The organism is Sphaerisporangium sp. NPDC005288, from assembly GCF_040607475.1.
GTDB lineage: Bacteria > Actinomycetota > Actinomycetes > Streptosporangiales > Streptosporangiaceae > Sphaerisporangium > Sphaerisporangium rhizosphaerae.
The window spans coordinates 171,637-229,307 of record NZ_JBEXGT010000001.1; the positions used below are offsets into that span (position 1 = coordinate 171,637).

Genomic DNA, 57,671 nt, shown 5'->3' on the forward strand with positions numbered 1-57,671 from the left:
CCGCCGCCTGCGCCCTCGCGACCCCCACCGACGTCGCCGACGACGAGCGGGCGTGGCGGGAGCTGGACGCGGAGGCCGACGCCCGTACGGCCTCGCCCGCGCAGCGGAACGCGGCGCGCACCCAGGGCAGGCTGCTGCTGCGAAGCGCCCGCCGCATCTGGCCCTCCGCCGTCCTGGACACCCTCGCGCGCGCCGTCCCCGACGGCGCCCACCACCCGATCGCGCTCGGCGCGGTGGCCGCCGCCGCCGGCTGCTCGCCCTACGACGCGGCGCTGGCCGCCGCGTACACCTCGATCACCGGACCGGCCACCGCGGCCGTCCGGCTGCTCGGGCTCGACCCCGTCGTCGTGCACCGGGTGCTCGCCGGCCTCGTGCCGGACCTGTCCGGCGTCGCCCGCACGGCCGCCGCGGAGGCGGCCCCGGCGCACGCCCCGGGCCCGGCCGGCGAGGCCGTCTCCCGCACCGCGTGGGAAGGCCTTCCCGCGCACGCCGCTCCCGCACTCGACCTGCTGGCCGAACAGCACCTACGCACGGAGGTACGGCTCTTTGTCAGCTAACCACGAGGACCGTCACCCGTCCTCTGACCCCCACGGAAGGGCGCTGCGCCTCGGCGTCGGCGGCCCGGTAGGCAGCGGCAAGACGGCGCTGGTCGCCGCGCTGTGCCGCACGCTCGGCCCGGTGCTGCGGCTGGGCGTGGTCACCAACGACATCTACACCACCGAGGACGCCGACTTCCTGCGCAGGGCCGGCGTCCTGGACCCCGAGCGCATCGTGGCCGTGCAGACCGGCTGCTGCCCGCACACCGCGATCCGCGACGACATCGCCGCCAACATCGACGCCGTCGAGACCCTGGAGGAACGCCACGGACCGCTGGACCTGGTGATCGTCGAGAGCGGCGGCGACAATCTGACCGCCACCTTCAGCCGGGGACTCGCCGACCAGCAGATCTTCGTGCTCGACGTGTCGGGCGGGGACAAGGTGCCGCGCAAAGGCGGCCCCGGCGTCACCTCGGCCGACCTGCTGGTGGTCAACAAGACCGACCTGGCGAAACACGTGGGAGCCGATCTGACCGTGATGTCCAGGGACGCGGCGGCCGTCCGCGACGGCAAACCGGTGCTGTTCACCTCGATCAGGGAGGTGCCGGAGGTGTACGCCGTGGCCGAATGGGTGCACGGGGTGGTCCAGTCGTGGTCGCACGCCCGCTCCCACCCCCACGGCCCCGCCGTCCCCGCCCCGAACGCCTGACCCACCCGCCCATGCACGAGACCACCCACCCCGTCCTGCGCCCACAGCCCCCGGGCACCGGCCACCACGACCCGGGCGCCCGGCCCCCCGACACCGGGCGGCAGCGGCCCGGGCCGCGGACCCCGGCCGCCGACCGGCCAGGACCGGACGCGCGGCCACCGGCCGCCGGCCGACCGGAGCAGGACGCGCGGCCGCCGGTCACCGGTCACCGGCGGCCGCCCGGCGCCCGGGCGACCGCCGGGCGGCGCGGGTTCGAGGCGCGGGCGGCGGTGGGCACCGAGTCCTCCGGTGGGCGCACCGTGCTCGGGACGCTGCGCTCGGACCCGCCGCTGACCCTGCGGCAGACCGGGCCGGACACGGTTCACCTGGTCTCGACCGCCGCCGGGCCGCTCGGCGGCGACCGTCTCACGCTGGAGATCGACGTCGCCCCGGGAACGCGCCTCACCATCGCCTCGGTGGCGAGCACGCTCGTCCTGCCGGGGGACGGAGAGTCGGTCATGGTGGTGCGGGCCCGGGTCGGCGCGGGGGCGACGCTGGTGTACGCCCCGGAACCGACGGTCCTGGCGGCCGGATGCGACCATCGCATGATCGTCGGCCTGACCCTGGCGGAGGGCGCGTCGGTGTCGTGGCGCGAGGAGATCGCCTTCGGCCGGTACGGCGAGCCGCCGGGCCGCTGCCACGCCCGCTTCGACGCGACCATCGACGGCGTGCCTCTGCTCCGTCAGGACTTCGTGGTCGGGGACCCCGCCGCGGACGGCAGCCCCGCGGTGTACGGCGACGCCCGCTGCGTCGGCAACATCCTGCTCACCGGCCCGGCCTTCGCCCGCCCGCAGGCCGCGACCGCCTCGCGGCCGGGCGAACCGGCCCTCACCCCGCCGGCCGCCGGTGCGGCCTCGCCCTCGTCCGGCGCGGAGGGGAGCGGCGCCGTGCTCGCCGAAGGCTGCGCCGTCCTCCCGCTCGCCGGGCCCGGCACGCTGATCTCCGCCCTCGCCCCCGACGCCCCCACCCTGCGCTCCCGCCTCACCTGGGGCGCCGCGCAGGCGACCGCGCCCTTCGAGGACGGTGACTGACGGACGCGTCCGAGCAGGCCCGGGGCCCCGGGAAGGGACATCGGGCGTCTTGGGTGAGGATCAGTCGTAGAAGCCCAGGCGGCGGAGCTGTTTGGGGTCGCGTTGCCAGTCTTTGGCCACCTTGATGCGCAGGTCGAGGTAGACGTGGGTGCCGAGGAGGGCTTCGATCTGCTTGCGGGCGCGGGTGCCGACGTCCTTGAGCCGGGCGCCCTTGGGGCCGATGACGATGGCCTTCTGGGACGGGCGCTCGACGAACATGTGGGCGTACACGTCGAGCAGGTCGTCGCGGCCCTCCCGCGGAGTCATCTCCTCGACGACGACGGCGATCGAGTGGGGAAGCTCGTCGCGGACGCCTTCGAGAGCCGCCTCACGGATCAGCTCGCCGACCAGCACCTGCTCGGGCTCGTCGGTCAGCTGACCGTCCATGTAGAGCGGCGGGGAGTGCGGGAGGCGCTCGATCAGCAGGTCGCCCAGCACGTCGAGCTGCTCCCCCGACTGGGCGGAGACCGGGACGATCTCGGCGAAGTCCGCCAGCCGCGAGACGTCGAGCAGACGGGAGGCGATCTGCTCGCGGGAGGCCAGGTCGCACTTGGTGACCACGGCGACCACGGGGGTCTTCTTGACGGCCGCGAGCTTCTCGGCGATGAACCGGTCGCCCTTGCCGATCTCCTCGTTGGCGGGCACGCAGAAGCCGATGACGTCGACCTCGGTCAGGGTGGACAGCACGAGGCTGTCGAGCCGCTCGCCGAGCAGGGTGCGGGGCCGGTGCAGGCCCGGCGTGTCGACGATGACGAGCTGGGCGGCGGGCCGGTTGACGATGCCGCGGATGGCGCGGCGGGTCGTCTGCGGCTTGGAGGAGGTGATCGCCACCTTGGCGCCGACCAGCGCATTCATCAGCGTCGACTTGCCGACGTTGGGCCTGCCGACGAAGCAGGCGAACCCGGCACGGAACTCAGCGGCTGAGGAACTCACGCCACCCATTGTCCCCGATCAGAGCGACCGCCCCTCCCCGCCACCAGGACGACGGGCCCCGTCACGGCCGGGCGGGGCCCTTCACCGGGCGGGCGGGTCCCCCTCACGGGCCGGGCGGGCCCCCTCGCGAGCCGGGCCGGGCGGGTCAGCGGTAGCGGCCCTTGAGGGCGCCGTCGGGGGCGGCGAGGAAGAGGATGGCGTCGCCGAGGTCCTGGACGACCGCCATGTCCTGGTCGCCGGGCTCCTCCTCGTCGGTGACCAGGGCGGCGGCCTCCAGGGAGACCGCTCCGCTGGAGACGGCCATGGCCACGGCGACCTGGATCGCGGACAGCCGCAGCGAGGGCAGGTCCACGTTGGTCGCGGTGTAGGTGCGCCCGGTCTCGTCGCGGACGGCGGCGCCCTGGGCCGTCCCGTTGCGGGCGCGGGCGGCGCGGGCCAATGTGATGATCTTGCTGTCCTCGGCGCCGAGGATGGTGTCGGTCACGGGCATCAGGCTACTGGGCGGGCCCGCGGTCACCGGCCCGTGGTACGGGTCCGTCATGCGTCGCGATCGCTCCTTCTCCGGCCGGACGCCCTCACCCCTCGCCTCTTGGCCCCGGCAGGGGCCGGGCAGGCCGGGAAATGGCATTTCCGGTAATTAGCACGGTCCATTCAATACGCAAGGACACCTTTCCTGTGCGCAGGGTGATCAACGCCGGAAAAGCGGTCGTCGCGCGATATATCCGGCAATCGGCGACCTGCCATTGGCTAGGCTTCTCCGTCGTATTCGGACAGGCGCGCCGGACGCCGGCGGTCGCCCCGCGGGAGGCGGCCGGGGTCGCCTCGCCGGGAGATGGAGCTGATGCATGGTCGCTCGGGGGATCCTCGCCGGCTCGCTGGCGCTCGCGCTCGCCACCGGACCGAACGCGGCGGCGTCGGCGCTCACGATGGCCCTGCGCGCGCCGGAGCAGTGCTCGCCGCCGCACGGCGGCACCCAGGTCGGCGAGTCGTGGGCGCAGCGCCGGCTGGCGTTCACCGGGGTCTGGCCGCTCACCAAGGGCGAGGGCGTGACCGTGGCGCTGATCGACAGCGGGGTGGACACGCGCCATCCTCAGGTCCGGGTCGCCCGGTCGGTCGACCTGACCGGCACCGGCCCGCTCGACTGCGTCGGCCACGGCACGGCGGTGGCCGGGATCATCGCCGGAGCCGACATGAAGGAGATCCCGTTCGCGGGCGTGGCGCCCAAGGCGCGGCTCATCTCCATCAAGCAGACCAACAGCGAGCGCGGGGACGTGGCGCTGCTGGCCCAGGGCATCAAGCAGGCGGCCGACCTGGGCGCCCAGGTCGTCAACATCTCCGTCCAGACCAGCGACCAGCCCGACCTGAAGGCGGCCGTCGAGTACGCGCTGGCCAAGGACGTCGTCATCGTGGCCGCCGCCGGGAACATCAGGAAGGAGGACGGCACCCCCGCCGCCGTCTACCCGGCCTCCTACCCGGGCGTGCTGTCGGTCGGCTCGGCCGGCCCGGACGGCAGGCGCAACGACTTCTCCAACTCCGTGACGCCGGTCTCGGTGATCGCGCCGGGTCAGGACATCACCAGCACCTGGCCGGGCGGCGCCTACCGCCAGGACCTGGAGGGCACCAGCTACGCCGCGCCGTACGTGGCCGGGGTGGCGGCCCTGGTGCGCGCGCGGCATCCGGAACTGGACAACGTGCGGGTGCGGCGGCGCATCGAGATCACCGCCGACGGCGCGTCGGGCACGGGGACCGGCGCGGGCATGGTGAACCCGCTGATGGCGGTGTCGGAGATCCTGCCGTCCGAGGTGGTGGCCATCGCGCCCCGCCCGGCCCAGGCGCTTCCCTCGACGATCGTGACCAGGCCGCGGCCTCCGGACCAGGAGGCGATCAACGTCTCCGCCGCGGTGGCGGTGATCGCGGTGCTCGCGGCGGGGCTGGTGGCGGCCGTGGGCGTCGTCATCCCCATGGGACGCCGCCGCGGATGGCGGCCGGGCCGCGCGGTGACCCCCGGCGAGTGAGCGGCCGGCCCGGCGAGTGGGCGGCGATCCGGCGAGTGGGCGGCGGGACCCGGCACGAGGGGCGGGCGACACGGCGCGAGGGGTGGAAAGCCCGGGTGAAGTGGCGGGACGGAAGCGCTTGTACGGGATGAGATGAATCGCCCTATCCGTTTCCCCGCCCCCAAGATCAACGAAACCGTAACATGTGATGCAGACGTGACAAATTACGTTAAGTGCGACTCAAACATGTGGTGTCATGATGCTTGAGATCTCCAGGGGCTTGAGATGATCCACAGGGGAAGGCGATAAAGGACATGCAGTCGTTGCTGCCGGATGACCCCAAGCAGGTGGGCGCGTACACGCTTCTCGGGCGGCTGGGTGAGGGAACCCGGGGCGTCGTCTACCTTGGCCGCCTCTCCGGTGAAGCGCCGATCGCAGCGCCCACGGCCGCCGAGGCCGAGGCCCCCGCCGAGTCCGGCACCCAGGGCGAGAGCGCCGCCGCGACCGGAACGCCCGCCGAGTCCGCCCCCTCCCCCGCCACGGGCGAGCCCGGCCGGCTGTTCGTCGTCAAGCTGCTGCCCCCGTGGCCGGAGGCCGGCGACGAGGCCCGCGCGCGGGTGGTCGACGACCTGTCCGCCGCCCAGCGGGTGTCCAGCGCCTACGCGGTGCGCAGCGTCGACGCCGGCTGGATCGACGACCGCGCCTACGTGGTGCGCGAGCACGTCGAGGGCCGCTCGCTCCGCGAGGCCGTCGAACTGGACGGCCCGCTGACCGGCGACGCCCTCGAGCGCGTCGCCGTCGGCACGCTGACGGCGCTCACCGCCGTCCACCTGGCCGGCATCGCCCACCGCGGCCTCACCCCCGACAACGTCCTGCTGTCCGCCGACGGGCCCCGCGTCTGCGACTTCGGCCTCGGCGAGACGGCCTACCGCTCCCCGGAGCAGGTGCGCGGCGAGCCCACCGGCCCCGCCGCCGACCTGTTCGCCTGGGCGAGCACGATGGTGTTCGCCGCGACCGGCGCCGAGCCGTTCGGCGAGGACGCCGAGGCGATCGCCACGGCCCGCGCCGACCTCGGCGGCCTTCCCGCGCCGCTGCGTGACGTCGTGGGCTCCTGCCTGGCCAAGGTGCCCGCCGAGCGGCCCACCGCCCAGGGCGCGATGCTGTGGCTGCTCGGCGAGGAGAAGGCGGCCCCGCCCGCCCCGGCGATCCCGGCCGCGCCCGTCCCCGGCGCGCCCCTGGTCGGCATCCCCGTCCCGGGCGTCCCCGGCGCGTCCTCCTCCAGCACGCCGACCGTCCCGGCCGGTCAGGCCGGGCCCGCGAGTCAGGCCGGTCCGGCGGGACCCGGTGACCCTCCGCAGCACACGTTGATGGAGGCGGGCGGCTCGGTCGCGCCGCCTCCGGCCGTCGTCCCGCAGGGCACGGAGAGTCTGCCCCCGACGGTGTACGCGGCCGAGCCGCAGCCGCCGGCCCCGCCGGTGTGGGGCGCTCCCGCCCTCCCGTCGGAGGAGCCCGCGCGGCCCGAGTTGCCGGCCGCCGCCGGAGGCGAGGCGCCGCCCGCCGCGCCGGTGCGCAAGAGGACCGGCGCCCACTTCCCCGTCGGCCTGGCCGCGGGCGTCGGCATCGTGATCGGCCTGTCCGGCCTGGGTCTGTGGGGCGCCGGCCACTACGCGGGCAGCAGCCAGCAGATCGGCCGGGTCGCGGCCGAGGGACAGGCCGGCGGCACGAACGTCCCCGAGCCGTCCGGCGGCCTGGGCGACGTCGCCGGCGTCGGCGGCGTCGGCGAGAGCACCGCGCCGCGCCCGCAGGTCACCGTGCCGTGGGCCGGCTCCCCCGCTCCGCAGCAGACCGGCGTCTACCCGATGCAGCTGACGACGTCGAGCCCCGCGGCGAACATCCCGAACTTCTCGCCCGGCCCGCAGTTCACCCCGCCGCCGATCCCGTCGGCCCCGCCGACGCCCACGCGGTCGTCGCCGACCCCGGTGCCGACGGTCACCGTCACCATGACGCCGAGCCCGGTGGTCAGCCCGTCCGCGGAGCCGACCCCCACGCCCAGCCCGTCCGGGCCCGACCAGTCGCCGCAGCCGTCGGTCACCCCCACCCCGGACCCCTCGGGCCCGGGCAGCCCGACGCCTTCGCCGTCGCCGAGCGGGCCGCTGAGCCTGGTGCCCACGCCCACGCCGAGCCCGACGCCCACCACCTCCGGCCCGGCGTCCCCGCACCCGAGCTCCCCGTCGCCGCGGCCCACGCCGAGCGTGTCCAGGTCGTTCACGCCGCGGCCCCCGCACGTGTGGAGCCCGCGGCCCAGCGTGTCGGCCAGGCCGACGGGCACCCGGACGCCGGCCCCGAGGCCGACCGTCACCCGTACCGCCACGGCGACACCGGCTCCCAAGCCGGCCACCAACCCCTTCACCCCGCAGCAGGTGTGCAACGGGTCGGGCAAGGGCACCGGCTTCGCCGTCCAGCGGCAGAGCGCGTTCACCGGCGGCGTCACCTACCAGCTCTACAACCTCGCCACCGGCTTCAACTGCGTGGTCACCATGAAGACGCAGAACATCGGCGTGCTCAGCCCGGTGTCGGCGACGCTGGAGGTGCAGGGCTCCGCCCCGGTCAGCGAGAGCGGGTCGTTCAAGTACTACGCCGGGCCGGTGGTCATGCAGGGCAAGGGCAAGTGCGTGCGCTTCAGCGGCAGCGCGGGCGCCGGCTCCACCGCGGCGCCGTTCGGCAACTGCGGCTGACCCACCCGATCGTCCATCCCCGACGAGGCTCGGCCCGCACCGGCGGCCGGGCCTCGTCTCGTACCGCGAAGCGAAGGATGCGCGTATGACGACCAACGGCGGACCTTACTCCCCCACCGGCGACCCCGAGGTGGACGAGGTGCTGGAGGCGCTCGCGGCGCAGTCGGCGAGGTTCGAGGCGGTCGGGCGCCGGCTGTCGGAGACGCGCGGACGGGGCGAGGCCGAGGACGGCCGCGTGATCGTGGAGGCGCTTCCCGGCGGTTCCCTGGTGGCCCTGCGCATCGACCCGCGCGCCATGCGGCTCGGGTCCGAGGCGCTGGCCGAGGCGATCCTGGTGGCCGCCAGGCGAGCCGAGGCCGACGCCGCCGACCGGGCCGAGTCGCTGATGGCCCCCCTGGTCGCGGAGCCCCCGCCCGCGGGCGCTCTGCCGCACGACTGATCCCGGGGACGCGCGCCGCACTAGAGTGATCGCCGTGGAGGGGTGGGAGCCGGCGGGTGCGTTCGAAGAGGGCCTCGGCTCGGCGTTCGCGGCCGGAGACCTGGCCCTGTGCCTCGGCCTGCTCCGCCTGGCACAGCTCGCCCTGCCGGTCAGCCCGGCGGCCGCCGCCGGGCGCGAGCCGGTGGCCTGGCCCACCGCGTCGGACGCCGAGGGCACCTGGATCCTCGCCTACACCTCCGCGCGGGCCATGCGGTCCGGCATCGGCGAGGTCACCGCGCACCACCGCGTCGTCACGCTGCCCGAGCTGGCAGCGGGCTGGCCCGACCCGCGCTGGGGGCTGGCGGTCAACCCCGGGCTCCCCGTGCACTTCTTCCTGCGGTCCGGCACGGTGGCCAGGCTCGCCGTCCCCTCCCTGGCCGAGGAGCGCCTCGCCGACCCCGGCGCGGGCCTGCCGGTCGTGCAGAAGCCGCTGACGCCCCGCGACCTGTACGCGTACCTGGCCGAAGGGGAGACCCGGGTTTCGGGGTACTGCCACCGCGCGCTGGACGTAGCGCACATCGCGACCCCCGCCGTGCTGGCCGACGCGCTCGGCATGGCGGAGGTGGACGGGGTGCTCACCGACGAGGGGTCGGTGAACCTGCTGCGGTGGGCGGCCGTGGGGCTGAACCTCTACCGCACGCCCTACGGCGGCGTGGACGAGGAGAGCAGGGCGGCCGTGGAGGGCCTGTTCATCGAGGAGCCGCCGTTCGTCGGCCTCGGGCTGGCGCCGAACGTCGACCAGGTGATCCGCGAGTACAAGGTGGACGGCGTCGGCCTGCCGCACGGGGCCGAGATCTGGGAGCTGACCGACGCCGGGGTGCAGCACCGCCGCGCGGTGTACGACGGCGACCTGGAGCGCTGGCTGCTGGTCCAGGCCGCGCCGCCGACCGGCGCCCCTCCAGGCGAGGAGTGGGGCCTCCTCACTGAGGAGGAGAGCCTGCCCAGGGAGGAAGAAGGCCCGCCCGAGGAGGAGTGGAGCGCTCAGGGTGCTCCCGGCGCTCCCGGCGCTCCCCGTGGTCCCGGTGGTCCCCGTGGTCCCGGTGGTCCCGGCGAGGGGCGGTCGCGGTGAGGTGGCACGGCTACCGCGTCCGCTGGCGGGGTGAGGAGTACGAGGCCGCCCCCGACCCGCGTCCGGACGGGCTGTGGATGCGGCTGCGCGCCGCCGGGCCGGTGGACGGCTTCGAGCCGGTCGCTCCCGATCGTCACGTGCGGCCGGTGCCGGCGGGCGAGTGCGAGCGGGTCGTCTTCGTGACGACGGCCTGCCTGTGGCGCGGGGCGCCCTGCCAGGTGCGCGCCGAGCGCGAGGGCGAGCTGCTGGTCGAGTACACCGGAGGGCTGCTGCCGGTGGCGCGGGCGCTCGGGTTCGAGCGGGTCGAGCGAGGCGTGCACCGGGCCTGGGTGTCCCGGGACGAGGTCGCCGACCTTCATGAGCAGGCCGTTCTCCTGGACCTGTGACCTCAGCGGGGCGGGGGAACGCCGTGTCCGTTTTCTGGTGATACGGCAGACCGCAATACTCGCATAACCGGCAATGCGGAAGAAAAGCCGGATTCGACGCACAACGCTTGCCGAGTTAAATCCCGGAATGTCACAATGTCCGATCAAGCGACTGTTTCCCTGGAGTTAGGGCACGGTTACGGTGCCGTTAAGCACCTGGCACCGTGGGGACAGGTGCTCGGGGAGGTCATGTGGAGGGATTCGCCGGTGGGGACGCGGCCGAGATGCGGGCTTATGCCGAGGAGCTCCGCGCCGCCTTCATGCGCCTTCAGGAACAGGCGCCCGAGACGCACCGCAGGGCCCGCGCCGTACAGATCACGGAGAAGTCCGAGGACGGGCTGATCGCCGCCACCGTCGGAGCGCGCGGCGACCTCATCCGCCTCGACATCGACCCGCGCATCTACCGGCGGCCCGACTCCCGCGAGCTCGCCGACTCCATCACCGCGACGGTGCGGCGGGCCGCCGCGAAGGCGCAGGCGGAGGTCATCGAGCTGTTCGCGCCGCTGGTCCCCCGCGAGCAGATGAGAGCCCACCTCGACGGAGACCTCGACAGCGTGCTGGAGCAGATGGCCCAGCAGATGCTCGGAAGGCGGTGACCCGCGATGCCGGAGAACGTCGACGTCCACGCCCCCACCGCCGTCCAGGCGCTGGCCCAGTGGGACGCCGCCACCAGCGGCATCACCCGCGCGTTGAAGGAGGGCCAGGCGCGCATCCAGCGGCTCGTCGCGGCGGCGCCCTGGGGCGACGACTCCGCCGGCGCGTCCTTCCACACGGCCTACATCAAGGACGCCAGTCCCGAGATGCTCGCCCGCATCGGCGAGATGGTCATGCAGGACGTCGAGGAGGTGGGCGGCAAGGTCCGCACGGCCGTCGGTAACACGCGCCGCACGGACAAGGCCCAGGCCGGCACCACCCTGAGCATTTGACCCCGGCGACCGGACGGGAATGACGTGGCGCACGGCGGCAACCCCAACGTCAACCCCAACACCCCCGGCGGGCAGGCGTCCCCCGGCATCGGCGGCACCTCCTCCACCGACGTCACCCCCGCCTGGGGCGAGTCGCTCCCCGGCTGGGTGGACACCTTCATCGCCATGATCGCGGCGGGGCAGAGCTGGCCCAAGGCCAGCGAGAGCCTGCTGTGGGAGCTCGCCAAGGAGCACCAGGCGCTCGGCGGCGGGCTGCAGGAGTCGGTGGACCCCGGCATCGCCGCCGGCAGGGCCGTCCTTGCCGGATGGCAGGTTCCCGCCACTCCGCTGTACGTCGAGCAGGCCAACCAGGTACTCAAGGGCGACGGAGGCGTGCTGGGGCTGGCGCTCGCGCACCAGGCCAAGGCGCTGCAGGTCGACGACTTCGCGCGCGAGACGCAGTACTCCAAGATCTCGATCAACGTGGCCTTCTGGGTGGGGGTCACGGCCGCCGCCATCGCGCTGCTCAGCATGGGCGCCGGCGTGCCGCTGCTCGGCCCGATCGCCGCCTCCACCCGCGCGGCCATCTGGCGGATCCTCCAGCGGCTCGCGGCGGTCGCCGGGCGCGACCTCGGCGCCGGCGTCACCGCGCGGCTCGCGGCGGGCCGGCTGGCCCAGACCGGCGCCCACAGCCTCGCCCGCACGATGCTCGCCAGCCACCTCGGACGGGAGATCATCGAGGAGATCGGCGAAGAGGTCTTCATCGACGCCTACAGCCAGCACAAGCAGATGGAGATGGGCACCCGCACGAGCTGGGACTGGAGCAAGACCTCCGCCTCGGCGATCGGCGCGGGCGGCGGCGCGGTGGCCGGCATGAAGGTGGCCGCCCCGCTGCTGTCGCGGTACGGCGGGCGCGTCCCGGTGCTCAACCGGCTGGACGACCTGGCGCGCAACGGGTCGGGAGCCTCCAGCAGGCTGGCCGGGTTCGGGCGCGACGCCATGCAGACCGGGCTGAACAACATGGTCGCCTCGCCCGCCGGCAGCTTCCTGGCCAACGGGGTGGTCTACAACGAGTGGAACCCGCTCACCGCGCTCGGCCCCGACGCCCTCGCGGGCGCGTTCATGGGCGGCGCCGGCCGCACGCGGACGATCAGCCCGTTCAACCCCGACGTCTTCCACGCGGTCACCCACCCAGCGCAGACCCTGCACGCCGCCACCACGGCCGACGCCCAGGCCCGCGCCACCACCCTCTCCAGCACCGGCCCGGCGACCAATCCCTCCCCCGCCCCCGCCGCCGCCCCGCCCTCCGTCTCGAACCCCGCTGCCTCCAACCCCGCTGCCTCCAACCCTGCGTCCTCCGGCCCCGCGGCCTCCTCCAACTCCGGCCCCGCAGGCCCCTCCAGCACCGGCACCGGCACCGGCCAGCCCCTCACGGGATCCTCCGGCCAGAGCCCCGCACCCCCCGGCGGCGCCGCCCCTCCGGCCACCCTCTCCACCGGCAACCCCCCTCCGTCCGGCACAGCCCAGCCCACCCAGACCAGCGGCACCGGCCAATCCGCCCAAACCGCAGGGACGGGCCAGCCTGCCCAAACCGGAGGAACAGGCCAGGCCACACAGTCCGGCGGCACGGGCCAGCCCAACCAGACCGGAGGGACGGGCCAGCCTGCCCAGACCGGGGGCACCGGTCACTCCACCCAGAGCAGCGCCGCAAGCCAGTCCAACCAGACCGGACCAGGCGGCCCCCCGCCACCCGGCACCGGCACCGGACAGACCGCGTCCTCGGGCGGCTCCACGGGGCAGTCCGCCGCCAACCCCGCTCCGTCCGGAGATCCGTCCGGGAGCGGCTCCACCTCGACCTCCACGACCGGCGGCCCCGCGGCTCCGGGCACCGACCCGGCCGGCACCGGCACCGGCACGCCCGGAACCGGCCCCACCGGTGCCGGAGGTGGGCAGTCGTCCACGTCTACGGGTGCTCCGTCCGGCGGTGGGCCGGCCACCTCGGCGCCCTCGCCTCAGGGGCCCGATCCCCATGCCCAGGCGTCCCCCCAGCAGGCGCCCCCGCCCACCACGGCCGCGCCGTCCGGCACGACACCACCCGGCGCGGGGACGAGCGCCGCCGGCCCCGTCCCCGGCGGTCCGAACGCTTCCGGACCCGCCCCCGGCGCCCCGAACGTCACCGGTCCCGGCACCCCGAACGCGTCCGCCCCGGTCCCCGGCACCCCGAACGCGTCGGCGCCGCAGGGGTCACCGTCGCCCGCTCCGGCGGGAACGGGCGTGCCCGCGACCTCGGGCGCCACCCCGGCCGCAGGAGTGGCCCCGGCCACGGGGGTGGTCCCGGCCACGGGGGTGGTTCCGGCGGGCGGCCCGGGTCCGGTCGTGGCCGCCGCTGGTCCGGCGCCGCTGTTCATGCCGGGCATGCCCTCCGTCCAGGTGACACCCGCGGCAACGCCTTCCCAGGTCACCCCTTCCGGAATCCCGCTCCGGACGACCCCCGCCGGGACGGCTGCCCAGGCCGCGGCCGGCGGGGCCCCGTCCGTGCAGACGACCTCCGCCGGGACTCCTCCACAGGTCGCGCCGGGCGCGGCCCCGTCCGTGCAGACCACGCCCGCCGGGACGCCTCCCCAGGTCGGGGCGGGTGGGGTGCCGCCCGTCTCGGGCGGGGGCACTTCCGCCGCCGGCGCCGCCTCTCCCGACCCGGCGCACACCGTCACCGCCGTGCTCAGCGACATGCTCCCGCTGGTCGACCCGGACGCGCTGCCGCTCGACGACGGTTCCCTCCGGGTGACGGGCCCCGACGGGCGACCCCACCTGGTCCGCGCCGATGCCGTCCGCCGCATCACCCGGAATCTGGGCGTGCGGGTCATGGACGGCGTCCAGGACCAGCGGCTGCGGGCCGAGGCGGCGGCCCGGCTCGGCGCGGCCATATCGCGGTCCGCCGGCCTGCCGCCGATGGCGGGCTCGCTGAACGCGCTCGGCCGGCTCGCCGACGCCTCCCCCGGCGCGCTGGACGTCCTCGCCGACGTGGCCCGCGAGGTCGTCGGCGACCGCTGGGGCCGTCTGCGCGCCTCCGACCTCACCGAGGCCGCGCACCGGGTGGTGAAGGAGGCGAACGGCGGCCTGCCGGAGGAGTCGTCGGACTACGACGTGATGCGCACCGGTCCGCTGGACGAGCAGCGGAAGGTCGTCTCCGAGCGCGCCGCGACCCTCGCCGACGACCTCGCCGCCCCAGCCGCCGCCACCGCCGCGCAGACCACCTCCACGGGGACAGGTGCGGGCACCGGCACGACCACGCAGGCCGGGCCGAACGCGACCGCGCAGGCCGGGCCGAACGCGGACCTGGGGCAGGTCGTCCCGGGCGGCGGGGAGACGCGGCCCGCGCAAGGGGTCGTCCGGCGGTTCCTGGGGGCCGCGCTGAACCCGTTCTCATCGAGGGGCGGGGCTCTGGCACCGGACGTGGAGGCGCGGTACGCGGAGTACCGGCACCTGGCCGAGCGCTGGTCGCACGCCGCGCCCGATCAGCGAGACCACTACGAACGCCAGATCAGGACGCTCATCACCCGGCTGTCGGACCAAGGACGCCCCGCGCCGGTGCCGCCGTGGGACACCGGCCGCGTCCACACCGTCGTCCCCACCACGATCGCCCAGACCCAGCCGGTCCAGGCGACCCTGACCCAAGCGACCCCGGCCCAGGGGACGCAGACTCAGGGGACGCCGGCGGGGAGCCAAGGCCAGGGGGCCCTGTCTCAGGGAAACCCGGCTCAGGGAACCCAGGCGCAGGGGACGCAGCCCTCGGCAACCTCGGCCCAGGGAACCCAAGCGCAGGGGACGCAGCCCTCGGCAACCCCGGCTCGGGGGACGCAGGCGGGGGTGGCGCTGCCGGGGCCGCTGGTCGAACTGGTGGAGCGGGTCGAGCGGGTGCGCGAGTCGCTTCGGCAGGTGGAGGACGGGCAGCGGGCGCGGGAGGCCGCGAACCGGAAGAGGGCCGATGACGCCGCCGAGCGGGCCGGCACGGCCCGCGACAACGCGGAGAAGGCCGACGCCGAGGAGGACGCCTGGCACGTCGACCGGGCACGCGACGCCCGCTCCACCAAGCGACTGGAGGAGATCGCCGCCGAGCACTACGGCCGCATCGCCGACGCCTACGGCGAGGCCGCCGTCCGGGCGCAGGAGGTGGCCGCCGCCTACGCGAGGGTGGCGGAGACGCTGGAGCGGCTCGCCGCGACCCAGACGTCGGCCTCCCCGGCCCAGACATCGACCTCCCCGGCCCAGATATCGGCCACTCCGGCCCAGACATCGGCCTCTCCAACCCACGCGTCGAGCTCTCCCGCTCAGACGTCGGCCTCTTCCGCACAGGCGTCGGCCTCTCCAACCCACGCGTCGGCTTCTCCCGCACAGGCGTCGACCTCTCCCGCACAGGCGTCGGCCTCTTCCGTTTCTGAGCTGGTCGCGCGGGTCGCGGAGCAGGTCCGGGAGGCCGACGCCGCGTTCGAGCGCTACCGGGAGGCGGTGAAGGCCGCCCGGCCTCCGGACGCCGTGCTGCCGGTGGGCATCCCGAGCGGCCGGCTGCCGTACCTGACGCGGCTGACGAACGCGGTGAACCAGGTGCTCGCCGACCGGGGCGTCGACGAGAGGGTCCGCCCTGCCGAGCTGGTGTGGACGCTGCGCGCGGACTTCCAGCAGCTCGCCTCGCCCGACGGCGTGGTGCTGCGCGTCGGGCACGGGACGGCGGGCGAGGTGCGGATCCGTCTGGAGATGGGCGAGCCGGTCGAGGTGCCCGACCCCGGCCGCGTGTCCTCGGAGATGATGCAGGGCCTGCTGCCCCAGGGCGGGAGCTGGATGGCGGCGACCGTGGTGCGCATGCTCAGCGCGTCCTTCGGCCTGAACCTGGCGACGGTCGCCGCGCTGGCGACGCCCGGCGGCGGGCTGGTGGGCCTGCTCGGCGGCCTGGCCAAGTACGTCGGGCTGAGCGTGCGCCACAACGTCGGCCGCTCCTCCAGCACGACGGGGTCGCACACCGAGTACGTCCTGCCCGGTCAGGTCGCCGACAACCGGGGCGACGCCACGCTGTTCCACGTACCGGTGGCCTACACGGTCGACGCGCGCGTCCCGGGCGGTCGCGGCGGGAGCCCGGAATGGACGGCGGCGGCCCGGGTCACCGAGGGCGCGGGCAACGACAAGACCGGCCTTGACCTGTGGCTGTCGCACGCCCACACCGAGCACCCGCCCGACGCGCCGTTCAGGTTGCCCGAAGACCAGGTAGGCGACGCCCGGTTCCCCCGGTACGTCCCCCTGCACACCGAGGGTCTGGAGGGGCTGGCCGACCAGGCGGTGGCCACGGAGGGCACGGACGGCAGGCCGCTGCGGCGCGCGACCCGCGACCAGGTGCGCGCGATCATCACCCAGGAGCTCCCGGGCCATCTCACCGAGGCGGTCGACGACGAGCAGGGGTTCGTCCGGATCATCACCGACGGCGGGCGCAGCGGCGTGCTGCGCGTGAGGTCGCGGGTGGTGTCGGAGTCGATGGCGTCCCGCCCGGGATGGAAGCAGTTCCAGGAGTGGCTCGGCGTCAGCTTCTCCGGCGCCACCGGCGCCATGTCGGCCGGTCGTTCTTCGGGGCTCGGCACGACCGGAGGCGTCGGGCTCACCGACGACACCGCCCCCTCGAACGGGTGGCACGGCCTGGGAGTGCGGCTGAACGCCGGCTTCCGGCGGGCGTGGTCGCGCTCGGACGGCGTGTCGGCCGGCGGGGTGTCCATCTACCCGCTCGTGCGCCGCTGGATGGGGCGCACCAACCTGCAGGACGTGACGCTGCACCACGACGTCACGGTCTACTTCTTCGACGAGGGCGGCCCCCGGCCGGAGGTCTCCGGCGACACGCGGATGCTGCTGCAGGTGCCCGAGCCGGACGCGGGCCGCGCGGGGTGGGCGGTCGACGCGGACGCCCCGTCCAGGGACGAGGCGGGCGAGCAGCGCGCGAACGCCGACGGCTCGCCGAGGTTCCGCGACGACCCCGATCCCGCGCCGCCGCCGGGCCGGACCACCGACGCGCCGGTCTGGATGGGGAGCAACGCGGACCAGATGCGCGGCGCCGGTCCGTCCACGGTGTACCTGGACGCGGTCGAGGTGCACCGCAGGCGCGAGGAGGTCATGAGGAACCTGCGCGCGGCCGGCCTGCTGCCCGGGATCGGGCCGGACGGGCTGCCCAAGCCGTCGTTGGACCCTCTGGAGCGGGACGCCCAGCTCGCCAACCTGCGCGAGGTGACCGAGCAGTTCTCGGTGAACGCCCTGCAGACCCGCATCGACCAGGCCGCACAGAACGGCGTCCACCTGGACCTGGTGCGCGCGAGCCTAGGGGAGAGCATCCGGCACTACACGCTGCGGGTGAGCCTGGTGGACACCGGCCGCTCGGACTACGCGGGGTGGTCCGAGGCCGAGGGCCACGTGGCGCTGAACATCAGCTCCAACACCACCGTGCGGTCGAGGAGCAGGTCCAAGACTTGGATCGCCTCCCTGTCCTTCGCCTTCAAGCCGCTGGTCAAGCTGGCCGCGAAGCTCGGCAAGCACTGGACCGGCGCCGAGTTCGGCTGGGAGGGCGGCATGAGCCGCTCCACCGGCTGGGGCTCCGGCTACACCCTGAACGAGGTGACGCTGATCGAGGGAACGCCCGTGGCGGAGTTCCGGCGCGCCTACACGATGCGGGCCGACCTGGTGGAGAAGGGGCGGACCCGCTCGCTGCTGTCGCCGGAGTCGCTGGCCGCGCCGGTGTCCGCGCGGATGCTGGTGCCGGTCGACCTGCTCGCCCAGCGGCAGGCGGTGACCAGCCCGGTGGCGCCGCACCCGACCACCCCGGAGCTCATCCGGCGCTCGATCCTGCTGAACATGGACCTGCGCGACGTCCTGCCCGCGATGCTCAACGTCGTCCCTGAGGCGGCGCGCGCGGACGCGGAGACCCGGCACATGCTGGCGGCGCTGGCCAACGTCCGCACGATCATCTCCGACACCTCGTGGCTGGGCGGCGAGCAGCGCGCCGACTTCCTCGTGCGGGCGGAGGGCGCCCGCCCGCGGCGCGGCTGGGTGGCCGTGCGCGTGGAGCTGGGCGAGTCGGAGTGGGTGGCGGTCAACAACCTGACCACCGCCGACATCCACCTCGCGCTGAGCAGCACCTCGGCGAACTCCGGCGGCTCCCACAGCAACGCGGTGAACGCCTCGGCCGGCGCGGCGGGGCGCCTGGCGGCCGATCTGGGCGGCGGCGTCAACGGGTCGGCGACCAGGAACGCCGGTCACTCCACCGGCCGCACCCTCATCGCCGGCGACGAGCCGATCATCGTGGACACCGGCAAGCAGTACGGCTACCGCGTCCCGGTGACGGTCTACGTGACCGGGGGCATGGAGGGCTCGGAGACGCGACCGCCCGAGGTGGTCCCGAACGGCAGCATCATGTACGACCTGCCGGAACAGGACGCCCTCACGCTGTACGGGCACGGCGAGATGCCGCTGCCGCTGCACGCGGTGGCCGACGCGATGGAGCGCTTCCTCAACGGCCACCTGAAGTTCGACGCGCCCATGGCGATGCGGCTGGCCCGTCAGTACGTCAAGGACCGGCAGGCCGCTCTGGCCGACCCGAACCCGCCGGACATCCCGCTGCTGGCCAAGCACACCCCCGAGGCGCTGTTCGAGGGCATCAGCGCCCGCCTGCTCAAGGAGCTGAACAAGCCGGCCGCGGACCTCGACGATCTGCTCGACCCGGCGCGCACCGCCCAGAAGGTCAAGGTGGCGATGCCCGCGTACTCCCGCGACCGGCTGGGCACGACGGCCGTCCAGTCGATCAGGCTGCGCACGGCCGACGGCCGTGCGGTGGAGATGCTGGACGCGGTGGTCGACCAGGTCCTTGCCGCGGTCCCGGACGCCCGGCTCACCGACCCGGTGATGATCCGCGCCCTGGTCGGCATGTTCGCCGGCGACAACTGGTGGGGCACCATCGAGAACCAGTTGTCGCCGCACGGCTTCGAGTGGGAGATGCCGGTGCGAGTCGGCCGGCACAAGACCAAGCTGGTGCGAATCACCCTGCGGAGCGGGTTCGACGGCGACACGGTCGAGCGCGAGGGGCGCAACGACGCCAAGGTCTTCATCCGCCAGAAGTACGGCTACGAGAGCGTCGAGGAGTCGGCCTCGGCCGGATCGTCGTTCGGCGCCGGCGTGAACGGCGGCGTGTCGGGAGGCGGCAACGGCGGGAAGGCGACGGCCGGCAGCCATCGCGGCCACACGCGGTCCACCTCAAGGGGCGTGCAGCTCACCCAGCTGTACGGCGTGGCCTCCTTCGACGGCGGCGACCTGGTCAGCCACCCCGTGACCGTCGCCGTCAGCGCGAAAGTGGTGCCGATGCCCCCCGGGCGGTCCGGCAACCGGCTGACCCAGCCGGTGCGCTCGTTGTTCCAGCGCACCGGAAGCGCGGTGTACCGGGGCGTCGCGCGGGGCGCGCGAGCGGTGGCCGGAGTGCTGCCCTGGGTGCGTCCGGTGGCGCCGATCCTGGCCGATCCCGCGCCGCTGGTGCTGACGGGCACGGCCGTGCGTCTGGTGGAGGACGGCCTCACCGTTCCGGCCGACCAGGTGCCGGCGCCGACGCCGCGCGTCCCCGACCCGCGCCCGCTGGAGCTGCCGGAGGCGATCTTCCCGGTGGAGACGGTCACCGACGGGCTCATCGACGCGGTGCGCGCCCGGCTCGCGCGCCCGGACCTGCTCGGGCCGGTGGGCGTGCAGGAGCAGTGGACCCGCATCGCCCACGCGCTGTCGCGGATGGCGCTGAACGCCAACCTGGAGTTGATCACCTCACCCGACGGCCACCCCGTCCTGCGCGTCCCCCTGCACGGGAACAAGGTGGTGGACGTGTGGATCCACGCCACGCCCTCCGAGGAGGAGATGGTCGTCGGCGAGCGGGAGAATCTCGAGAACCGCCAGGTCAAGCGTCGCCAGGAGACGTACGGGACGGCCTCGGAGCGCAATCGTCTGTCGCCGGCGAGCCGCGGCGTGGAGGGCGCGCAGGACGGCTGGGGCACCGGCCAAGGCGTGTCCACCGGCGACCAGGCGGGCCAGCGGGTCTCCTCCTCCGGCGGCGCGCGCAAGGAGAAGAGCGGCTTCGAGAAGGGCCCGGCGGTGACGCTGAGCACCCGCCTGGACCTGGCGGTGTCCTTCAGGGTGTCCACCGTGCGGAACGACGGCGGCGAGCGCCCGGGCAGGGTGGTCGAGCTGCCCGGGTCGGTCACCGGGCACGCCGTGGTGATGATGGCCACCCGCGACTACGAGGCCATGCTGCGACGCCGGCGGCACGAGCCGGGCAGAGGCTGGTCGTTCGACGAGGACGGCTCCTCCGCCGAGCGCCGTCCGCGCCGGCGGCGCCCGCTCGCCGGACGCCCGCCGTGGGCCTCCGCCGGGCGGGGACCCGCGACGCTGGACCAGGTGGTGGACGCGGCGCGGAGCCGGCCGGAGTTCGCCACCGCCCCGGTCCACGCGGTGGCCGAGGAACTGCGCGGGCGCCTGCCGCATCCCGGCTCGGGCGAGACGCTGACCCTCAGCACCTCCGCGCGACCGGCCGACCTGCCCATCCCACTCGCCTGGGCGCGGCTGCTCGCCCGCGAGCTGCGCGTCGACGTGCGCATCGACGTGCAGGAGCCCGGCGGACTGGTCCGCGGGTACACGGCCGACACGAGGGGCCGGCTGGCCGGCGACATCCCCGACGGCGGGTTCGCGGCGGCGCTCGCCGCGCTGCCGACCGAGGTGGCCGCCACGGCGGTGGCCCACGGGCTGGACCTGCGCCCGCTGTTCAACCGGACCGCCGTGCGCGGCGACTTCGCCGAACAGGTCACCGCCGAGCTCGAAACCCTCGGGGCGAGCGTGCCCCAGCGGCCCGCGCCGATCTTCCCGCGCCCGCTGTGGGGTCCGGGCCCGGAGGAGAGCGCCAACACCATGCTGGGCAGCCTGGGCGTCCGCGCCCCGGTGGAGCCGGGGTCGGGCTTCGTCAGGGGCAGGGCGCCGGAGTCCGGGCCGCTCGACGAGGCCGAACTGCGCACCGCCTGGCAGGATGTCCAGGCCGACGACCTCGGCGTGGACGTCCGCGCCTCGGCGTGGCCGGACGGCGACCCGGTGCTGACCGTCACCACCGGGGGGCCGCTCGGCGAGGTGCGCTTCCGCCCCGAGGTGGCCGGGGTCCCGGCCGACCGGATGGCGAGCACGGACCTGGACTCCGGCTCCCCGTACGTCGTGCGCATCGACCCTGACACCCCGGCCCACCTGGTCGCGCGGACGCTGGTCCACGAGGTGGGCCACGCGATCCGCGAGCTGGCCGCGCGCGCGGGCGGCGCCCCGCAGGGCGTGCTGCGGCCGTCCCTGGCCGCGGCGAGCCCGGCGGGCGCGCCCGTGCCGACGACCGACGCGTGCGCCGAGGCGCGGGTGGACGAGTACCGCTACCTTTCGCGCAAGTGGACGCAGGCTCCGGCGGACCGGCGGCCGGGGCTGCGCGCGCAGATCGAGGGGCTGGCCCGGCTGGTGGAGGGCCGCGGGCTCACTCCCCCGCCGCCGCCGTGGTCGGGCCCCCCGCCGTCGGTGCCGCGCCAGCGGCCGAGCATCGGCAGCCTGCTCAACGCGTCCACGCCCCCCGGTCCCGCCGCCGGCCCACCGCCCGCGGCCACCGGCCCCGCCAATGCCCCGGCGAACGGCACCACCGGACCGCTTCCCGCCGCGAACGCCACCACCGGAGCACCACCCACCGCGAACGCGACCAGTGGAGCACCACCCGCCGGTAGCGCGACCTCTGGAGCGCCCTCCATGGGGAGCGGCGCCACCGCAGGCCCTTCCGCGGGGAACGGCACCACCGCAGGGCCTCCCGCAGGAAACGGGACCGCCGCGACGCCTTCCGCGGGCAACGGGGCGGGGAACGGCCCGGCGGGCGGCGGGACACCGGCGGCGGGCGAGTCGCGACACGAGTTCTGGGCGCGGATGCGGCGGATGAGCAACACCACCGGCTGGATCCCGCCGGAGGAGGACTCCCTTCGGCGACCGGCACCGACGCCGTCGGGCCCGGCCTCGGCCTCGGCCCCGCCACGGCCGCCGTCGCCGTTCGGCTCGCCCTCCGAACTGGGCGAACCGGTGGGGCGGCCGGTGAGGGTACGGCACGACGACACTCTGACGACCATCGCGCGCCGCTGGCTCGGGCCGGGCGCCACCGACGGCGAGGTGGCGCGGGCCGCACGGGACTGGTACCAGGCGAACCGGGACCTGATCGGGGACGACCCCGACCTGCTGACGCCCGGGCAGACGCTGACGCCGCCGAAGCGAGGAAGCACGGTATGACGCTCCCAGTGGCCCGCACCAGGGACGAGGCCCACCTGTACCTGGACCTGCACCCGTGCGAGCGGTGCGGGTCGGTCGAGACGACGTGGGAGCACGCGCTGGTCGCCGCGCCGGAGGGCCTGGCGGCGCGCTACGCCGGCGCGTGCGCGGGCTGCGGCGCCGAGCGACGGCACGTGTTCGGGCTGCCGGAGCGCGAGGTGGGCGCCGGGCCGTTCCCCACGTTCGGCGGCCCCGAGCCCTCGCAGCTCCTGGACGCCGGCGAGTGGCTGTGGGTGGCCGACCTGACGGCGGGCAATGTCCCGGCCGATGACCCCGACGCGGCGCGGCAGGCGCTCGCCATCGCGGTGGCGGCGGTCGAGGAGGTGGTGAAGTTCGTGCCGCCGGGCGAGGATCAGGTGCCCGAGCGGGCGTTCTGGACCGACCTCGGCCGGCAGGTGCGCGGCGCGGAGCCCGGCCGGTTCCAGGTGGACCGCCTGCTCGTGGTGCGCGACGCCTACCGCCGCCTCGCCGGGTGACGACAGGACGACCGCCGCCGGCACCGGCCCCGCTGCCGATATGGTCGAAGGCTCCGGGCCGGCCGCAGAGGAAGGGACTGCATGTCACCGCTTCGCGCCAGAACGCTCACCGAGGCGCACCTCTACATCACGCTCACCGCGAGCCGGGACGACCCCGGCCGCGCCGCCGAGCCCGAGCGCGACTACGAGGCCCACACGACGCTGACCGAGGGCCAGGACGGGTGGACGTTGCGGTTCGACGGGCAGGCGCTCGGCCTGGCACTGGGCGTCGAGGTCGTGGTGCCGTACGAGGCGGAGGCCGAGGCCCGCCGCGACCGGCTGCGTTTCGGGTCCGGGCGCTCAGAGCTGATCGACGCCGGCCAGTGGCGGGTGCTCGGCGCCGCCTACGCGCGGCGGGCCATGCGCGAGGACCTGCTGTTCGCCGCCACCCCCGATGACCCTGAACGCTTCCAGGGCGTGGTGCGCGCATGGGAGTGGGCCCGCGACGCGACCGCCGAGGTAGCCAGGTTCCTGCCTCCGGGCGCCGCCGAAGTGCCCGCCTCGGCGTTCTGGACCGGCCACGGCGCGGCGATCCACCGCGAGGCGCCGCAGCGCTTCACCCGCGCGTCCCTGGAGGGCGACATCGCCGCCTACCAGGAGACCCTGGACGACTTCATCGTGACCAACACCGGCCGCGACGCCTGACGCTCACGACGACAGGCTCACCGGTTCGGGCAGGGGGAACAGGCCGACGAACCGTTCGGCCAGGTCTTCGCGGCCGTCGAGTGCGAGGTCTCGGGCGCGGAGCGCGTCGGCGAGCGTGCGTTCCCCGCGCAGCCGACGTGAAGAGGACGATGACCGAGAAGATCCTCGCCGCGATCAGCGACGCCTACGACGGTCTGGCCAACACCAAGGAGACCCTCCTGCTGATGAACCACTACCCGCTGGAGAACGCGGGATGGGGCGGCAAGCTCCACTCCGACAACCCCGAGATCGTCCAGGCCGTGGCACAGCTCAACGGGTAACCCGCGAGGCGACGGAAGGGGTGTGCGCCACGGGCCGGCACACTTCTTCCACCCCGGGCACGCGGCTCAAGGGCGCGGTCAGGCCGGTTTGATCGAGCGGGTGCCGTGGATGAGGAGCTTGGTGACCCATGTCTCCCAGTCGGCCGGGACGGGGTTGGCCCCCGGGTCCTGCTCCAGGTTGCCGACGATGCTGTAGGTCGCCGAGCCGGTCATCCGGGCGGCGAAGCTCCCCCAGCGCCCGCCCGGGAGGAAGGGCACCAGCGCGACCGAGTCGGCGGCGGCGTCGAAGGCGAGGTTCGCCACGAACGCCTGGCCGAACTCGACGGCGTTGGTGCGCAGCGACAGCACGTCGCGGCCGTCGGCGTCCTTGCGCACTCCCGAGGCGGCGTAGATGCCGGCCTGGATCACCTGCTGGCCCCCGGCGTAGGCGACGCTGTCGATCGTGTAGTAGAAGGCGTTCTGGACGATCTTGGAGACGCCGATGTTGAAGATCTTCAGCTGGCTGCGGGCCAGCGAGGTGAAGTACTTCTGCACCGCCTGCTCGGCGAACCTCGCCATCCCCGCGGTCGGCCAGGCGTACATGGTGGTGAACAGCATGTTCGCCCACGCCTGCACCGCCATGACGACCAGCAGGTGCCGCGTGGTGTCGATGTACTGGGCGTAGGCGCGGCACGCCGCGGCGGCCCGGCGGCAGTAGTCCGCGACGTCGGGCGGGTACCCGGAGAAACCGTCCGGCCGGAAGGCGGTCAGCGGCGTCGGCGAGCCCTGCCACATGGACCTGAACGCCTCGACGCCCGGCCCGGAGTTGCCGGTCCACACCTGCCTGGCCGCCTCGTCGGCGGCGATGATCCCGTCGTCGATGCTCTTGGCCAGCCCCTCCAGGGTGCCGGCGGCGGTCCGCAGGCCGTCGGGGTCGCCCTCGGGCCACTGGACGCCCAGCATCGCCGAGACGAACGCCCCGTGCGCCGCCGTGGCGACGGTGAGGGTGGTGCCGGCGGGATGCTTTCCGGCCGTCCTGCCGAAGGCCGCCAGCGGCGCTCTGAGCATGGCGAAGGACGGGCTCACCTCACCTCCGCCTTGGTGACCGGGACGGCGAACCCCTGGGCGTCGACCGCCTGCGCGAGCCGGCCCACGGTGGCCCAGTCGGCGGTCTCGAGGTTGGCCCCGGCCTGCGCGAGGTTGTCGCCGATGCGGTCGTAGGCGGCCGTGATGTTCCCGCAGTGCCGCACGATCTCCTCGGTGGCCGCCCGGAAGCCCTTGCGCCCCTCGGCGCCCTCGTAGAAGACGTGGCCGTGCTCGTCGTCGCCCCAGAAGTGGCCGAGCCCCGAGAGTGCGGCCATCGCGGCCTTGAGCGCGGTGCCCAGGTGGTCGCGCTGGAGGTGGAAGTCGTCCTGGCGCCGGGTCAGGACGGCCGGCGCGACGTCCGTCACGACGCCCGGCCGGCCGTCTCCGTACACGTCCGTTCCCGCCACCGGCGCCTCCGCATCCTGTGATCACCCGACCTCCCAGAATGGTAGAAAAGCCGGGTTTCGCCATATTTGCAGAAGCCGATCTTCCCGGATGTCGCCGAAGTGAGCACCACGACACACCGTGGAAATCGCCCTCGCGCGGCGCACCGGCCGCGCCGCGAACCACCGGCTCCGCGACCTGGGCGAGTCAGTGCGGAATGGCGCGGCGGCGGCCGTCAGTAGCCGCGGTAGCCCGTGCCGTTCTTCGTGCCGACCACTCCGGGGACGTTGGAGACCGATCCGTACCGCTCGATGGCGTACCGCACGCCGGCGATGATGTTGTCCACCGGGTTGTAGATGTCGCGGTGCCCGGGAAGCGACCACCGGTCGAAGGTCGGGTCGATGGTCTGCATCAGGCCTTTGGACGGAGTGCCCGCCGCCGCGTTGGAGTCCCAGTTGTTGATCGCGTTCGGGTTGCCGCCCGACTCGTGCTGAATGATCATCCAGATGTCGCTCGGGTTCATCTTGTCCACGGGGTAGCCGGCGGCCCGCAGGATCTCGATCGCCTGCTGGATCCACTCGGCCACCTGGCCCTTGGGCGCGGGCCCGCCCCCCGGCGGCGGCGGGCCGCTGGAACCGTACCCGCCGAACCCCCCGCTCCCGCCCCCGGAGTCGCCGTAGGACCCGCGGCCGAAGTACTGGTCGTACTCGCTCTTCGGCACCGGTACCCACTCGGTGACGCGGCCGGGTCCCGGGACGAACGACTGGTCGCCGGCGGCGGGGATGTCGGCGAACGCGGGCGTCGCCTCCTTGAGGTGCTTGGCGATGTCGCCGTGCGCGGTGGTCAGCGCGCTCTCGGCCGTGCCGACGTAGGTTCGCGCCAGGGCGGTGTACTGCCCGGCCTCCTTGGTGATGCCCGCCTTGAGGTCGTCCTCGGTGGCGTGCGGGTTCAGCCGGCGGTACTCGGCGGTCCAGGCCAGCAGGTCGTCGCACGCGCCGTTGACGTTGCGCTTCGCGGTCTCCACCGCGCCCGCCACCGTGTCCAGGCAGTCGGCGCAGGACGCGAGCGCGCCGTGCAGGGAGTCGCCCGCGCGCCCGTACCGGGCCATGTAGGTCACGAACGCGTCGGCCGAGGCGCCCTTCCAGGCGGCGTCAACCTGGGACAGGGCCTTCCCGAGCGTGTTGAGCCGCTCGACGGTGTGGCCGCCCGCCGTGCGCCAGCGCTTGGCGAGCTCCCGGATCGCCGCCGGGTCGCCCTGCACCTTGCGCGCCAGCGCGGCCAGCTCCTGGCCGCCCGGCAACCCCGCCACGGCGTCGATGTCCGTCAACGTCGCGGGTCCTTCTCCCCGCCGCTCACGTGAACCGCCGGAAGGAGATGGGCTGCCGGCCGGCGACGTCCTGGATCTTGACCACGTCCCCGGAGTGCGGCGCGGCGATCATCTTGCCGTCACCCATGTAGACGGCGCAGTGGGTCGGCGGCTCGCCGAAGAACACGATGTCGCCCGGCTGCGGCGGCCCGGTGATCGGCTTGCCGCTGGCCCAGTAACCGGCGGCGGTGGCATCGCCGATCTTGATGCCCGCCTCGTTCAGTGAGGCGTGCACCAGCCCGCTGCAGTCGAAGGCGTCCGGCCCGTCCGCGCCCCAGACGTAGGGCTTGCCCAGGTGGCTGCGGGCGGCGGCCACGATGTCGGCGCCGGTGCCGTTGCCGGTCACCTCGAACGGAATGGCGCGCGGCGCCGCGCCCCCGCCCTGCCCACCACCCTGTCCGCCGCCGGAGCCGCCCCCCGAATCGCCGCCGTAGGTGACCGGTGTGGCGCCGGGCGGCGTGTCGGTGCCGGCGAGCGTGGTGGTGCGCTTGGGGTCCAGCGGCGTCGGCCGCCACTCGGTGGTGTGACCCGGCCCGGGAACGAACGCCTGCCGGTCGGCCGCCGGGATGGAGGCGAAGGTGGGGTAGGCCTGCCCGACGTGCTTGCCGATGTCGGTGCGCGCGGTGGACAGCGCCGTCTCGGCCGTCTCGACCTGCTCCTTCGCCTTGTGGACGGCGAGCCGCACCTCGCGGGTGATGCCCGGCTTGAGCTGGTCCTCGGTGGCGTGCGGGTTGAGGCGGCGGTACTCGGCGACCCACGCCAGCAGGTCGTCGCACGTCTGGACGACGTTCTTCCTGGCCGTGCGCACCGCGCCCGCCGCCGAGTCCAGGCAGCCAGCGCAGTTCACCAGCACCTCGCGCAGGGAGTCCCCCGCGCGGCCGTAGCGGTTCATGTAGGCGACGAAGGCGTCGGCCGAGTCGCCCTCCCAGGCGTCGTCCATGGTCCGCAGCGCCGTGCCGAGGGCGCGCAGCTTCTCGACCGAGCCGGAGGCCGCCGTGCGCCAGCGCTTGGCGATCGCCTCGACCGCCGCGGGGTCGCCGTCGGTCTTCTTCAGCAGAGCGGCCAGTTCCTGGCCTTCGGGCAGCGCGGCCACCGCGTCGGCGTCCGTCATACCTTCGGCAGATTCTTCTCGGTGCCGTGCTCGGCGCTCTTGACGTTGGTCTCGACGGTGTCCAGCGCGCGTTCGACCCCGTCGAGGCGGGTCTTGACCGTGCCGAGCTCCTCGTCCGCGTGGCTCTCCACCGAGCCGATGGCCGTCACCAGCTCGGCGGCCCCGGTCAGCGTGCCGAACATCGAGGAGGTGGCGGCGTTCTTGGCGGGGAAGTCGTCGCCGATGGAGGCGAGCTTGCCTGCCTGGGTGTTGACGGCGACGCGGAGCTTGGCCAGCGCGTCGTAGTTCACGTCGAGACTCACCGGGGCCGGCTCCCTCCGTCGTCGGCCAGGACCATCCAGCGGCTCGGTCCCGGGCCCGACGCCCACCGTGCGCCCGGAACCGCCAACGAGCGATCATATCCGGCTAGGCCGATCATGGGCCATGAATCACCCCGAAAAGGTCATTCCCTGGTCGTCGGCGTCGTCGGCGCGGACGGCGGCAGGAAGGCGGTCTGGATCAGCCGGGAGCCGTACCGGCGGTCCACGTAGTAGGCGCGGCCCGGCGGCAGCGGGTGCGGGCGCACGCCGAACAGCACGCCCTCGTCCTTGTCGCCCGACAGGATCACCGCCGGGCTCGCCATGTCCTTCAGGCGCTGCATGACCGGGTCGAACATGCCGCGCCCCGCCCCGCCCATGGCGCGGGACAGCACCAGGTGCAGGCCGATGTCCCTGGCCTGCGGCAGCAGGTCCAGCAGCGGCGCGAGCGGGTTGGCGCCGGTGGCCACCAGGTCGTAGTCGTCCACGACGAAGTACAGGTCGGCGCCCTTCCACCAGTTGCGCGCGCGGAGCTGGTCGGGGGTGAGGTCGGCGGGCGGCAGCCGCTTGACCAGCGCCTCGCGCGCCTCGGCGACCATGTCGGCGGCCGTGGTGCTGGAGGCCGCGTATCCGATGCGGTGCTCGGTGTAGGCGGCGTCCAGCAGCGAGCGGCGGTAGTCGATGACGATGAGCCGCGCCCCGGCGGGGGCGTGCCGGGCGACGATGCCCTCGGCGACCAGTCGCAGCAGGTTGGACTTGCCGCTCTCGGTGTCGCCGATGACCGTCAGGTGCGGGTCGACGTCGAACTCCGCCAGCACCGGCGACAGCGTGGCCTCGTCGATGCCGAGGGGGATGCGCGCCCCGGTCTCCTCGACGCTCGGCAGCGCCTCCACCGGCAGCACCGACGGCAGCAGCCGCACGCGCGGGGCCGGCCGGCCGCGCCAGGCCTCCCGGACGCCGTCCACCAGGGCGCGGACGCCCACGGTCAGGTCGTCGGCCGTACGCACGCCGTCGATGCGCGGCAGCGCGCTGAGGAAGTGCAGGCCGTCGCGGGTCAGGCCGCGGCCGGGCACCCCCTCGGGCACCGCGAGCGCGGTCTTGCGGTTGACCTCCGACTCGTAGGCGTCGCCGAGCTTGAGCTCCAGCCGGGAGCCGAACAGGTCGCGGATGCCGGGCCGGAACTCCGACCACTTGTTGGTGGCGGCGACGATGTGGATGCCGTAGCCGAGGCCCCGGGCGGCCAGATCGGTGATGGTCGGCTCCAGCGAGTCGAACTCCTGCCGCACGGTGAGCCAGCCGTCCACGACGAGGAACACATCGCCGAACTCGTTGTCGGCGATCTGGCCCTCGGCTATCTGGCGCCGGTAGGTGGCGATCGAGTCGATGCCCCGCTCGGCGAACTCGCGCTCGCGCTGGTGCAGCAGGCCGGTGACCTCGGCGACGGTGCGGCGCACCCGGTCGCCGTCGAGGCGGTTGGCGACGCCGCCCACGTGCGGCAGCCCCTCCAGCGAGCCCAGCGTGCCGCCGCCGAAGTCCAGGCAGTAGAACTGCACCTCGCGCGGGGTGTGGGTGAGCGACAGCCCGGCGATCAGCGTGCGCAGGATCGTGCTCTTGCCGCTCTGCGGCGAGCCGACGACGGCCAGGTGGCCGGCCGCGCCGGCCAGGTCGACGGCGAGCGGGTCGCGCCGCTGCTCGAACGGCCGGTCCACGATGCCGAGCACGGCGCGCAGCCTGCCGCGGCCGGCCCATCCGGCGGTGGTCAGGCCGTAGTCGGGGGTGATGCTCAGCGGCGGGAGCAGGTGGCTCAGCGTCAGCGGCTCGGCCAGCGGCGGCAGCCAGATGCGGTGCGCCGGCGGCCCGTACCCGTCGAACTGGCGGACCATGATGTCCAGCAGGCTGTCCCTGCCGACGACGGAGGGCTCCGGCTCGGGCTCGGGCTGCGCGGGGGCGACGGGCGGCGGGATGTAGGCCGGGCCGTACAGCACCACCTGCCGCTGCTCGGCGGCGCCGCGCCGCTCCTGGCGCGCCTCCTCGGCGTAGGGGCCGGACACGTAGGCGGCCTTGAAGCGGGTCATGCCGGTGGTGTCGAACTTCAGGTACCCGTTGCCCGGCGCGGAGGGCAGCTCGTAGGCGTCGGCGACGCCCAGCACCACCCGGCTCTCCATGGCCGAGAAGGTGCGCAGGCCGATGCGGTAGGACAGGTGGGTGTCCAGGCCGCGCAGCCGGCCCTCCTCCAGCCGCTGTGAGGCGAGCAGCAGGTGCACGCCGAGCGAACGGCCGAGCCGGCCGATCATCACGAACAGGTCGATGAAGTCGGGCTTGGCCGAGAGCAGCTCGCTGAACTCGTCCAGCACGACGAACAGCGTGGGCAGCGGCCGCAGGTCGACGCCCTGCTCCCTGGCGCGCTCGTAGTCGCGCAGGGAGGCGTAGTTGCCCGCCGAGCGCAGCAGTTCCTGGCGGCGCACCATCTCGCCGTGCAGGGCGTCGTACATGCGGTCGACCAGCGGAAGCTCGTCCTCCAGGTTGGTGATCACCGCGGAGACGTGCGGCAGCGACTCCATGCCGAGGAAGGTGGCGCCGCCCTTGAAGTCGACCAGGACGAAGTTGAGGATCTCGGAGGAGTGGGTCGAGGCCAGCCCGAGCACCAGGGTGCGCACCAGTTCGCTCTTGCCCGAGCCGGTCGCGCCGATGACCAGTCCGTGCGGCCCCATGCCGCCCTGGGCCGACTCCTTGATGTCCAGCTCGACCATGCGGCCGTCGGCGCCGAGCCCGATCGGCACCCGGAAGCGGTTGCGGGGCGCCCGGGGCCGCCACAGCGTCGCGATGTCCAGCCGGCGCGGGTCGGCCACGCCGAGCAGGTCGGCGAGGGTCATGTTGGAGGACAGGACGTCCTGGCTGTCGCCGCTCTTGGCCGTGGAGACGCGCAGCGGCGCGAGCTGGCGGGCCAGCCCGTCGGCCTGCAGGAACGACAGCCGGTCGGGGCGGCCGAGCCCGGTGACGATCTCCTTGCCCGCGTGGTCGAGCTGGACGCGGTTGAAGCGGTCGGCCAGCACCTCAAGGCGCAGGGTGACCCCCTCCTCGACCAGCGAGGTGGAGCCGCTCAGGTCGATGACGGTGACGCCCTGGATGGCGTCCGCGCCGAGCTGGGAGTCCTGCGGGATGTGCCCGCCGTCGACGATCACCACGTGGTAGGGCAGCGACTCCGGCGACAGTCCCTGCTTGAACCGGCCGCGGTCCTTCAGCTCGCCGCCGAGCAGCCGGTCGAGCTCGCGCAGGTCGTCGGCCATGAGCCTGACCGGCCCCGCGGCGTCGAACTCCTCCGGGTGCAGGGCGTGCGGCAGCCACTTGACCCACTCCCACTGGGCCATCCACTCCTTGCTGGCGCACACGGCCACCCGCATGTCGTCCGGGGAGTGGAACACCGCGAGCTGCGCGATCAGCGAGCGCACCAGGTCGCGGACGGCGGCGGGGTCGCCGGCGGGCAGGATGCGGGCGAAGGAGTGCAGCGCCATCGCGATCGGCAGGTCGTCCACGGTGGAGTGGGCCCTGATGAAGCGGCGCAGCGCCCCGGCCGACATGGCGTCGAGGTCCTCCACCGGCTTGGCGTCCGGCGCGATGAGCTGCACCGCGAGGCGCTGGGTGCCGGTGCCGACCCGGACGGCGGCGAAGTCGCCGTCGCGGGGCCGCCGTTCCCACAGGCGCGGTCCCATGGCGACCGCCCACAGCGTGCCGGGCTCGGGGCCGTTCCAGTCGAGCGCCTCGCGCTGCTGGCGCACGGCCCTGCGCACCTTGGCGCGGGTCTGCGACAGGTAGCGGAAGTAGTCGCGCCGCAGGCCGTTGAGCCGCATCTTGCGCTCGCCGGAGGCGCGGCCGAGCTGGCTCATGCTCATGCCCACCATGGACAGGGCGAACATGCCGCTGGCGACGTACATGATGGGGCTCCCGCCGCCGCCCCCGGTGAACATCAGCGCCATGGCGGCGCCGCCGGCGGCCATCGGCAGGAAGGTGAGGATCTGCATGAACCCGCCGGACATGGTCTCGGGGATCTCCGGCGGCGACTCCAGCAGGATCTCGCCTCGCGGCGGTGCCGGAGGCGGACGGCGCTCGGGTCGCCGGATGACGACTATGCCCACGTCGCTCCATGTTCGGATGGACCTGCCCCGGGGAGCCGGCGTACCGGAGGGCCGCGCGCCCCGTGAGGGCAGGGATGGGTCGTACCGGAGCCAACGGTAGCGAACTCCGATCACCGGGCCGCCCCGGACCGGCAAACCTGGCGCATCCCGCAAAACATGCATATGTCCGCCCTCGCGCCGCATGGCAGCCCGATACGGTATTCGCGTGATCTCAATGGAGTCGGTGTGACGCTCAACCCGACGGGCGGCCCTCCCCTGCGCGTCCCGGGCGGCCCCGGCGGGCCTGGGACGCCCGGCGCCCTGGACGTCATGAACGGCCAGCCCAAGCCGGCCGTCCTGCGGGCGCCGGGATCGGCCGTCGCGATGACCCGCGTCACGATCGTGACGCCGCGCAAACGGATCGACCTCGCCATCCCCTCCGACCTGCCCCTCGCGCACGTCCTGCCCAACCTGCTGGGCGCCGTCGGCGAGAACGGCGACGAGAGCGTGCTGTCGACCACCGGATGGGTGATCCAGCGGGTCGGCGGCCGGGCCCTTCCGCTGGACGCCAGCATGACCGCCCTCGGCGTGCGCGACGGCGAGGTCCTCTACCTGCTGCCCCGCCCGTCCGAGCTGCCCGAGGCCGTCTTCGACGACGTGGCCGACACCATCGCCACCGGGATCAAGGAACGGTCGGGGCGATGGCAGCCGCGGCACACCCGCGCCACCGGCCTCGGCGTCGCCGTCGCCTTCCTCGTCTCCGGCGCCCTCGCGCTCACCGTGTCGGGGCCTCCCTGGACGCTCCCGACGGTCGTCACGGGCCTGCTGGCCTTCCTGCTCGTCGGGGCGGGCGCCGCGCTGTCCCGCGCCCTCGGCGACAGCGCGGCCGGCGCGGTCATCGGCTACACCGCCCTGCCGTACGCCTTCCTGGCCGGGCTGCTCGCCCCCGCCAAGGACGTCGGCATGCTGTGGTTCGGCGCGCCCAACCTGCTCGCGGCCTTCGCCATGACCGCGCTGACGGCCACCGTCGCGGGCTGGGCGATCGCCGAAGGGCTGCCCAACTTCTTCGGCGTCATGGTCGCCTCGATGGCCGGGGCCGCCGGCGCCGCCATCGTCATGGTCTGGCATCCGCCCGCCCCCGGCGTGGCCGCGCTGCTGGTCGCCATCGTGCTGGCCTGCACGCCGCTGATCCCCACCCTGTCCTTCCGCCTGGCCCGGCTCCCCTTGCCCGCCGCGCCGAAGAACGCCGAGGAACTGCGCGCCGACAACCAGGAGCTGGACGGCCCGGACGTCAAGCGCCGCGCCGTGGAGGCCGAACGGTTCGCCACCGGCCTCGCCGCGGGCGTCGCCCTGGTCGCGCTGAGCGCCGAGCTCCTGCTGCTCGGCACCGGCGGCTGGACGGGCAGGGCCATGCTGGTCGTGCTCGCCCTGGCGCTGATGCTCCGCGCCCGCGTCTTCCACGGCGTCGGCCAGCGCGTGTGGCTGGCCGGCACCGGCGCCGCCGGGCTGCTCACCGTCCTGGTGGGGGCCGCGCTCACCGGACCGGGCACCGCCCTGCTCGTCGTCCCCGGCCTGCTGGGCGTGGCCGCGGTCGCCGCCGGCATGGGCCTGTTCCTCCCGCAGCGCCGCCCCACCCCCTTCTGGGGCAGGGCCGGCGACATCCTGGAGTTCGCCCTGATCACCGCGCTGTTCCCACTGGCCCTGGGCGTCCTCGACGTCTACACCTGGATCCGCGGCCTGGCCGGCTGACCCCTCCGGCGGCCGCCCACACCGGCGCAGTGCCGGCCCCACTACAGCACGGACCGCACCCCAACCCCCACCACACGGCGAGCAAATTCCAGCCCCACCACGGCACGAGCCGCACCCCCACCCCCACCACACGGCGAGCAAATTCCAGCCCCACCACGGCACCGGCCGCAGCCCGGCCCTCACCACGCGGCGGGCGGATTCCAGCCCCACCACCACGCGGGGGGCATTCCGGCCCCGCTACGGCGCGAGCGGCCGCCCGGTCAGTGCGGGACCACATACGTTCACCGGGCGCGGCTCTCCGCCCCCGGCCACGTGCTGCACTGATCGGCGCCGGGTCGGCGGGTCGTGGTACGGCGATGCCGGCGCCTGCTACGGCGCCCAAGCCGGTGAACGGTCCCGGACAGCGCGCCGGCTATGGGGCGGCCGGGTAGCCGGGGTCCTTGCCGCGCTGCGAGGTGCCGATGAGCAGCTTGGCGATCAGCTGGCTCGGCGTCGGCAGCACGCCGGCGCCCGACTTGCCGTCCTCCAGGTTGTAGGCGACGGTGTAGGCGCTCGACCCGACGTAGAAGGAGGCGAAGTCGCCCGCGTCGTTGTTCCGGAACACCTTGCCCATCGGCCCCAGCTTGGTGAGGTCCCACACGCCGAAGAAGGCCAGGCAGGCGGCGAAGTCCTTGAGGGTGGCCATGGAGTTGTCGGAGAAGGAGCCGAGATCCTGGCCGAAGGCCGCCCGCGCGCCGAGCGCCAGCGCCTCGTCCCCGAGCGCGAAGACGGCGCTGCCGACGGAGTACCCCACGAGCTTCTCGACGGCGACCTTCATGATCGCGTGCTCCAGGAGCTTCAGCAGGACCTGCGCCTGGACCTTCTTGTACAGCCGGTCGATCAGCCACCGCGACAACGCCGCCGCCTGCGCGCCGACCCACGGCCAGGAGGCGGCGAGCATGAGCTGGGCGTAACTGGTCAGCGCCATCACCCGCAGGGCGTCGCGCGTCTTCTCCAGCGCCTCGGCGTACCCCTCGCACGCCTCGGCCATGCGGCGGCAGTAGGCCGACATCGCCGGTGGGACGGCCGCGACGCCGCCCGGCGTCTTGACCGTCCCGGCCTGGGTCCAGAACGCGCGGAAGGCCTCCGACCCCTGGCTCGGGTGCTGCGTCCACACCCTCTGGGCCAGACCGCCGGTCACGGTGGTGTTGGCATCGATCTTGCCGGCGAGCGAACGCCACACCGTGGCCGCCTCCCGCGCCCCGTCCGGGTCCCCTTCGGGCCACTTGGACAGGATCGTCCAGGCGACGAACCCGACGATGCCCGCCCCGCCGGCGGGATAGAGCATCCAGCGGGACGGGCTCACCTGTCGCCCTCCAGCAGGCGGGCGACCGAGGCCCAGTCGGCGACGGCGACGTTCCTTCCCATCAGGACCAGCCTGTCGCCGATGACGGCGTAGACCGTGGCCAGCGCGTGCAACTCGTGCTCCAGGTCGGCGGCGCGGGCGCCGTACCCGGCCTTGCCGTCCCCGCCGTCGTGGAAGGCGCGCCCGGCGTCGTCGCGGCCCCAGAAGTCGCCGATGTCCATCAACCGGCGCGTCGCCTCGCGGACCGCGCCGGCGATGTCCTCACCCTGGCCGCCGAAGAGCCTGCCGATGTCCCCGAGCCCCGACGGGGACACGTCCAGCACCTGCCCCGGCCCTCCGGGCGGCCCCGGCACCGGGTCTTCGAGAGGTTGATGCGACATGACGCCCCCCGTGTCGTGATGGGCGGCCACCCACGCGCCGCCGGTCCAACACTACCGACCGAATGGCACACATGTTCGAGTCGCACCAACCGACATGATCGACAATACACCCCCAACCTATCGGTCAAGGGGAAAACTCAGGCGTGGTCGTCGGGCCAGGGGGCGCCCATGGCGTTGGCCACGTCTCGTAGCCAGGTGTCGACGTCGGCCGGGTCCAGGGAAGGCGGCTCGCCTCCGGTGGCCTCGCGCAGCAGTTCGGCGTTCTTGCGGTGCGCGTCGGCCTGGGCGCCGCGCACCGCTTCGGTCACGGCCTGTGCGATCGAGGCGCTGTCCAGCCGCATGACGCGGGGGTCCAGCGTCACCTCCACGATCTGGCCGCCGCCGTCCACCACGGCCGCGACCAGCCCGCCGGCCGCCGCGCCCTCGCCCTTGACGGCCCGCAGCTCGCCGAAAACGCCGCTGAGGCGCTGGACGGCCTCCTCGCTCTGCCGCGTGACGCGTTCGAGGTCCTCGAGCCGGAAGTCGTCCGGTCGGAACACGGCACAGCTCCTTCGCTGGGTTCGCGAGCCCGTGGGGACTCCGAGGGATACGGCGGGGGTGGTGCGGTCCGGGCGAGGGCCGGGGGCGACGGGTCAAGGGTGGTAGGGCTCGGGCTGGTTCTGCTTGGGCTCGCGCCACTCGAACCCGGCGGAGGGGGGCAGCTGCGCCGGCTGCCCGGCGGGCGCGGCCGGGGGCTGCTGGAACGGCGGCAGGCCGTGGGTGTCTATGACCGCCTTCCTGAAGTCGATCTTCGCGGCTCCCGTGGGCTCCAGGTTGAACATCTGGGCCAGCGCCTTGCCGGCGAAGTACACCGACATGCCGCCCGCCACCGAGGACACCACCTTGGCCAGCAGGCCGGTCGCCATCGCGATGGTGCTGGTGGCCATGGCCCCCAGCGCCTCCAGCCGCGCGTACCCGGCGGCCGCGTACGGCGTCGCGAGCATCGCGGCGGCGATCGGCAGGGCCGCGCCGAGCACCACCACAACCCGGCCCAGGGACACCCAGTAGGCCCGGTAGGCGTCACCCAGTTCGTCCACGATGCCCGCGATGTTCTTCACGTATCCGCGCAGGCTCTCCATGGCCTCCTGGAAGCGCTCGACGGCGTCCACGTACGCGTCGTGGTCCAGGGCGATCCAGCCGTCCTTGCCCTTGTCGCCGAGGTTGCGGACGTAGCTCTTGATCGCCGTGTCCAGGCGGGAGTGGATCGACTCCCAGTTGTTGTAGGCGTCGGCCATGCCGGGCACGTTCGCGACCGCGGTGGCCGCGATGGCGCTGCCCACGACCAGCGGCCGGGACAACAGGGCGGCCTTGCGCAGGTCGTTCAGGACCGAGAGCGCGCTGCCGCCCGCGAGCCTGAAGGACGGCGCGTACGACCCAGGGGGCATGGTGCGGAGCTCCTTCGCGTCGTTCGGTCGTCACACGTGGACGGCTGTTGTCACACGTATACGGCTGTGGAGCGCTCCTCGGCGGTACGCCAGTTGCTCCGCGCGGTGTCGAGTTGGTGGGTCCAGGTCTCAAGGACGGAGACGGCCTCGGAGAGCTTGGCGCGCACGTCGTCCTGGAGGTGGTCGTAGCGCAGGCCGATCACCACCTCGCCGAGCGCCCCCCAGCCGGGGAAGCCGATCTCGGTGCTGTCCACCATCGCGCGCCATTCCTTGATGGCCGGGATCACGTCTTCGTTGATCTCGTTGATGATGCTCTGGATCGCCTCCGAGGTGACGTACCTTTCCTGCACCATGCCGCCTCCATGATCCGAATGTCGCGCATGATGTCTATCAGCAGTTCTGGATCAATCAGGCGCCCTGTCACATTTGTTCATCCAGTCGTAGACGATGGAAACATCGACGATGATCACTGTTCACGCCCCCACGACGGGACGGCGGCGGCTGTAGGGTGCCTCGGGCCGGGCCATGCCGGTACGGGCGAGGAAGGATGGAGGGCACGTGACCGAGTTCGGCGACTTCGCGAGCATCGACATCGACAAGCTGCTGACCGGGGCGCAGCGGCAGCTCGCCCAGGTAGAGGAGCTCCAGCGGCGCACCGCCGAGCTGGTCGGCCGTGCCACGGACAAGGACGGCCACGTGACCGTCGAGTACACCGGGCAGGGGCTGCAGGAGCTCGAACTCAACCCGCGTGCGATGCGCCTGCCCTCCGCCGACCTGGCCGCGCTCATCAAGACGGTGGTGCACGACGCCGGGCGCGACCTGGAGCGCCAGACCAACGAGTTGATGGAAGAGCTGTTCGGCGCGGAGGACAACCCCATGCGACTCCTGCGCGACCCCGAGGCCGCGCTCGCGCAGGTCAAGCAGGCCGAGGCCGCCTACGACCGCACGTTCGAAGAGGTCATGGCCGACCTGGACCAGATCCGCCGCCGCCTGCAGTGACGGCCGGCACCGGTCGATGACGCCGGGAGCTCCGGCGTCATCGGCCGCGGGTCAGATGCCGGCGGGCGGCTGCCCGGTGCCGTAGGGGTTGGCGCCGCTCGTCCCGGTGTAGCCGGTCGTCCCGGTGTAGCCGGTCGTCCCGACGTCGGAGAGGTTGCTCAGCGGGATGCGCACCTGCTTGACGCCGTCCTTCTGCGCGTTCATGGCCATGATCTGGCCCTGCAGCTCTGACTGCTTCCCGGTGACCAGGGAGAACGCCACCATGCCGGCGGTCGCGGCCATGCCGTACTTGGAGACCAGCCTGGTGATGACCGCCTGTGTGCCGGTCGCCGCCACCTCCGACGACGCCTGCGTCGCCACGTTGACGCCCGGGATACCGCGCGTGGCCAGCGTGTAGATCGTCAGCGCCGTGAGCAGCGTCCCGGCCGTGCCCGAGGCCAGCGCCCCGTAGAAGGAGAGCTTGCCCATGCCGTGCATGATCTTCGCGGCGTCGTAGTGCGCGCTCGTGGCGTCGCCGAAGTTGGTCGCCATGAGCCGCGCGGTGTCCTTGACGGCCTTGTAGTCCTCGGCGGTCCAGTCCTCCGCGGGCACGTCGTTCACGTGTTTGGTGAGGTCGTCACTGATGTTCTTGATGCCGTTGCCGGTCTCGGTCCACTTGTCGCCCGCCCCGTACAGGCTGCTCGGCTTGGAGGCCACTCCGCCGATGGCCAGGCCGATCATCTGCCCCCGGACCGGGTTGACCACACAGTAGGCCAGGGCTCCGATCACCCCGGCGACGTACCCGTACTCCCAGCCTTCGTAGCTCACTGCTTCATCCCCTTTTTGAGCGCCTCGGCGTTGGCGGCCAGGTCCTCCTCCATCAGCCGCCACCGGTCCCCGGACAGCTTCAGATCGTCCCGCCAGAGCTCCATCTGCTTGCGGACCGTCTCGATGTAGGTCACCGAGGTGGTGGCCATCTCCCCGTGCTTGCCGGAGATGGGCATGCCGACCAGGCCGCAGTCCATCCAGCCGATGTGGTTGTCCTGCGGCTTGCGCTTGACCTCGTCCGCGCGGCCGCCGACGTCCCTTTCGATGTTCTTGCCGAGGTCGATGACCGCCTGGTGCTTCACCTTGCGCGTCTGCGACGCATTGGCGGGGGCCGTGCCGGTGTATCCGTTCCCGGTCGTGTTCGGTACGCGGGGGAAGCCACCGCCACCGCCACCCCCGGTGTCCGGCAGGCCGGGGATCTGCGGCATGCCGCCGCCTCCCGTGCCGCCGCCTCCGGGGCCGCCGCCCGGGCCTCCGGGCAGGTTCAGACCGCCGGTGGGGTCGCCCGCCGGCCCCGTTCCGGTCCCCGTGGGGTCGGTGAGGCTCGGGTTCTGCCCCACCGGCACGTTCGGGATGGCCGGGATGCCCGGGTCCTGCCCGGTGGGAATGCCCGGGTCCTGCCCGGTGGGAATGCCCGGGTTCTGACCGACGGGGTCGTTCACGTTGGGCAGGCCGGGAATGCCCTGGTCGGGGATCGGCGGGATGCCCGGGATGGAGTTGGTGGGGTCGCCGGGGTCGGCGTTGACCGGGTCGAGCGGCACCGAGGTGGTCGGATCGCCGGGCGAGAACGGCTGACCAGGGTCACCCGTCCCGACGGGGTCCACGGTGAACGGCTGGCCGGGATCACCCGTCCCGATCGGGTTCACCGTGAACGGCTGCCCTGGATCACCGATCACCACGGGATCCCCGGTTCCCACCGGATCGGCGGTGAACGGGTCACCGGGCGAGAACGGCTGACCGGGGTCACCCGTCCCGATCGGGTTCACCGTGAAGGGCTGACCGGGATCCCCCGTCCCGATCGGGTCCACACTGAACGGCCGCCCGGGGTCACCGGTCCCCACCGGATCGGCGGTGAACGGGTTCCCCGGCGAGAACGGCTGACCGGGGTCACCGCCCCCCAGCGGGTTCACGCTGAACGGCTGACCGGGATCGCCCGTGCCCACCGGATCGGCACCGAAGGGGTTACCGGGCGAGAACGGCTGTCCCGGGTCGCCCGACCCCACCGGGTTCACGCTGAACGGCTGACCTGGATCGCCGCTCCCCAGCGTGTTGACGCTGAACGGCTGACCGGGGTCACCGCCGCCCACCGGATCGGCGCCGAACGGCTGCCCCGGTGAGAACAACTGGCCGGGGTCCCCCGACCCCACCGGATTCACGCTGAACGGCTGACCAGGGTCGCCGTTGCCCATGGAATTCACGCCGAACGGCTGACCCGGGTCGCCGCCGCCCAGGGAGTTCACGCTGAACGGCTGGCCGGGGTCGCCCGTGGAGATGGGGTTCGCGCCCATCGGGTCACCCGAGGTGAACGGCTGCCCGGCGCCGCCCTGGGCGTCCTGCCCTCCCGGCCCGGCGAAGTTCTGGTGGACGAAGGCGGAGCCGTCGGACCCGCCGCTCTGCCCGTCCCCGGGCCCGCCGCCCGAGACCGTGTACGGCCCGCCCGCGACCGAGCCGCCCTGCGTCGCCTCGCCGGCGCCCCCCGGCACGGCCGAGGATGGGCCTCCCGCGTTCAGCAGGGCGTCGAAACCGCGTTGCTCGCTCACCTTGCGTCCCCCCGTCTCCGGCCGCCAGGGTCTTGATCAGCCTGTGAGACGGCAGACTAACCCAGTGCCCGCCGGACCGTACAGAAAGCGCTCAGCCGGTCATAGCACGGCACATATCCATCTCGACACGAGCATCCCGGTTCGCGGGCGCGCTTCTATGCTGTCGGCGACGACCCGCCAGGCAAGGCTGAGGTGGCATGCAGACCCGTCGTGATCTTTACCAGGCCCACCGGCTGATGATGCAGCGCCTGGGCATGGCCCTGCTGCAGGGCGAACCGGACATCCCCGAGTCGCCCATGCGCAGGCACAACGTCGCCATGTTCTGCGGTGTGCTGGTGGCGGTGCTCGTGGCGGCCTGCTTCGGCATCTACGGCCTACTCAAGCCCGGCGGCGCCACCTCGCTGACCGCGCCCGGCACGCTGATCGTCGAACAGGAGACCGGAGCCACCTTCGTCTACAGCCAGCAGGAGGCACGGCTCATCCCGGTCGCCAACTACACCTCGGCCCGCCTGATCCTCGACACCCCGCAGGTGACGGTGCGCACGGTGTCGTCGGCGTCGCTCGCCCGCTTCACCCGCGGCACCCTGGTGGGCATCCCCGGCGCGCCGGAGTCGCTGCCCGCGCGCGAGAAGCTGGTGCGCGGCCCCTGGTCGGCGTGCGTGGCCGAGACCGTGGACCCGGGCGGCACGCACCGGCCGTACGTCTCGCTGGTGGGCGGCACGGACGTCGGGGGCCGGCCGTTCGGCTCCGAGGCCATGATCGCCGACGACGGCCAGCAGTCCTGGGTCATCCTCGCCGACCGCCGCATGCGGGTCTCCGACGCCGGAGCGCGCGCGCTGTCGGCCGCCGCGCCACGTCAGATCCCCGCTACCTGGCTCAACGCCCTGCCCATCGGCCCGGACTTCCGCGGCCCTCGCATCGCCGGTCTGGGGCACCGGCTGCGCGGCCCTGACGGCCGCGCCTCCGCCGTGGGCCGGGTCTACACCGTGCCGGCGGTGGCCGGCGGCGAGGTCCGCTGGTACGTGCTGCTCGGCGACGGCATCGCGGCCATCTCGCAGACGCAGGCCACGCTGCTGCTGCAGGACCCGGCGAGCAAGGCGGCCTACGGCCGGCTGCCGGTGCGGCCGATCGAGGTCGACGCGTCCAGGGCGAACGCCTTCCCGCTGTCCAGGACGTCGATGGCGGTGAGCGGAATGCCCGCGACGATGCCGAAGGTCGCGACGCCCGATCCGGCGTCCCCGCTGTGCACCGTCTACTCCGACACGGGCAGGGGCTCCACCCGCGCGCGGCTGACGATCGGCGGGCGCATGCGCATCCCGGTTCCGCCGAACGCGGGGGCCGACCAGGAGCACTTCGACCAGGTGCTGCTGCCGCCGGGCGGCGCGGTGCTGGCCGGGCTGCTCCCGGGCGAGGGCCAGCTCGGCTCGATCCAGAACTTCGCGCTCGTCACCGACCAGGGGCGCAAGTTCGCCCTGTCCTCCGGCGATCTGCTGCCGAACCTCGGGTACGAGGCCGCGGAGGTGGCTCCGCTCCCGGCGGGCATCTGGCACCTGATCCCCGAAGGGCCCACGCTGGACCCCGCCGCGGCCCGGACGCCGGTTCCGATCACCCAGACGACGACCGTGAAGCCGTGATCCCGGCCATGAAGCCGTGATGTCAGCCATAGCCACTGGTACGAAAAACCGTTACTGACTCGCAATGTGACGTATGGCCATGTTGTGGTGATTGATCCTAGGGTTTGAGTGATCAGCATCGCGGGGGCACACGATGCGTTTCGCAGTGTGGGCCATCACGCGTTCACGGCCAGGCCACACTCCTTGGAGGTATCCGTGAGCCAGCAGACCTCAGCACAGCTTCCTCAGATCGTCGAGTCCGCGAAGAAGACCGAGACGGCCCACGGCCTCATCGGCAGCATCCAGACCCAGCTGCAGGGGCACGTCTCCGAGCTCCGCGCGGGCTGGGGCGGCGCGTCGGGCATGGCGTTCGAGTCCGTCTACAACGAGTGGAACGGCGAGCTGTCCAAGGTGCTCGGCGAGCTCCAGGGTCTCGCGGTGAAGCTCCACCAGGTGGAGGCGCGTTACCGCAACACCGAGGCCGACCAGACCGCGGCGGCGCACCGTGTCATCGGTGGCGCGCTCAGCGGCAACATCAACGCCTGACCCCACCCTCCTCGGACAACGGAGAAGATCATGGCTGGTATCAACAACGACATCGACCGCACGCTGGTCAACTTCGGGTCGATGACCACCGGCGCCCAGGACTTCGCCCGCCAGTGGCAGGCGATGGAAGGCACGCTGCAGGAGCTGGAGGGCAACCTCGACCGCCTGCTCGGCGAGTGGGAGGGCGACGCGCGCGCCGCTTACTGGGCCGCGCGGGCGCAGTGGGACGCCGCCTCCGGCCGCATGGCGGGTCTGCTGCAGCAGCTCGGCGCGGTCATCCAGCAGGGTCACGAGAACTTCCACCTCACCGAGAAGGCCAACGTCGCGATGTTCGACGGCCGTTGACGGCCGCCGCGGACCGAATCCGTAACTCCGGGAGCGGACCGCCCTGGCGACGCGGCCGGCGTCCGCGGGGCGGCCTGACGGCTTAGGGGGCAAACATGGCCGGAAACGACGGCTACCAGGATTTTCACCTCGACGGTGACTGGCCGGGAACCGACGCCAAGGGTAAGACCGACGTCCACCACACCAACGTCGAGAACCTCCTCAGAGACCTTCTGACGGACGTCGAGCAGCTGAAGGGCGTCAAGTCCGGCTCGCTGTCCCATCTTCGGGCGTTCGGGAAGGTCTCCCCCACGCACCTCGGCGAATGGGACGCGGCGCAGCAGCTCGGCACCGTCCTCGGCCAGGGGCACACGGCGGTCACCGCCAGCTACGAGAAGCTCATCGCCCAGTACGAGGCGGCGATCGAGACGATCAGGACGGCGTACGGCAATCTCAAGAACGCCGAGACGGCCAGTACGGTCGACCAGGTCAAGCTGGTCTAGTCAAACAGCGAGGCGATGGGTCCAAATGGCGCGCATCAGCGATATCCAGCCGGTCCGGGCTGGCACGGCCGCCCCCCAGGGGGACGCGGACTCCTACGGCAGCGTCGAGCACGTCAGGAAGCTGCTGAACAACACCGACCCCGGCGGGGTGTCGGAGGCGGGCAACGCCTACATCCTGGCCGCAGGGGTGCTCGACGGCCTGGTCACCAATCTCCGGACGGCCGCCGACAAGCTGTCCAAGGACTGGCAGGACTCCTTCTCCGCCGAGGCGCAGAAGGCACTGCAGCTCCTGCACGGCTCGGCGCGCGAGGTGGCGGAGCGGGCGCGCCAGGTCGGCACGGCCCACAACACCTACGCCGAAGAGCTCACCAAGGCCAAGGCGGACCTGCCCGAGAGCGGCATGTTCAGCTTCGACGACGACTGGTACGGCTGGCTGACCAACGGTGGGGACGGCTCGGAGAACGAGCAGGCCCGCCGGCACATCGAGGAGCTCAACAACAAGATCACCTCGGTCTACCAGAGCCTGCCCGAGACGGTCACGACGGTGCTCCCGTCGCCGACCGGCGCGATCACGCCGCCGGTCATCCCCGTGAACTACGACGGGACCGACCCCTACAACGGGGGCAGCGGTCCCTACGGCAAGTACCCGGGGTCCAACTCGACGACCTACCCGGGGTCCGGCTTCGACCCGACCGGCACGGGGAACGGCACCGGCGACGGCTCGACCGTCATCCCCGGCGAGGGCACGGGGTCGGGTGACGGGACCGGGACAGGCACCGGCACCGGCACCGGGAATGGCTCGGGGAACGGCAACGGGACCGGCACCGGGAACGGCAACGGCACGGGGAACGGCAACGGGACGAACCTCCCGGGCGGCATCAACGACCCGTCCGGTCAGAACGGCGCCGGGGGCAACGGGGGCGCGGGCATCAACCCGAACGACCCCCGCACCACCAACCTGGCCGGGTTCGACCCGCGCACCAACCCCGCACTGAACAACCCGGCGCTCAACAATCCCGCCCTCAACAACCCCGCACTCAACAACCCGGCGCTGAACAACCCGGGGCTCAACGGAATCGGGACGAACCTCCCGACCGGCGTGAACGGGACGACCTTCACCAGCCCTACGGGCGTGGGGTCCGTCCCGATCGGCTCGGGTGTCAACGGGGTCGGCGGCGCCGCCGGACTGAACGGCGGCACCGGCTACGGGGCGGGCTCCGCGCTCGGAGCCGCCCAGAACGCGGCGCGCGGCATGGGCGTGGGCACGGGCCCCGGCGGGATGGGCGGCATGCCGCTCATGCCGATGGGCGGCTCCCCCGCGGGCGGCGAGAACCAGGAGCGCGAGCGCTCCACCTGGCTCACCGGCGACGAAGACGACTGGTGCACCAACCAGCAGGTGGCCCCCACCGTCATCTGCTGACCCCGCTCAACCCTCGGCGGGCGGCCCCTCGACCGCCCGCCGTCCGCCCCTCCGAGCTCTTCCCGAACCGGGGATCAGCCCGCTGCCGGCCGGTACTGTCCGCCAGCCCACCGGCGCGATGACGGCCGGGGCGCTGAAGCTCGGATGCCGATGTGGCGAAGTCGAGATGTCGAAAAGGGTGCCCCCGCCCGCCCAGCGTGGGCGGGGGCACCCTTTTCGGCGTGCCGTACCCTGGCCGTTCGCCCGGCCAGGGCCGCCACGTGTCCCCCCGGCTCTGCCGGTGTCCCGCGAACCCCTCCCCGGTACACCGGCCCTCCCCTTGCCGACGCCCCGAGCCGTTGGGCGCCTGGCATCAAGGTTCCACGCGCCGCTTGCAAGTCACTTAAAGCCCGCTTGACACATATGCCACCAACCACCACATAGACGACTCCGGCCCCCGGCACCGCGCCGAGAAGCCGAAGCCGATCAGCGACCCGCACGCGACGACGGCGCGGTCCACGGCGCGGTCCACGGCGTCGTCCACGGCGTCGTCCAGGCGCGTTCCTAGGCCCGCAGGCGGCGGGACACCACTCCCAGCAGCCGCCTGCCGGAGAAGTAGCCGAACCTGCGCGAGTCGACGCTGACGGCGGGGTTGTCGCCCAGCAGCACCAGGCAGTCCTCGGGGACCCGCGCGCCGGGATCGGCGGAGGCCTCCATCACCTCGGGAACCGGGTCGCCGGGGACGGCCACCGCCCGCTTGATGATCCACTGTCCGGGCGGCACCGGGTCCGTCATCACCACGACCTGGCCCGGGCGCACCGCGGACAGCGGCGTCCTGCGGACCAGCACGCGCTCGCCCGCCCGGTAGGTGGGCTCCATGCTCTGGCCGTGGATCGTCACCACCAAGAAGCGGCGCCGCAGCCACGCCCACATCGCGGCCAGCGCCAGCGCCACCAGTGCGGCCGTCGAGATCAGTCCCGTCACGACTCCCTCCCGGTGAGAGCGGCCGCGTCGCGGTGACCCTCCGGCCCGGTGAGAGCGGCCGCGTCGCGGTGACCCTCCGGCCCCGTGAGAGCGGCCGCGTCGTGGTGACCCTCCGGCTGGACGGGGGCTGCGTCGCGGTACTCCCCGAGCTCCAGGAGGGCCGCGTCGCGGCGTTCCCCGGGCGCCGAAGCCGCCGCACGACCCTCCGCCTGGACGGGGACCCCGTCGCGGTAGCCCTCGGCCTGGAGGGTGAAGAGCTTGGCGTACGCGCCGCCGGCGAGCATCAGGTCCTCGTGGGTGCCGCGTTCGGCGACCCGGCCCTCTTCCAGCACCACGATGAGGTCGGCGTCGCGCACCGCGCCGAGCCGGTGCGAGATGAGCAGGCTGGTGCGGCCTGCCCGCAGGGTCCGCAGCCGCCGGTGGATCTCGTGCTCGGCCCGGGCGTCCAGCCCCGCGCTCGGCTCGTCCAGGATCATCACCTCGCAGCCCTCGCGGAACAGCGCCCGGGCGAGCGCCAGGCGCTGCCACTGCCCGCCGGACAGGACCACTCCCGTTGTGGGGTCGTCCTTGTCCATCTCGCCGAAGAAGGCGCGGCTGAGCATGGTGTCGTAGCCGCGCGGCAGGTCGCGCACGACCTCGTCCACCCCCGCCCGGCCCGCGGCGGCCACGACGCGTTCCCTGTCCCCCATGGCGGGCAGGTCGCCGAGCCCGATGTTCTCGGCGGCGGTGAAGTCCCAGGACATGTAGTCCTGGAAGACCGCGCCCAGCCGTTCCCTGAGGTCCGCGGGCTCCATGTCGCGCAGGTCGACGCCGTCCCAGAGGATGGAGCCAGACGTCGGCTCGTAGAAGCGGCACAGCAGCTTCACCAGCGTGCTCTTGCCCGCGCCGTTGAGACCCACCAGGGCCACACACGACCCGTGCGGGATGGTGAGGTCCACGCCGCGCAGGATCCACGGATGGTCGTCGCTGTAGCGGAACCAGACGTCGCGCAGTTCGATGTCGCCGCCCCTCGGGGCGGGCCGGGGACGCGCCGGCCGGGGCAGGTCGGGCCCCATCCGCTCAAGGGTCAGATAGTGGCCGAACATGAGCAGTTCCTGGTGGGTGTAGGCGGCCTGCTCGGCCAGCGAGCCCACCGCCGTCTGCACGGCGGCCACCGCGACCACGAACATGGACACGTCGCCCACCGTGCCGTCGCCGTTCAGCGCCGCGTTGATCGCCAGGATCAGCCCGAGACCGGCCGCGACCGCGCCGGCGAGGCTCAGCGCCGACTGCGTGACCAGTTCGCGGCGGTCGAGCCTGCGGTGCTCCGCGTTCGCCCGAATGCGCTCGGCCCTCATCCGCCCCTGCAGGAAGACGCCGAGCCCGAAGAGCCTGATCTCCTTGGCGGCCTGCACATCGGTGAGCAGCCGCCCGTAGAACAGCTCTCTGCGTTCGATGGGGCTGATCTGCCACATCACCTGGGCGCGCCGGCGGCTGAGGGACAGCTCCGCGATCAGCGTGGGCAGGGCGGCGCCCAGGACGGCCACGGTGGCGAGCGGGCTGATCACCGCCAGGGAGACGACGAATCCGAGCACCGTCACGGCGCCCTGCGCGATGCCGAGCGCCCCGTCGGCGATCTGGCCGGAGGTGTGGCGAGCGGCCTGGTCGGCCATGCGCAGCCGGTCCAGGAAGACCGGGTCCTCGAACCTGGCCAGCCCGGTGAACCCGTTGACCTTCGTGTACAGCCGGTCCTGCGCCCGCAGGGCGGTGGACCGCTTCAGCTCGTCGCGCAGGTACCGCCGGGTCTGCGGCAACGTGAGCGTCAGCGCCCCGAGGGTCACCAGGGCGACGGCCGCGGGCAGCACCGCGGACCGGTCGCCCGCCAGCCCGTCCAGGACGATCTTGGTCAGCCAGGCCGCCGCGACGGGGATGGCCGCGGCGAGCAGGGAGACGGCCACGTGGCCCGTCAGCAGCAGCGGCCCGGCCTCCCAGCTCAGCCGCAGCGCCGCGCCGAGCTCTCGCGCGCGGGACCGCACGCCTTGCTCCCCGCCGGTCATACCGTGATCGGCGCGGTCAGGGCGGACAGGTCGAAGCGCGCCGCCGCGATGGACGCCTCCGGGCCCACCAGGCAGAACGTGGGGAAGGCCCGCACTCCGAAGGCCGAGGCCACCGGTCCTTCGTGGTCCTCCACGACCACGCGGGTCACCTCGGCGAGCGCGAGGACCATGGGGTCGGACTCCTCGGCGCCGGCCACCACGGCCAGCGCCCGGTCCCGTCCGCCGCGCAGCGCCCCGGCGTGGGCGAGGAACCCCGGCAGGGCGGCGCGGCACGGCTCGCAACCGGGCGAGAAGAATCCGACGACCGCGCCGGCGTCCAGCATCGCCCGGGACACCGGCTCATGGTGGACGGTGCCGGCGGTGAAATCTCCGATGGGCGAACCCGGCGCGGGCAATCGTCCGGCGGGCCCCATTCCGGACAAGTCATCAAGCCTTTTCGTGTGTTCCCTTATTCGCCGCACCAAAGCGAGCGTCATCAGAAGATTCAGCCCGCAGAGGATGCTCAGCACGATCGCGACCGCGGTCAAATAGGGCACTGCATCCGGTCCTCTCTGATGGTGTTCCGCCGGCCGGGCGGACCCGGCCGGCGGAGGCGGATTCTCGGACTACGGGCAGGGATCAGCGGGGAAGGACGGGGCCGGACACCTACGGGCGGTAGAGGCAGGCGTCACAGATGACCACGTTGCTGTCGGGGTAGTAGCAGCAGTATCGGGAGTGCCGGCCGCCGCACTGCTCGTACCAGCAGGACGCGGCCTCCGCCCGGCCCTTGGGAACCATGACGCCCAGGAGCCGGTCGGCCAGGGAACCGATTTTTCTCACGATCGTTCACCCCTTCTGTGAAGACCGAAACCGAATTCACGGTCACGAGCGATTGTTGAGCGCCGCCGTAGGGGTGGAGTAGAAGAGGCGTAGACATTCTGTTCAAGGACCACGTCCGGATGGAGATCCGCTTGGCGCCGATGAGGTTTCGCTGCCTTGGGCCGCTGGAGGTGTGGGACGGCGAACGCTGGGCGTCCCCGAGCGGCGGCAAGGCCCGGGCGGCGCTCGCCGCCCTGATCGTCAGGGCGGGACGGCACACTCCGGCGGATCACCTGGTGCAGGACCTGTGGGGCGACACGCCCCCGGCCTCGTGCCGCACGCTGGTCCGCGGCTACGTCCTCGCGCTCCGGCGGCTGCTCGGCGACCGCGGCGCCGAGGTCATCCAGTACCGCAACGGCGGCTACCGGCTCAACGCCGGGCGCGAGGCCATCGACGCGGCCTGCTTCGAGGACCTGTGCGACGAGGCCGGGCGACTGCGCGCCCGCGGCGAGCTCGGGCGGGCGCACCAGGTGGTGGAGCAGGCTCTGTCGCTGTGGCGGGGCCCGGTGATGGAGGACGTGCCGGTCACCTCGTCGGTGGCCACCTACGCCGACATCCTGGGTGAACGCCGGCTGACGGCCCTCGAATGGCGCATCGAGGGCGATCTTCGCGGCGGCCGGGCCGAGGGCCTGGTCGAGGAGCTGGTGAGCCTGGTGGCCGAGCAGCCGTTCCGCGAAGGGCTCGCGGTCCAGCTCATGCGCGCCCTGCACCTGTCGGGACGGCGTCCGGAGGCGCTGCGCTTCTTCGCCGGCCACCAGCGGCGGCTGCGGGAGGATCTCGGCGTCGGCCCCGGCCCCGAACTGCGCCGGGCGCACGAGGAGATCCTGCTCGACGAACGGCCCCGCCTCCCTGGACGGCCGCCGGTGCCCGGCACCGGCCGGCCCCGCCCGGGCGCGCCCGCCGACTCCTCCGTCCGCGCGGCCCCGACCGCACCGCAGGACGACAGCACGGCCCACGACACCGGCGCACACGCCGGCGCGGGCCAAGGCGCGGACGCGCACCGGGACAGCGGCGCGGGCGGAGACAGCAGCGCGGGCCGGGACGCGGACGCACGCTGGGACAGCGGCGCGGGCCGTGGGGCGGACGTGCCGCCGGGCGAGGGGGCGGCGGGCGGGGCGGGGCCGCGGCGGCAGGGGGCCGGGGTTCCGATGCAGACGCCGGCCTGTCCTGCCGACTTCACCGGGCGCGAGGAGCTCGTCGAACGCTGGACGGCGGCGCTGGCCGCGGACGGCCCCCGGGCTCTGCGGACCCTCGCGATCTCCGGCCGGGCGGGGGTCGGGAAGACGACTCTGGCCGTGCACCTGGCGCACCGGCTCAGGGACGACTACCCCGACGGCCAGTTATGGGCGGACTTCTCCGGCGACGTCGCGCCCGTCACCGTCCTCGGGCAGATCCTGCGCTCGCTCGGCGTGCCCGGCCCTTCGGTCCCCGAGCCGCTCGACGAGCGCGTCCTGCTCTACCGCAGCCTGCTCGCGGGCCGGCGGGTCCTGGTACTGGTGGACAACGCCGACGCCGAGCCGCAGGTCCGGGCGCTCCAGCCGGGGTCGGCCGGCTGCGCGGTCGTGGCGACCAGCCGCAGACGGCTGCTGGGCCTCGCGTCGGCGTCCTTCGTCGACCTGGACGTCCTCGGCCCCGACGCCGCCATGGACCTGCTCTCCAAGATCGTGACCGACGGCCGGGTCCAGCGGGAGCCCGCCGCCGCGCTGGAGATCGCCGAGCTGTGCGGCCGGCTGCCGCTCGCCGTGCGCATCGCGGGCGCCCGCGCGACGGCCCGCCCGTCCTGGCCGCTCTCGGCGTTCGCGGCCGAACTCCGCGACGAGACCTCACGGCTCGACCGGCTCAAGGCGGGTGATCTAGACGTCAAGGCGGCCATCGGCGCCTCCTACGCGGGCCTGGACGAGCCGCACCGCCGGTTGTTCCGGCTGCTCGGGCTGCTCGACGCCCCCGACTTCCCCCAGTGGGCCGCCGCCGCGCTGACCGGCGCCCCGCAGCGGCTCGCGCAGGACCGGCTGTACGCCCTGGCCGAGGCCCGGCTGGTGGACGAGGTCGGCCCCGACGCGGCCGGGCGGGCGCGTTTCCGCCTGCACGACCTGATCCGCATCTTCGCCCGCCACCGGGCCGAGACCGAGGACGACGCCGCCACCCGGCGCGCGGCGCTGACGCGCGCGCTGGGCGGCTGGCTGCTGCTCGCCGAGGAGGCCGACGCGCGCCTTCCCGCGCGGACGGTGGCCGAGTTACGCCCGGCCGCGTCCCGCTGGCGACCGGAGGCGGCCGACGACCCCGACGACGCCGACGACGCCGACGGCGCGCGTCGCCTCGATCACCCTGACGGCGCGGACGGCACGGACCGCGCCCATCACCTCGACGGCACGGATGACGCGCACGGCGTCCATCGCCTCGACGGCACGGATCACGCCCATCGCCCTGACGGCACGGACGGCGCGGACGGCGCGGACGGCGCGGACGGCGCGGACGGCGCGGACGGCGCGGACGGCGTCGAGGCCATGGTGGGCGATCCGTTCACCTGGTTCGAGGCGGAGCGGCGGGCGATCGCCGCCGCGGTGCGGCAGGCGGCCGCCCTCGGCGAGACGCCGTACGCATGGGGTCTGGCGGCGGCCGCCCAGGGGTTCTACGAGCTGCGCGACACCCCCGAGGGCACCTGGACGCACCGGCTGGCCCTGGCCGCCTGCCGGCGGGCCGGGGACCGCCTGGGCGAGGCCGTCATGCTGCCGGGAGCTCGGCGAGCGGCGCGGCGAGGCCGACGCCCTGTACCTCTGCGGCGACGCCCACCGGATGCGCGGCGACCACGACCTGGCCCTGTCCCGGCTGCGCGAGAGCCTCGCCATCGCCCGGGCCTGCGGCTATCCCCTCGGCGAACTGCACGTGCTGCAGCAGTTCGCCATCATCGACAACGAGCGCAGCCACTTCGAGGAGGCGCGGGCCCATGCCGAACAGGCCATGGCCATCGCGCGGCGGCTCGCCAGCCCCCGCGACGAGTCCGTCGCCCGGGCGCTGCTCGGCGTGATCCACAAGCGGTGCGGCCGGTTCGCCGAAGGCGGCGAGCAGTTGCGCGTCGCCGTCGCCAAGGCGCAGGCCTCCGCGGACCCGTTGCTGGAGGCCATGGTGCTCGCCCACCTCGGACAGCTGTACGCCGACCACGGCCATCCCGACGCCCGCGCGACGCTGGAACGCGGCCTGGCCCGCAGCGCCGCCTGCCACTACGACTTCGGCCGCGCGATCGCCCTGCACGGGCTCGGCCGTCTGGAGACCGCCGAAGGACGTCCCGATCAGGGCATCGACCGGCTGCACGCCGCCGCCGCGCTCTGGGAGCGCCTCCAGCACGCCTACGGCAAGGCGCGCACGACGGCGGCGCTCAGCGAGGCCTACACCAGGAACGGCGACCTGCCCGCCGCGCGCCGCACCCTGATCGCCGCGTGCCGGCAGTACCGCGACCTCGGCGACGAGAAGGAGGCCGCACGCCTCAGCGCCCTGCTCTGGGAGAGCATCGAGGCCCCTCTCTGACCCCCGCCGCCCACGCCGGCGCGGGCGCCGCACCGGACGCGTGCCAGGGCTCGCCGCTGGAACCCGGGCCGTGCGCTTGTCCTCGGCGTCCCGGGGGCGGTACGCCCCGCGTGCCCTGCCGGGTAGGTGGGACGGCAGCCCGGCCGGGGACGGGTGACGGTGAGCCGCCGCGCGGCCCCGGTACGGCGCCTACGCCGTACCGGGGCGCGGGTCAGGACTCGTGGTCGGCGGAGGCCGGGACGGGCTGGTCCCCCTCGACGGGGACCACGCGGCGCACGACCACCGTGCTGATGCGGTTGCGGCGGCCGGCCGTGCTCTCGGCGGTCAGGCTCAGCCCGTCCACCGTGGCCTGCGAACCGGCGATGGGCACCCGGCCCAGGGCGTGGGCCAGCAGGCCGCCCACCGTGTCGACGTCGTCGGCCTCCAGCTCGATGTCGAACAGCTCGCCGAGCTCGTCCACCGGCAGCCGCGCCGTCACCCGGGCGCTGCCGTCCTCCAGCCACTCCACCCGGGGCGCCTCCTGGTCGTACTCGTCGGCGATCTCACCGACGATCTCCTCCAGGACGTCCTCGATGGTGACCAGCCCCGCCGTGCCGCCGTACTCGTCGATCACGATGGCCAGGTGGATCTGGCGCGCCTGCATCTCGCGCATCAGCTCGTCGATCGGCTTGCTCTCGGGCACGTAGGTCGCCGGGCGCATCAGCGAGCCGATCTTCTCGCCCTCGGCGTCGCCGTCCGCCGAAGCCTCGTGCACCCGCCGGACGACGTCCTTGAGGTAGGCGATGCCGACGACGTCGTCCTCGTTCTCGCCGACCACCGGGATGCGCGAGAAGCCGCTGCGCAGCGCCAGCGACAGGGCCTGGCCGAGGGTCTTGCCGCGCTCGATGAACACCATGTCGGTGCGCGGCACCATCACCTCGCGGACCAGGGTGTCCCCCAGCTCGAACACCGAGTGGATCATCTGGCGCTCGTCCGGCTCGATCACCCGGCGCTCCTCGGCCAGGTCGACCAGGTCGCGCAGCTCGGCCTCGGAGGTGAACGGGCCCTCGCGGAAGCCCTTGCCGGGGGTGAGGGCGTTGCCCAGCATGATCAGCAGTTTGGGCAGCGGCCCGAAGATGCGCGTCAGCCCGTACACGATCGGCGCGCTCGCCAGCGCCACCGGCTCGGCGTGCTGCCGGCCGAGGGTGCGCGGCGAGACGCCCACGATGACGTAGCTGATCACGATCATGACCCCGGCCGCCACGGCGTACGCCTGGCCCTTGTCGCCGAGCCAGTCGATGCACAGCAGCGTCACGATCACCGTGGCGATCAGCTCGCAGCTCAGCCGGAGCAGCAGCAGCAGGTTGAGGTAGCGGGGCGGGTCGGCGACGATCGCCTGAAGGCGCTGCGCCCCCCGGCGGCCCTTGCGCGCGAACTCTTCGGCGCGCACCCGCGAGATGCGCGCCAGAGCGGTCTCCGCGCTGGCCAGCAGGCCACCGAGAAAGATCAGAAGGATGGCCGACAACAGCCATCCGCTGGGGGAACTCACGGCTCCCGCCGCACCTCCCGCCACGCGTCGAGCAACTCGCCCTGGAGCCCGAACATCTCGGCGTGCTCCTCGGGCTCGGCGTGGTCGTACCCGAGAAGGTGCAGGATGCCGTGCGTGCAGAGCAGCTCGAGCTCCTCACGGGTGCTGTGACCGGCGTCCGCCGCCTGCTTGGCCGCGACCTGCGGGCACAGCACCACGTCGCCCAGCAGCGCCGGGTCGAGCGGGGCGTCGACGTCCTGACGCGAGCCGCCGGGGTTCGGCCGAAGCTCGTCCATCGGGAACGCCAGGACGTCCGTCGGCCCGGGCTCGCCCATCCACTGCTCGTGGAGCTGCGACATCGCCGCCTCGTCCACGACCAGGATGGACAGCTCGGCCAGCGGATGGATGCCCATGCGGCCGAGCACGTGACCGGCCAGCTCGACGAGCGAGGACTCGTCGACCTCGACGCCCGACTCGTTGGCCACCTCGATACTCATGGTGTTCGTTATCTCCCCCGCGGGCGCTTGGCGCCCTTGATGTCGGCCGGCTCGGCGGTGGCCTCGTCGTAGCGGCTGTAGGCGTCGATGATGTCGCTCACCAGCTTGTGCCGCACGACGTCCGCGCTCGTCAGCCTGCAGAAATGGATGTCCGGGATACCTTCGAGGATATCCTGGACGACCTTCAGGCCGCTCTGTTGCCCGCCGGGCAGGTCGATCTGCGTGACGTCGCCGGTGACGACGATCTTGGCGCCGAAGCCCAGGCGGGTGAGGAACATCTTCATCTGCTCCGGCGAGGTGTTCTGCGCCTCGTCCAGGATGATGAACGCGTCGTTGAGCGTGCGCCCGCGCATGTAGGCGAGCGGGGCGACCTCGATCGTGCCCGCGGCCATCAGGCGCGGGATGGAGTCGGGGTCGAGCATGTCGTGCAGCGCGTCGTAGAGCGGGCGCAGGTAGGGGTCGATCTTCTCGTAGAGCGTGCCCGGCAGGAAGCCCAGCCGCTCCCCCGCCTCGACCGCCGGCCGGGTGAGGATGATGCGGTTGACGTCCTTGTTCTGCAGCGCCTTCACCGCTTTGGCCATGGCCAGATAGGTCTTGCCGGTGCCCGCGGGCCCGATGCCGAACACGACGGTGTGCTTGTCGATCGCGTCGACGTACCGCTTCTGGTTCACGGTCTTCGGCCGGATCGTGCGCCCGCGCGAGGACAGGATGTCCAGGGACAGGACGTCGGCGGGACGGCCGGAGCTCATGCGCAGCATGGCGATGCTGCGCTCGACGGCGTCGGTGGTGAGCTGCGCTCCCGATCGCGCCAGCTCGACCATCTCCTCGAAGAGGCGGACGACCAGGCCGCTCTCCTCAGGGCTTCCGCTGATCGTGATCTCGTTGCCGCGGACGTGGACGTCCGCGCGGAACGCGGCCTCGATGACCCGCAGCAGCTCGTCGCGGGAACCGAGGATGGTCACCATCGGGTGCTCGTCGGGGATCACCACCTTGGCCTGCGTGCGCGACGGGCCCTTGGTTCGAGGCGGTTCGCTTGTGGTCCGCGCGCCGTTGGGCGCGCTGCGGGGTTCGTATGACTCGGACATGGGCGGCCCTTGCGGCCTGCTCGCCTCCCGGTCTTGTGCGTCGTCGGTCGCGCTCGTGCGGCTTTCGGCCCGGTGCTGCGTCCCGACCGCGCGGTTGATTACCCCATGGTATCCGGGCCGGGCTCAGCCCGGTGGCCACTGGAGGCCGCGGCCGCCCAGCACGTGTCCGTGCACGTGGAACACCGTCTGACCGGCCTGCGGCCCGGTGTTGAACACCAGGCGGTACCCGGTGTCGGCCACGCCCTCCTGCACGGCGACGTCGTGCGCGGCCTTCAGCACCGCGTCGGCCAGGCCGTCGTCGGCGGCGGCCAGCGCCGCGGCGTTCTCGTAATGCCCCTTGGGGATCACCAGGACGTGTGTCGGCGCCTGGGGATTGACGTCCCTGAAGGCCAGCGTGCGCTCGGTCTCGTGGACGACCGCGGCGGGGATCTCCTTGGCCACGATCTTGCAGAACAGGCAGTCTGTCACGCCCGCATGGTAGTCACCTCTGTTGCCAATCGGTAATACCGAGGAGGTCCCGCGGAAAGATCCGCGCGGCTAGGGTTGGTGTGCGACACTTCAGCGTCAGACAGCGGTCAGTGTCGGCCAGGCCATCGGCGAGGACACAACTGGGTCATGCCCCCTAAAGAATCGCCAGAGCGTAAACCCTCTGGAAAGGCCGTGCGTCCAACAGATGTGACCACCGAGACCCTCGTGGCCGAAAGGTCGCTGGGGGCGGTGCCCGTCGGATGGGACGCCGACATGGCCGTGACGGCGCTTTACAGCGCCCACTATCGGTCTCTTGTGCGTCTCGCCATGCTGTTGGTGCGCGATACCGCGACCGCGGAGGAAGTCGTGCAGGACGCGTTCGTCGCCCTCCATGGGGCGTGGCGCCGCCTGCGCGACACCGACAAGGCACTCGCCTACCTGCGCCAGTCGGTCGTCAACCGATCGCGCTCAGTGCTCCGCCACCGTGCCGTCGTGGAGAAGTACGCCCCCAAGGGGCTGCCCGACGCGCCGAGCGCGGAGAACGGAGCCATAGGAGAGCTCGAGCGGTCCGCCGTGATCGAGGCACTGCGCGGTCTTCCGACCAGGCAGCGCGAGGCCTTGGTTCTGCGTTACTACGGCGACCTCTCCGAGGCCGAGATCGCGCACGCCATGGGCATCAGCAAGGGCGCGGTGAAGAGCCACACCGCCCGCGGCATGGCCGCACTACGCACGACACTGGAGCAATTGTCATGACCGAGTCCCCCGACGAGTACGGCGAGGTCCTGCGCCGTGTCTTGCGCGCGGAGGCGGATTCTGTCGTGCCCTCCGCGGAAGGATTGCAGATCATCCGCACCCGCATCGAGCAGCGCGGCGTGCGGGGCATCTTTTGGTGGCGAGCCGCCGCCTCGGCGTTCGGCGCCGTCCTGGTGGCCGCCGCCGTGGTGATGTTCGTGCCGGGCCTGAAGGTCCAGATCGGCACCGGCCAGCACATCATCCAGGTGCAGTACGACACCTCACCTCCCGACGAGTCGAGCACGCAACGCCCGCCGAACGGCGTCCACGCGTCGTCGGCGGTCGTCGGCTCGCCGACGTCGCGGCCGGCCGCGTCGCCCAGCGGGACGGCGCCGGCGGTCCCCTCGCCCTCGGTGACGGCGTCGCCGGGCAACGACTGCGCCACCGCCGCGCCCACCGCCGTGGAGCCGGACGCGTCGGATTCGCCGCAGCCCTGCGCGGAGCCCACGGCCACCGAGTCGCAGCCCGACCGGACGACCGAGCCGCGGCCCACGCCGAGCCGCCAGAGCACGACGCCCACGCCCACGCGGACCGCCTCGGCCACCCCCAAGCCGTCTCCGAGGCCGACGGTGGAGCAGCCGACCCCGACCGCCTCCCAGGCCCCCAGCGACCCCCCGGCGCCCACGGCCACCCCCTTGATGACCACCGAGGCCGACAGCAGCACGAACACCTCCCAGGAGTAGCCGCCGTCCCGACCAGGGCACGGCGGCTCCTCCCGGCCCGGCGCCGGTCTTAGGCCGACGCCCTCGCGAGCAGGGCTCTGCTGGTGAGCCGGGCTTTCGATGAGCCGGCGCCGCCCTGTGGGCGGATGCTTCTCGCAGTCGCAGTCGCAGTCGCAGTCGCAATCGCAGTCGCAGGCCTAGGCGCGGCCGGCGGCGGCGGTGTCAGCGGGGGCGGCGTCCGGGAGAGTTCACCAGCGGCCTGAGCGGGTGAGCAGGACGGCGGCGGCGGCGACGCCGGCGGTCGAGGTGCGCAGCACGGTCG

At 73.5% G+C, this 57,671-nt stretch carries 50 protein-coding genes and 1 pseudogene (2 of these 51 only partly in view); 25 read left to right on the forward strand and 26 right to left on the reverse strand.

Translation table 11 applies throughout. From position 1 onward, the window contains the following. The 3 genes in view from ABZU32_RS00735 to ABZU32_RS00745 are tightly spaced (at most 11 nt apart) and all read left to right on the forward strand, a layout consistent with a single transcriptional unit that may run on beyond the window. A protein-coding gene (locus ABZU32_RS00735; RefSeq protein WP_354915278.1) for an urease accessory UreF family protein crosses the window boundary here: on the forward strand, positions 1–557 show its 3' portion. Its footprint begins 175 nt before the window's first position; 557 of the gene's 732 nt are visible here — the last part of the coding sequence; the start codon falls outside the window, past its left edge; its stop codon occupies positions 555–557. After that, positions 547–1,245: an urease accessory protein UreG gene (gene ureG / locus ABZU32_RS00740; RefSeq protein WP_354834955.1), complete on the forward strand. Its 699-nt coding sequence runs from the start codon at positions 547–549 to the stop codon at positions 1,243–1,245. Before ABZU32_RS00735 ends, ureG begins: the two co-directional genes overlap by 11 nt. 11 nt (positions 1,246–1,256) lie before the next feature. After that, positions 1,257–2,315 (forward strand): urease accessory protein UreD, encoded by a 1,059-nt coding sequence (locus ABZU32_RS00745; RefSeq protein WP_354915281.1) that lies wholly within the window; start codon positions 1,257–1,259, stop codon positions 2,313–2,315. Positions 2,316–2,375: 60 nt separating this feature from the next. On the opposite strand, the gene era is transcribed toward ABZU32_RS00745, so the two are convergent. Continuing rightward, the gene (gene era / locus ABZU32_RS00750; protein WP_354834959.1) at positions 2,376–3,296 is read right to left on the reverse strand and encodes a GTPase Era; all 921 of its coding nucleotides are present in this window, start codon (positions 3,294–3,296) and stop codon (positions 2,376–2,378) included. Between the two features lie 136 nt (positions 3,297–3,432). Then, on the reverse strand, positions 3,433–3,771 hold the full coding sequence (locus ABZU32_RS00755) for a cytidine deaminase (protein WP_354834961.1): 339 nt from the start codon (positions 3,769–3,771) through the stop codon (positions 3,433–3,435). 361 nt (positions 3,772–4,132) lie between these two features. Here ABZU32_RS00755 and mycP point away from each other — a divergent pair, with 361 nt between their 5' ends. The 11 genes from mycP (at position 4,133) to ABZU32_RS00810 (ending at position 23,755) form a co-directional block, all read left to right on the forward strand. Then, the gene (gene mycP, locus ABZU32_RS00760; RefSeq protein WP_354915284.1) at positions 4,133–5,302 is read left to right on the forward strand and encodes a type VII secretion-associated serine protease mycosin; all 1,170 of its coding nucleotides are present in this window, start codon (positions 4,133–4,135) and stop codon (positions 5,300–5,302) included. Between the two features lie 293 nt (positions 5,303–5,595). Then, positions 5,596–8,016 carry a serine/threonine-protein kinase gene (locus ABZU32_RS00765; protein ID WP_354915287.1) on the forward strand — a complete coding sequence of 807 codons (2,421 nt, stop codon included), beginning with the start codon at positions 5,596–5,598 and terminating at the stop codon, positions 8,014–8,016. A gap of 85 nt (positions 8,017–8,101) precedes the next feature. After that, positions 8,102–8,455, forward strand: coding sequence for a YbaB/EbfC family nucleoid-associated protein (locus ABZU32_RS00770; protein WP_354834967.1), 354 nt, complete (start codon positions 8,102–8,104; stop codon positions 8,453–8,455). A gap of 34 nt (positions 8,456–8,489) precedes the next feature. Continuing rightward, positions 8,490–9,563, forward strand: a complete 1,074-nt coding sequence (locus tag ABZU32_RS00775; protein WP_354915290.1) for an SseB family protein — start codon at positions 8,490–8,492, stop codon at positions 9,561–9,563. Beyond that, a complete protein-coding gene (locus ABZU32_RS00780) occupies positions 9,560–9,949 on the forward strand; it encodes a hypothetical protein (RefSeq protein ID WP_354915293.1) in 390 nt (129 codons plus the stop codon). Before ABZU32_RS00775 ends, ABZU32_RS00780 begins: the two co-directional genes overlap by 4 nt. A 230-nt stretch (positions 9,950–10,179) precedes the next feature. Next, positions 10,180–10,584: a YbaB/EbfC family nucleoid-associated protein gene (locus tag ABZU32_RS00785; protein ID WP_354915296.1), complete on the forward strand. Its 405-nt coding sequence runs from the start codon at positions 10,180–10,182 to the stop codon at positions 10,582–10,584. Positions 10,585–10,590: 6 nt separating this feature from the next. Next, positions 10,591–10,914 carry a hypothetical protein gene (locus tag ABZU32_RS00790; RefSeq protein WP_354834975.1) on the forward strand — a complete coding sequence of 108 codons (324 nt, stop codon included), beginning with the start codon at positions 10,591–10,593 and terminating at the stop codon, positions 10,912–10,914. A 24-nt stretch (positions 10,915–10,938) separates the two neighbouring features. Continuing rightward, positions 10,939–22,236 (forward strand): hypothetical protein, encoded by an 11,298-nt coding sequence (locus ABZU32_RS00795; RefSeq protein ID WP_354915299.1) that lies wholly within the window; start codon positions 10,939–10,941, stop codon positions 22,234–22,236. Beyond that, positions 22,233–22,751: a hypothetical protein gene (locus ABZU32_RS00800; RefSeq protein ID WP_354915302.1), complete on the forward strand. Its 519-nt coding sequence runs from the start codon at positions 22,233–22,235 to the stop codon at positions 22,749–22,751. The genes ABZU32_RS00795 and ABZU32_RS00800 overlap by 4 nt, the downstream gene beginning before the upstream one ends. 81 nt (positions 22,752–22,832) lie before the next feature. Continuing rightward, positions 22,833–23,435 carry a hypothetical protein gene (locus ABZU32_RS00805; RefSeq protein ID WP_354915305.1) on the forward strand — a complete coding sequence of 201 codons (603 nt, stop codon included), beginning with the start codon at positions 22,833–22,835 and terminating at the stop codon, positions 23,433–23,435. Positions 23,436–23,584: 149 nt separating this feature from the next. Then, the gene (locus tag ABZU32_RS00810; RefSeq protein ID WP_354915308.1) at positions 23,585–23,755 is read left to right on the forward strand and encodes a hypothetical protein; all 171 of its coding nucleotides are present in this window, start codon (positions 23,585–23,587) and stop codon (positions 23,753–23,755) included. A gap of 78 nt (positions 23,756–23,833) precedes the next feature. Here the strand turns inward: ABZU32_RS00810 and ABZU32_RS00815 are convergent, their stop codons facing one another. The 6 genes from ABZU32_RS00815 to eccCa form a co-directional block, all read right to left on the reverse strand. After that, complete coding sequence (locus tag ABZU32_RS00815) at positions 23,834–24,820, reverse strand: hypothetical protein (RefSeq protein ID WP_354915311.1); 987 nt, start codon at positions 24,818–24,820, stop codon at positions 23,834–23,836. Then, positions 24,817–25,227: a hypothetical protein gene (locus ABZU32_RS00820; protein WP_354834989.1), complete on the reverse strand. Its 411-nt coding sequence runs from the start codon at positions 25,225–25,227 to the stop codon at positions 24,817–24,819. Before ABZU32_RS00820 ends, ABZU32_RS00815 begins: the two co-directional genes overlap by 4 nt. A gap of 212 nt (positions 25,228–25,439) precedes the next feature. Continuing rightward, positions 25,440–26,531, reverse strand: coding sequence for a transglycosylase SLT domain-containing protein (locus tag ABZU32_RS00825; RefSeq protein WP_354915314.1), 1,092 nt, complete (start codon positions 26,529–26,531; stop codon positions 25,440–25,442). A gap of 25 nt (positions 26,532–26,556) precedes the next feature. Beyond that, positions 26,557–27,681 (reverse strand): NlpC/P60 family protein, encoded by a 1,125-nt coding sequence (locus ABZU32_RS00830; RefSeq protein ID WP_354834993.1) that lies wholly within the window; start codon positions 27,679–27,681, stop codon positions 26,557–26,559. Beyond that, entirely contained in the window at positions 27,678–27,983 is a 306-nt protein-coding gene (locus tag ABZU32_RS00835; RefSeq protein WP_354915317.1) for a hypothetical protein, read from the reverse strand. The genes ABZU32_RS00830 and ABZU32_RS00835 overlap by 4 nt, the downstream gene beginning before the upstream one ends. A 140-nt stretch (positions 27,984–28,123) precedes the next feature. After that, on the reverse strand, positions 28,124–32,110 hold the full coding sequence (gene eccCa / locus ABZU32_RS00840; protein WP_354915320.1) for a type VII secretion protein EccCa: 3,987 nt from the start codon (positions 32,108–32,110) through the stop codon (positions 28,124–28,126). Between the two features lie 225 nt (positions 32,111–32,335). Here eccCa and eccD point away from each other — a divergent pair, with 225 nt between their 5' ends. Continuing rightward, a complete protein-coding gene (gene eccD, locus ABZU32_RS00845; protein ID WP_354915323.1) occupies positions 32,336–33,838 on the forward strand; it encodes a type VII secretion integral membrane protein EccD in 1,503 nt (500 codons plus the stop codon). Positions 33,839–34,250: 412 nt separating this feature from the next. Here eccD and ABZU32_RS00850 read toward each other — a convergent pair whose 3' ends face one another. From ABZU32_RS00850 to ABZU32_RS00870, 5 genes are all read right to left on the reverse strand, one after another. After that, entirely contained in the window at positions 34,251–35,183 is a 933-nt protein-coding gene (locus ABZU32_RS00850) for a hypothetical protein (RefSeq protein ID WP_354835001.1), read from the reverse strand. Beyond that, complete coding sequence (locus ABZU32_RS00855) at positions 35,180–35,563, reverse strand: hypothetical protein (RefSeq protein WP_354835003.1); 384 nt, start codon at positions 35,561–35,563, stop codon at positions 35,180–35,182. Before ABZU32_RS00855 ends, ABZU32_RS00850 begins: the two co-directional genes overlap by 4 nt. Before the next feature lie 137 nt (positions 35,564–35,700). Continuing rightward, the gene (locus ABZU32_RS00860; RefSeq protein WP_354915326.1) at positions 35,701–36,102 is read right to left on the reverse strand and encodes a YbaB/EbfC family nucleoid-associated protein; all 402 of its coding nucleotides are present in this window, start codon (positions 36,100–36,102) and stop codon (positions 35,701–35,703) included. Positions 36,103–36,195: 93 nt separating this feature from the next. Beyond that, complete coding sequence (locus ABZU32_RS00865; RefSeq protein ID WP_354835007.1) at positions 36,196–36,987, reverse strand: hypothetical protein; 792 nt, start codon at positions 36,985–36,987, stop codon at positions 36,196–36,198. Positions 36,988–37,037: 50 nt separating this feature from the next. Next, on the reverse strand, positions 37,038–37,340 hold the full coding sequence (locus ABZU32_RS00870) for a hypothetical protein (RefSeq protein ID WP_354835009.1): 303 nt from the start codon (positions 37,338–37,340) through the stop codon (positions 37,038–37,040). A 205-nt stretch (positions 37,341–37,545) separates the two neighbouring features. Between ABZU32_RS00870 and ABZU32_RS00875 the strand changes: the two genes are divergently transcribed. Next, the gene (locus tag ABZU32_RS00875; protein ID WP_354835011.1) at positions 37,546–37,986 is read left to right on the forward strand and encodes a YbaB/EbfC family nucleoid-associated protein; all 441 of its coding nucleotides are present in this window, start codon (positions 37,546–37,548) and stop codon (positions 37,984–37,986) included. A 51-nt stretch (positions 37,987–38,037) separates the two neighbouring features. Here ABZU32_RS00875 and ABZU32_RS00880 read toward each other — a convergent pair whose 3' ends face one another. After that, positions 38,038–38,793, reverse strand: coding sequence for a hypothetical protein (locus tag ABZU32_RS00880; RefSeq protein WP_354915329.1), 756 nt, complete (start codon positions 38,791–38,793; stop codon positions 38,038–38,040). After that, on the reverse strand, positions 38,790–40,553 hold the full coding sequence (locus tag ABZU32_RS00885; RefSeq protein ID WP_354915332.1) for a hypothetical protein: 1,764 nt from the start codon (positions 40,551–40,553) through the stop codon (positions 38,790–38,792). The genes ABZU32_RS00880 and ABZU32_RS00885 overlap by 4 nt, the downstream gene beginning before the upstream one ends. Before the next feature lie 197 nt (positions 40,554–40,750). Between ABZU32_RS00885 and eccB the strand changes: the two genes are divergently transcribed. The 5 genes from eccB to ABZU32_RS00910 all read left to right on the forward strand — a co-directional run bounded on the left by eccB (position 40,751) and on the right by ABZU32_RS00910 (position 44,959). Beyond that, positions 40,751–42,187 carry a type VII secretion protein EccB gene (gene eccB, locus ABZU32_RS00890; protein ID WP_354915334.1) on the forward strand — a complete coding sequence of 479 codons (1,437 nt, stop codon included), beginning with the start codon at positions 40,751–40,753 and terminating at the stop codon, positions 42,185–42,187. 195 nt (positions 42,188–42,382) lie between these two features. After that, the gene (locus ABZU32_RS00895; RefSeq protein WP_354915337.1) at positions 42,383–42,712 is read left to right on the forward strand and encodes a WXG100 family type VII secretion target; all 330 of its coding nucleotides are present in this window, start codon (positions 42,383–42,385) and stop codon (positions 42,710–42,712) included. A 30-nt stretch (positions 42,713–42,742) separates the two neighbouring features. After that, positions 42,743–43,057 (forward strand): WXG100 family type VII secretion target, encoded by a 315-nt coding sequence (locus ABZU32_RS00900; protein ID WP_354835021.1) that lies wholly within the window; start codon positions 42,743–42,745, stop codon positions 43,055–43,057. 95 nt (positions 43,058–43,152) lie between these two features. Then, positions 43,153–43,539 carry a hypothetical protein gene (locus ABZU32_RS00905; protein WP_354915340.1) on the forward strand — a complete coding sequence of 129 codons (387 nt, stop codon included), beginning with the start codon at positions 43,153–43,155 and terminating at the stop codon, positions 43,537–43,539. 25 nt (positions 43,540–43,564) lie between these two features. After that, entirely contained in the window at positions 43,565–44,959 is a 1,395-nt protein-coding gene (locus ABZU32_RS00910) for a hypothetical protein (protein ID WP_354915343.1), read from the forward strand. 543 nt (positions 44,960–45,502) lie between these two features. On the opposite strand, the gene ABZU32_RS00915 is transcribed toward ABZU32_RS00910, so the two are convergent. The 4 genes from ABZU32_RS00915 to ABZU32_RS00930 all read right to left on the reverse strand — a co-directional run bounded on the left by ABZU32_RS00915 (position 45,503) and on the right by ABZU32_RS00930 (position 48,777). Next, the gene (locus ABZU32_RS00915) at positions 45,503–45,922 is read right to left on the reverse strand and encodes a S26 family signal peptidase (RefSeq protein WP_354915346.1); all 420 of its coding nucleotides are present in this window, start codon (positions 45,920–45,922) and stop codon (positions 45,503–45,505) included. Then, positions 45,919–47,937 (reverse strand): ABC transporter ATP-binding protein, encoded by a 2,019-nt coding sequence (locus tag ABZU32_RS00920; protein ID WP_354915349.1) that lies wholly within the window; start codon positions 47,935–47,937, stop codon positions 45,919–45,921. The genes ABZU32_RS00915 and ABZU32_RS00920 overlap by 4 nt, the downstream gene beginning before the upstream one ends. Before the next feature lie 17 nt (positions 47,938–47,954). Further along, a complete protein-coding gene (locus tag ABZU32_RS00925; protein ID WP_354915352.1) occupies positions 47,955–48,293 on the reverse strand; it encodes a hypothetical protein in 339 nt (112 codons plus the stop codon). A gap of 310 nt (positions 48,294–48,603) precedes the next feature. Further along, positions 48,604–48,777, reverse strand: coding sequence for a hypothetical protein (locus tag ABZU32_RS00930; protein ID WP_354835033.1), 174 nt, complete (start codon positions 48,775–48,777; stop codon positions 48,604–48,606). Positions 48,778–48,917: 140 nt separating this feature from the next. Here ABZU32_RS00930 and ABZU32_RS00935 point away from each other — a divergent pair. Further along, positions 48,918–50,516 (forward strand): annotated as a pseudogene (locus ABZU32_RS00935) (transcriptional regulator); the annotation flags it as partial. A gap of 153 nt (positions 50,517–50,669) precedes the next feature. On the opposite strand, the gene ABZU32_RS00940 reads toward ABZU32_RS00935, so the two are convergent. Continuing rightward, positions 50,670–50,903 carry a hypothetical protein gene (locus tag ABZU32_RS00940; RefSeq protein WP_354915851.1) on the reverse strand — a complete coding sequence of 78 codons (234 nt, stop codon included), beginning with the start codon at positions 50,901–50,903 and terminating at the stop codon, positions 50,670–50,672. Between the two features lie 147 nt (positions 50,904–51,050). Then, positions 51,051–51,485, reverse strand: a complete 435-nt coding sequence (locus tag ABZU32_RS00945) for a hypothetical protein (protein ID WP_354915854.1) — start codon at positions 51,483–51,485, stop codon at positions 51,051–51,053. 124 nt (positions 51,486–51,609) lie between these two features. Here ABZU32_RS00945 and ABZU32_RS00950 point away from each other — a divergent pair, with 124 nt between their 5' ends. Continuing rightward, positions 51,610–52,338, forward strand: coding sequence for a hypothetical protein (locus tag ABZU32_RS00950; RefSeq protein ID WP_354915857.1), 729 nt, complete (start codon positions 51,610–51,612; stop codon positions 52,336–52,338). A gap of 211 nt (positions 52,339–52,549) precedes the next feature. On the opposite strand, the gene ABZU32_RS00955 is transcribed toward ABZU32_RS00950, so the two are convergent. The 4 genes from ABZU32_RS00955 to ABZU32_RS00970 form a co-directional block, all read right to left on the reverse strand. Then, positions 52,550–53,866 carry a hemolysin family protein gene (locus ABZU32_RS00955; RefSeq protein WP_354915355.1) on the reverse strand — a complete coding sequence of 439 codons (1,317 nt, stop codon included), beginning with the start codon at positions 53,864–53,866 and terminating at the stop codon, positions 52,550–52,552. Next, a complete protein-coding gene (ybeY, locus tag ABZU32_RS00960) occupies positions 53,863–54,342 on the reverse strand; it encodes an rRNA maturation RNase YbeY (protein WP_354835039.1) in 480 nt (159 codons plus the stop codon). Before ybeY ends, ABZU32_RS00955 begins: the two co-directional genes overlap by 4 nt. An 8-nt stretch (positions 54,343–54,350) precedes the next feature. Then, a complete protein-coding gene (locus ABZU32_RS00965; RefSeq protein ID WP_354835442.1) occupies positions 54,351–55,307 on the reverse strand; it encodes a PhoH family protein in 957 nt (318 codons plus the stop codon). Positions 55,308–55,550: 243 nt separating this feature from the next. Beyond that, positions 55,551–55,895, reverse strand: a complete 345-nt coding sequence (locus ABZU32_RS00970; protein WP_354915359.1) for a histidine triad nucleotide-binding protein — start codon at positions 55,893–55,895, stop codon at positions 55,551–55,553. Between the two features lie 273 nt (positions 55,896–56,168). Between ABZU32_RS00970 and ABZU32_RS00975 the strand changes: the two genes are divergently transcribed. Together ABZU32_RS00975 and ABZU32_RS00980 are read left to right on the forward strand one after the other, a co-directional pair. Further along, positions 56,169–56,648 carry a SigE family RNA polymerase sigma factor gene (locus ABZU32_RS00975; protein ID WP_354835444.1) on the forward strand — a complete coding sequence of 160 codons (480 nt, stop codon included), beginning with the start codon at positions 56,169–56,171 and terminating at the stop codon, positions 56,646–56,648. Then, entirely contained in the window at positions 56,645–57,370 is a 726-nt protein-coding gene (locus ABZU32_RS00980) for a hypothetical protein (RefSeq protein WP_354915362.1), read from the forward strand. Before ABZU32_RS00975 ends, ABZU32_RS00980 begins: the two co-directional genes overlap by 4 nt. A 227-nt stretch (positions 57,371–57,597) precedes the next feature. Here the strand turns inward: ABZU32_RS00980 and ABZU32_RS00985 are convergent, their stop codons facing one another. Beyond that, positions 57,598–57,671, reverse strand: the 3' portion of a protein-coding gene (locus ABZU32_RS00985) for a 16S rRNA (uracil(1498)-N(3))-methyltransferase (RefSeq protein WP_354835045.1). 652 nt of this gene lie beyond the right edge of the window; 74 of the gene's 726 nt are visible here — the last part of the coding sequence; its start codon lies beyond the right edge, outside the window — the gene reads right to left on this strand; its stop codon occupies positions 57,598–57,600.

Coding starts and splice junctions, on each gene's coding strand:
- ABZU32_RS00745 (WP_354915281.1), top strand. CDS start 1,257: ATGCACGAGACCACCCACCCCGTCCTGCGCCCACAGCCCCCGGGCACC.
- era (WP_354834959.1), bottom strand. CDS start 3,296: ATGGGTGGCGTGAGTTCCTCAGCCGCTGAGTTCCGTGCCGGGTTCGCC.
- mycP (WP_354915284.1), top strand. CDS start 4,133: ATGGTCGCTCGGGGGATCCTCGCCGGCTCGCTGGCGCTCGCGCTCGCC.
- ABZU32_RS00765 (WP_354915287.1), top strand. CDS start 5,596: ATGCAGTCGTTGCTGCCGGATGACCCCAAGCAGGTGGGCGCGTACACG.
- ABZU32_RS00770 (WP_354834967.1), top strand. CDS start 8,102: ATGACGACCAACGGCGGACCTTACTCCCCCACCGGCGACCCCGAGGTG.
- ABZU32_RS00790 (WP_354834975.1), top strand. CDS start 10,591: ATGCCGGAGAACGTCGACGTCCACGCCCCCACCGCCGTCCAGGCGCTG.
- ABZU32_RS00800 (WP_354915302.1), top strand. CDS start 22,233: ATGACGCTCCCAGTGGCCCGCACCAGGGACGAGGCCCACCTGTACCTG.
- ABZU32_RS00805 (WP_354915305.1), top strand. CDS start 22,833: ATGTCACCGCTTCGCGCCAGAACGCTCACCGAGGCGCACCTCTACATC.
- ABZU32_RS00810 (WP_354915308.1), top strand. CDS start 23,585: ATGACCGAGAAGATCCTCGCCGCGATCAGCGACGCCTACGACGGTCTG.
- ABZU32_RS00830 (WP_354834993.1), bottom strand. CDS start 27,681: ATGACGGACGCCGACGCGGTGGCCGCGCTGCCCGAAGGCCAGGAACTG.
- ABZU32_RS00855 (WP_354835003.1), bottom strand. CDS start 35,563: ATGTCGCATCAACCTCTCGAAGACCCGGTGCCGGGGCCGCCCGGAGGG.
- ABZU32_RS00865 (WP_354835007.1), bottom strand. CDS start 36,987: ATGCCCCCTGGGTCGTACGCGCCGTCCTTCAGGCTCGCGGGCGGCAGC.
- ABZU32_RS00870 (WP_354835009.1), bottom strand. CDS start 37,340: ATGGTGCAGGAAAGGTACGTCACCTCGGAGGCGATCCAGAGCATCATC.
- eccB (WP_354915334.1), top strand. CDS start 40,751: ATGCAGACCCGTCGTGATCTTTACCAGGCCCACCGGCTGATGATGCAG.
- ABZU32_RS00900 (WP_354835021.1), top strand. CDS start 42,743: ATGGCTGGTATCAACAACGACATCGACCGCACGCTGGTCAACTTCGGG.
- ABZU32_RS00905 (WP_354915340.1), top strand. CDS start 43,153: ATGGCCGGAAACGACGGCTACCAGGATTTTCACCTCGACGGTGACTGG.
- ABZU32_RS00910 (WP_354915343.1), top strand. CDS start 43,565: ATGGCGCGCATCAGCGATATCCAGCCGGTCCGGGCTGGCACGGCCGCC.
- ABZU32_RS00950 (WP_354915857.1), top strand. CDS start 51,610: ATGCGCGGCGACCACGACCTGGCCCTGTCCCGGCTGCGCGAGAGCCTC.
- ybeY (WP_354835039.1), bottom strand. CDS start 54,342: ATGAGTATCGAGGTGGCCAACGAGTCGGGCGTCGAGGTCGACGAGTCC.
- ABZU32_RS00965 (WP_354835442.1), bottom strand. CDS start 55,307: ATGGTGACCATCCTCGGTTCCCGCGACGAGCTGCTGCGGGTCATCGAG.
- ABZU32_RS00975 (WP_354835444.1), top strand. CDS start 56,169: ATGGCCGTGACGGCGCTTTACAGCGCCCACTATCGGTCTCTTGTGCGT.
- ABZU32_RS00980 (WP_354915362.1), top strand. CDS start 56,645: ATGACCGAGTCCCCCGACGAGTACGGCGAGGTCCTGCGCCGTGTCTTG.